54 protein-coding genes and 2 pseudogenes (2 of these 56 only partly in view) are annotated in these 56,128 nt (G+C 57.1%); 24 read left to right on the top strand and 32 right to left on the bottom strand.

The window, feature by feature from the left end; genetic code table 11:
• Positions 1 to 496: pseudogene (locus tag ABLV30_RS12875) on the bottom strand (AraC family transcriptional regulator); it reaches 320 nt to the left of the window's first position.
• Positions 497 to 704: 208 nt separating this feature from the next.
• On the opposite strand from ABLV30_RS12875, the gene ABLV30_RS12870 reads away from it, so the two are divergent.
• Together ABLV30_RS12870 and ABLV30_RS12865 are read left to right on the top strand one after the other, a co-directional pair.
• A complete protein-coding gene (locus ABLV30_RS12870) occupies positions 705 to 1,631 on the top strand; it encodes an Rpn family recombination-promoting nuclease/putative transposase (protein WP_049082909.1) in 927 nt (308 codons plus the stop codon).
• Positions 1,632 to 1,809: 178 nt separating this feature from the next.
• A complete protein-coding gene (locus ABLV30_RS12865; RefSeq protein ID WP_116280464.1) occupies positions 1,810 to 3,180 on the top strand; it encodes an NAD-dependent succinate-semialdehyde dehydrogenase in 1,371 nt (456 codons plus the stop codon).
• 46 nt (positions 3,181 to 3,226) lie between these two features.
• Here ABLV30_RS12865 and ABLV30_RS12860 read toward each other — a convergent pair whose 3' ends face one another.
• The 16 genes from ABLV30_RS12860 to ABLV30_RS12785 form a co-directional block, all read right to left on the bottom strand.
• The gene (locus ABLV30_RS12860; RefSeq protein ID WP_047724594.1) at positions 3,227 to 3,547 is read right to left on the bottom strand and encodes a hypothetical protein; all 321 of its coding nucleotides are present in this window, start codon (positions 3,545 to 3,547) and stop codon (positions 3,227 to 3,229) included.
• Positions 3,547 to 4,092, bottom strand: coding sequence for a YfaZ family outer membrane protein (locus ABLV30_RS12855; RefSeq protein WP_004098290.1), 546 nt, complete (start codon positions 4,090 to 4,092; stop codon positions 3,547 to 3,549). Before ABLV30_RS12855 ends, ABLV30_RS12860 begins: the two co-directional genes overlap by 1 nt.
• 347 nt (positions 4,093 to 4,439) lie before the next feature.
• The gene (gene yjiA, locus ABLV30_RS12850) at positions 4,440 to 5,396 is read right to left on the bottom strand and encodes a GTPase (RefSeq protein WP_049082904.1); all 957 of its coding nucleotides are present in this window, start codon (positions 5,394 to 5,396) and stop codon (positions 4,440 to 4,442) included.
• 11 nt (positions 5,397 to 5,407) lie between these two features.
• A complete protein-coding gene (locus tag ABLV30_RS12845) occupies positions 5,408 to 5,611 on the bottom strand; it encodes a YbdD/YjiX family protein (protein WP_004098292.1) in 204 nt (67 codons plus the stop codon).
• Positions 5,612 to 5,720: 109 nt separating this feature from the next.
• Positions 5,721 to 7,871: a carbon starvation CstA family protein gene (locus tag ABLV30_RS12840; RefSeq protein WP_134899059.1), complete on the bottom strand. Its 2,151-nt coding sequence runs from the start codon at positions 7,869 to 7,871 to the stop codon at positions 5,721 to 5,723.
• A 297-nt stretch (positions 7,872 to 8,168) separates the two neighbouring features.
• The gene (locus ABLV30_RS12835; protein ID WP_004098296.1) at positions 8,169 to 8,681 is read right to left on the bottom strand and encodes a 4-hydroxyphenylacetate 3-monooxygenase reductase subunit; all 513 of its coding nucleotides are present in this window, start codon (positions 8,679 to 8,681) and stop codon (positions 8,169 to 8,171) included.
• A 19-nt stretch (positions 8,682 to 8,700) separates the two neighbouring features.
• On the bottom strand, positions 8,701 to 10,263 hold the full coding sequence (gene hpaB, locus ABLV30_RS12830; protein WP_348865605.1) for a 4-hydroxyphenylacetate 3-monooxygenase, oxygenase component: 1,563 nt from the start codon (positions 10,261 to 10,263) through the stop codon (positions 8,701 to 8,703).
• 362 nt (positions 10,264 to 10,625) lie between these two features.
• Positions 10,626 to 11,516: a 4-hydroxyphenylacetate catabolism regulatory protein HpaA gene (gene hpaA / locus ABLV30_RS12825; protein WP_009652862.1), complete on the bottom strand. Its 891-nt coding sequence runs from the start codon at positions 11,514 to 11,516 to the stop codon at positions 10,626 to 10,628.
• A gap of 9 nt (positions 11,517 to 11,525) precedes the next feature.
• Entirely contained in the window at positions 11,526 to 12,902 is a 1,377-nt protein-coding gene (hpaX, locus tag ABLV30_RS12820) for a 4-hydroxyphenylacetate permease (RefSeq protein ID WP_014227785.1), read from the bottom strand.
• A 43-nt stretch (positions 12,903 to 12,945) separates the two neighbouring features.
• Positions 12,946 to 13,737 carry a 4-hydroxy-2-oxoheptanedioate aldolase gene (hpaI, locus tag ABLV30_RS12815; protein ID WP_004098302.1) on the bottom strand — a complete coding sequence of 264 codons (792 nt, stop codon included), beginning with the start codon at positions 13,735 to 13,737 and terminating at the stop codon, positions 12,946 to 12,948.
• Between the two features lie 10 nt (positions 13,738 to 13,747).
• A complete protein-coding gene (gene hpaH / locus ABLV30_RS12810) occupies positions 13,748 to 14,551 on the bottom strand; it encodes a 2-oxo-hept-4-ene-1,7-dioate hydratase (protein ID WP_004098303.1) in 804 nt (267 codons plus the stop codon).
• 99 nt (positions 14,552 to 14,650) lie between these two features.
• Positions 14,651 to 15,031 (bottom strand): 5-carboxymethyl-2-hydroxymuconate Delta-isomerase, encoded by a 381-nt coding sequence (locus ABLV30_RS12805; RefSeq protein ID WP_004098305.1) that lies wholly within the window; start codon positions 15,029 to 15,031, stop codon positions 14,651 to 14,653.
• Between the two features lie 12 nt (positions 15,032 to 15,043).
• A complete protein-coding gene (hpaD, locus tag ABLV30_RS12800; protein WP_004098307.1) occupies positions 15,044 to 15,901 on the bottom strand; it encodes a 3,4-dihydroxyphenylacetate 2,3-dioxygenase in 858 nt (285 codons plus the stop codon).
• A gap of 1 nt (position 15,902) precedes the next feature.
• Positions 15,903 to 17,369 carry a 5-carboxymethyl-2-hydroxymuconate semialdehyde dehydrogenase gene (hpaE, locus tag ABLV30_RS12795; protein ID WP_032719289.1) on the bottom strand — a complete coding sequence of 489 codons (1,467 nt, stop codon included), beginning with the start codon at positions 17,367 to 17,369 and terminating at the stop codon, positions 15,903 to 15,905.
• Entirely contained in the window at positions 17,366 to 18,130 is a 765-nt protein-coding gene (locus tag ABLV30_RS12790; protein ID WP_103814869.1) for a fumarylacetoacetate hydrolase family protein, read from the bottom strand. Before ABLV30_RS12790 ends, hpaE begins: the two co-directional genes overlap by 4 nt.
• Positions 18,127 to 18,759 (bottom strand): fumarylacetoacetate hydrolase family protein, encoded by a 633-nt coding sequence (locus ABLV30_RS12785; protein WP_048262622.1) that lies wholly within the window; start codon positions 18,757 to 18,759, stop codon positions 18,127 to 18,129. Before ABLV30_RS12785 ends, ABLV30_RS12790 begins: the two co-directional genes overlap by 4 nt.
• Before the next feature lie 285 nt (positions 18,760 to 19,044).
• Between ABLV30_RS12785 and hpaR the strand changes: the two genes are divergently transcribed.
• The gene (hpaR, locus tag ABLV30_RS12780; RefSeq protein ID WP_014227790.1) at positions 19,045 to 19,482 is read left to right on the top strand and encodes a homoprotocatechuate degradation operon regulator HpaR; all 438 of its coding nucleotides are present in this window, start codon (positions 19,045 to 19,047) and stop codon (positions 19,480 to 19,482) included.
• A gap of 121 nt (positions 19,483 to 19,603) precedes the next feature.
• On the opposite strand, the gene ABLV30_RS12775 is transcribed toward hpaR, so the two are convergent.
• Positions 19,604 to 20,818, bottom strand: a complete 1,215-nt coding sequence (locus ABLV30_RS12775; protein ID WP_025106894.1) for an amino acid deaminase — start codon at positions 20,816 to 20,818, stop codon at positions 19,604 to 19,606.
• 97 nt (positions 20,819 to 20,915) lie between these two features.
• Positions 20,916 to 21,042 (bottom strand): annotated as a pseudogene (locus ABLV30_RS12770) (hypothetical protein); the annotation flags it as partial.
• On the opposite strand from ABLV30_RS12770, the gene ABLV30_RS12765 reads away from it, so the two are divergent.
• From ABLV30_RS12765 to ABLV30_RS12745, 5 genes are all read left to right on the top strand, one after another.
• Positions 21,020 to 22,459 carry a D-aminoacylase gene (locus ABLV30_RS12765; RefSeq protein WP_064375508.1) on the top strand — a complete coding sequence of 480 codons (1,440 nt, stop codon included), beginning with the start codon at positions 21,020 to 21,022 and terminating at the stop codon, positions 22,457 to 22,459. The pseudogene ABLV30_RS12770 and the gene ABLV30_RS12765 sit on opposite strands and share 23 nt — an antisense overlap.
• 10 nt (positions 22,460 to 22,469) lie before the next feature.
• On the top strand, positions 22,470 to 22,862 hold the full coding sequence (locus ABLV30_RS12760; RefSeq protein ID WP_265801745.1) for a RidA family protein: 393 nt from the start codon (positions 22,470 to 22,472) through the stop codon (positions 22,860 to 22,862).
• Positions 22,863 to 22,965: 103 nt separating this feature from the next.
• A complete protein-coding gene (locus ABLV30_RS12755) occupies positions 22,966 to 24,450 on the top strand; it encodes a sodium:solute symporter family protein (protein ID WP_265801747.1) in 1,485 nt (494 codons plus the stop codon).
• Positions 24,447 to 25,319 (top strand): 2-dehydro-3-deoxygalactonokinase, encoded by an 873-nt coding sequence (locus ABLV30_RS12750; protein WP_049082891.1) that lies wholly within the window; start codon positions 24,447 to 24,449, stop codon positions 25,317 to 25,319. The genes ABLV30_RS12755 and ABLV30_RS12750 overlap by 4 nt, the downstream gene beginning before the upstream one ends.
• Positions 25,306 to 25,908 carry a 2-dehydro-3-deoxy-6-phosphogalactonate aldolase gene (locus ABLV30_RS12745; RefSeq protein WP_032747798.1) on the top strand — a complete coding sequence of 201 codons (603 nt, stop codon included), beginning with the start codon at positions 25,306 to 25,308 and terminating at the stop codon, positions 25,906 to 25,908. Before ABLV30_RS12750 ends, ABLV30_RS12745 begins: the two co-directional genes overlap by 14 nt.
• Here ABLV30_RS12745 and ABLV30_RS12740 read toward each other — a convergent pair.
• Together ABLV30_RS12740 and ABLV30_RS12735 are read right to left on the bottom strand one after the other, a co-directional pair.
• Complete coding sequence (locus tag ABLV30_RS12740; RefSeq protein ID WP_014227796.1) at positions 25,905 to 26,768, bottom strand: MurR/RpiR family transcriptional regulator; 864 nt, start codon at positions 26,766 to 26,768, stop codon at positions 25,905 to 25,907. The genes ABLV30_RS12745 and ABLV30_RS12740 overlap by 4 nt on opposite strands.
• Positions 26,769 to 26,838: 70 nt before the next feature.
• Complete coding sequence (locus tag ABLV30_RS12735; protein ID WP_029946908.1) at positions 26,839 to 27,372, bottom strand: GNAT family N-acetyltransferase; 534 nt, start codon at positions 27,370 to 27,372, stop codon at positions 26,839 to 26,841.
• A 32-nt stretch (positions 27,373 to 27,404) separates the two neighbouring features.
• Between ABLV30_RS12735 and ABLV30_RS12730 the strand changes: the two genes are divergently transcribed.
• The gene (locus ABLV30_RS12730) at positions 27,405 to 28,241 is read left to right on the top strand and encodes a GNAT family N-acetyltransferase (protein ID WP_148851458.1); all 837 of its coding nucleotides are present in this window, start codon (positions 27,405 to 27,407) and stop codon (positions 28,239 to 28,241) included.
• 3 nt (positions 28,242 to 28,244) lie between these two features.
• Here the strand turns inward: ABLV30_RS12730 and ABLV30_RS12725 are convergent, their stop codons facing one another.
• Both ABLV30_RS12725 and ABLV30_RS12720 read right to left on the bottom strand, forming a co-directional pair.
• Positions 28,245 to 29,606: an MFS transporter gene (locus tag ABLV30_RS12725; RefSeq protein ID WP_014227799.1), complete on the bottom strand. Its 1,362-nt coding sequence runs from the start codon at positions 29,604 to 29,606 to the stop codon at positions 28,245 to 28,247.
• Positions 29,607 to 29,785: 179 nt separating this feature from the next.
• A complete protein-coding gene (locus tag ABLV30_RS12720; protein WP_265801750.1) occupies positions 29,786 to 30,700 on the bottom strand; it encodes a GntR family transcriptional regulator in 915 nt (304 codons plus the stop codon).
• A 139-nt stretch (positions 30,701 to 30,839) separates the two neighbouring features.
• Here ABLV30_RS12720 and ABLV30_RS12715 point away from each other — a divergent pair, with 139 nt between their 5' ends.
• The 10 genes from ABLV30_RS12715 (at position 30,840) to ABLV30_RS12670 (ending at position 42,254) form a co-directional block, all read left to right on the top strand.
• Positions 30,840 to 31,862 carry a zinc-binding alcohol dehydrogenase family protein gene (locus tag ABLV30_RS12715; RefSeq protein ID WP_148851457.1) on the top strand — a complete coding sequence of 341 codons (1,023 nt, stop codon included), beginning with the start codon at positions 30,840 to 30,842 and terminating at the stop codon, positions 31,860 to 31,862.
• A gap of 11 nt (positions 31,863 to 31,873) precedes the next feature.
• The gene (locus tag ABLV30_RS12710; RefSeq protein WP_265801753.1) at positions 31,874 to 33,319 is read left to right on the top strand and encodes a tagaturonate reductase; all 1,446 of its coding nucleotides are present in this window, start codon (positions 31,874 to 31,876) and stop codon (positions 33,317 to 33,319) included.
• Positions 33,320 to 33,662: 343 nt separating this feature from the next.
• Positions 33,663 to 36,428: a sigma-54-dependent transcriptional regulator gene (locus ABLV30_RS12705; protein WP_265801755.1), complete on the top strand. Its 2,766-nt coding sequence runs from the start codon at positions 33,663 to 33,665 to the stop codon at positions 36,426 to 36,428.
• A gap of 99 nt (positions 36,429 to 36,527) precedes the next feature.
• The gene (locus ABLV30_RS12700; RefSeq protein WP_049083205.1) at positions 36,528 to 36,950 is read left to right on the top strand and encodes a PTS sugar transporter subunit IIA; all 423 of its coding nucleotides are present in this window, start codon (positions 36,528 to 36,530) and stop codon (positions 36,948 to 36,950) included.
• A 14-nt stretch (positions 36,951 to 36,964) separates the two neighbouring features.
• Positions 36,965 to 37,435 carry a PTS sugar transporter subunit IIB gene (locus tag ABLV30_RS12695; protein ID WP_025106881.1) on the top strand — a complete coding sequence of 157 codons (471 nt, stop codon included), beginning with the start codon at positions 36,965 to 36,967 and terminating at the stop codon, positions 37,433 to 37,435.
• Between the two features lie 18 nt (positions 37,436 to 37,453).
• Positions 37,454 to 38,233, top strand: coding sequence for a PTS mannose/fructose/sorbose/N-acetylgalactosamine transporter subunit IIC (locus ABLV30_RS12690; RefSeq protein ID WP_025106880.1), 780 nt, complete (start codon positions 37,454 to 37,456; stop codon positions 38,231 to 38,233).
• Entirely contained in the window at positions 38,211 to 39,062 is an 852-nt protein-coding gene (locus tag ABLV30_RS12685) for a PTS system mannose/fructose/sorbose family transporter subunit IID (protein WP_014227807.1), read from the top strand. The genes ABLV30_RS12690 and ABLV30_RS12685 overlap by 23 nt, the downstream gene beginning before the upstream one ends.
• Positions 39,063 to 39,074: 12 nt before the next feature.
• Positions 39,075 to 40,136 (top strand): SIS domain-containing protein, encoded by a 1,062-nt coding sequence (locus tag ABLV30_RS12680; protein ID WP_049069993.1) that lies wholly within the window; start codon positions 39,075 to 39,077, stop codon positions 40,134 to 40,136.
• A gap of 17 nt (positions 40,137 to 40,153) precedes the next feature.
• Positions 40,154 to 41,164 (top strand): SIS domain-containing protein, encoded by a 1,011-nt coding sequence (locus ABLV30_RS12675; protein WP_165795126.1) that lies wholly within the window; start codon positions 40,154 to 40,156, stop codon positions 41,162 to 41,164.
• Between the two features lie 139 nt (positions 41,165 to 41,303).
• Entirely contained in the window at positions 41,304 to 42,254 is a 951-nt protein-coding gene (locus ABLV30_RS12670; RefSeq protein WP_049083202.1) for an Rpn family recombination-promoting nuclease/putative transposase, read from the top strand.
• Between the two features lie 53 nt (positions 42,255 to 42,307).
• On the opposite strand, the gene opgB is transcribed toward ABLV30_RS12670, so the two are convergent.
• The 6 genes from opgB to ABLV30_RS12640 form a co-directional block, all read right to left on the bottom strand.
• The gene (opgB, locus tag ABLV30_RS12665) at positions 42,308 to 44,599 is read right to left on the bottom strand and encodes a phosphatidylglycerol--membrane-oligosaccharide glycerophosphotransferase (protein WP_048262647.1); all 2,292 of its coding nucleotides are present in this window, start codon (positions 44,597 to 44,599) and stop codon (positions 42,308 to 42,310) included.
• Between the two features lie 257 nt (positions 44,600 to 44,856).
• Positions 44,857 to 45,351, bottom strand: a complete 495-nt coding sequence (locus tag ABLV30_RS12660; protein ID WP_116280471.1) for a DUF2501 domain-containing protein — start codon at positions 45,349 to 45,351, stop codon at positions 44,857 to 44,859.
• Positions 45,352 to 45,416: 65 nt separating this feature from the next.
• Entirely contained in the window at positions 45,417 to 46,154 is a 738-nt protein-coding gene (gene dnaC / locus ABLV30_RS12655) for a DNA replication protein DnaC (RefSeq protein ID WP_014227813.1), read from the bottom strand.
• 2 nt (positions 46,155 to 46,156) lie between these two features.
• Entirely contained in the window at positions 46,157 to 46,696 is a 540-nt protein-coding gene (dnaT, locus tag ABLV30_RS12650; protein WP_009652817.1) for a primosomal protein DnaT, read from the bottom strand.
• Between the two features lie 108 nt (positions 46,697 to 46,804).
• A complete protein-coding gene (locus ABLV30_RS12645) occupies positions 46,805 to 47,278 on the bottom strand; it encodes a threonine/serine exporter (RefSeq protein ID WP_004098364.1) in 474 nt (157 codons plus the stop codon).
• A complete protein-coding gene (locus ABLV30_RS12640) occupies positions 47,269 to 48,045 on the bottom strand; it encodes a threonine/serine exporter ThrE family protein (RefSeq protein ID WP_025106875.1) in 777 nt (258 codons plus the stop codon). Before ABLV30_RS12640 ends, ABLV30_RS12645 begins: the two co-directional genes overlap by 10 nt.
• 283 nt (positions 48,046 to 48,328) lie before the next feature.
• On the opposite strand from ABLV30_RS12640, the gene pobA reads away from it, so the two are divergent.
• From pobA to bglJ, 4 genes are all read left to right on the top strand, one after another.
• On the top strand, positions 48,329 to 49,513 hold the full coding sequence (gene pobA, locus ABLV30_RS12635) for a 4-hydroxybenzoate 3-monooxygenase (protein WP_032747826.1): 1,185 nt from the start codon (positions 48,329 to 48,331) through the stop codon (positions 49,511 to 49,513).
• A gap of 22 nt (positions 49,514 to 49,535) precedes the next feature.
• Entirely contained in the window at positions 49,536 to 50,405 is an 870-nt protein-coding gene (locus ABLV30_RS12630) for a helix-turn-helix domain-containing protein (RefSeq protein WP_014227817.1), read from the top strand.
• A 278-nt stretch (positions 50,406 to 50,683) separates the two neighbouring features.
• Entirely contained in the window at positions 50,684 to 51,406 is a 723-nt protein-coding gene (locus ABLV30_RS12625) for a LuxR C-terminal-related transcriptional regulator (protein ID WP_014227819.1), read from the top strand.
• The gene (bglJ, locus tag ABLV30_RS12620; protein ID WP_025106872.1) at positions 51,367 to 52,047 is read left to right on the top strand and encodes a DNA-binding transcriptional activator BglJ; all 681 of its coding nucleotides are present in this window, start codon (positions 51,367 to 51,369) and stop codon (positions 52,045 to 52,047) included. Before ABLV30_RS12625 ends, bglJ begins: the two co-directional genes overlap by 40 nt.
• Before the next feature lie 13 nt (positions 52,048 to 52,060).
• Here bglJ and ABLV30_RS12615 read toward each other — a convergent pair whose 3' ends face one another.
• Positions 52,061 to 52,519, bottom strand: coding sequence for a YbaK/EbsC family protein (locus ABLV30_RS12615; RefSeq protein ID WP_014227821.1), 459 nt, complete (start codon positions 52,517 to 52,519; stop codon positions 52,061 to 52,063).
• Between the two features lie 340 nt (positions 52,520 to 52,859).
• On the opposite strand from ABLV30_RS12615, the gene ABLV30_RS12610 reads away from it, so the two are divergent.
• Positions 52,860 to 54,203, top strand: coding sequence for a PTS sugar transporter subunit IIC (locus ABLV30_RS12610; RefSeq protein WP_025106871.1), 1,344 nt, complete (start codon positions 52,860 to 52,862; stop codon positions 54,201 to 54,203).
• 46 nt (positions 54,204 to 54,249) lie between these two features.
• Here the strand turns inward: ABLV30_RS12610 and fhuF are convergent, their stop codons facing one another.
• Together fhuF and ABLV30_RS12600 are read right to left on the bottom strand one after the other, a co-directional pair.
• A complete protein-coding gene (fhuF, locus tag ABLV30_RS12605; RefSeq protein ID WP_224266102.1) occupies positions 54,250 to 55,038 on the bottom strand; it encodes a siderophore-iron reductase FhuF in 789 nt (262 codons plus the stop codon).
• Positions 55,039 to 55,146: 108 nt separating this feature from the next.
• Positions 55,147 to 56,128, bottom strand: the 3' portion of a protein-coding gene (locus tag ABLV30_RS12600; RefSeq protein ID WP_025106869.1) for a GGDEF domain-containing protein. 65 nt of this gene lie beyond the right edge of the window; 982 of the gene's 1,047 nt are visible here — the last part of the coding sequence; the start codon falls outside the window, past its right edge; its stop codon occupies positions 55,147 to 55,149.

The raw sequence follows: 56,128 nt of genomic DNA, 5'->3' as shown, positions 1-56,128 counted from the left end.
TGGTCTGACTAAGCGCCACAGGCGCGAGCGGGCGCAGCGGCAGGTCGCGCAGGAACCGGGCGACGCTGGCGGGTAGCGCGGCGGTGTTTTGCTGAGTCATCAACGCCACGATCTGCAGATACCGGGCAAAGAGCCCGGTATCGCGAATCACCGGCTGGGAGGTTATCAGCCGCTCGTGATGCGCATCGTTTGCCAGCTGCCGCCAGCACCAGCTTAGCTCGAGATAGAGCATATGGTAGCTGCGCGGCTGGCCGTCGCGCGGATTGCAGCTGTGGGGCGCCTGGGCGGGGATAATAATCAGATCGCCCGGCCGCAGCAGATACTCCTGCCCGTTGCAGATACAGCGCGTTTCCCCCTCGATAATCGCCCCCACGGAGAGCTGCGGATGGCGGTGACGTTTATAGGCCTGACGGCTTTGCCAGGTGCTGCGCAGCTCCAGCCAGGGCAGCTGTTCGTCGCGCCAGAAGGTTTGCTGAATATCGCGCGTATGGCTCACGGTGGGCTCCTTAGCTGAGGGGGATAGCTGTTTATAACATGCCTTCATCCTGCGGGAGAACCGCGAGTCGCGTTCAACAAAAATGTCTCGCTTGCAGCCGAAGGAAGATATCTTTCGTCGCGGCTCGTAAAGGTCAGCAACAGTGTGTGTGATGAGAAAAATGGCGCAGTAGAGTGGCGGCAGGATTTTTTTACGCAGGCGGATAGCCATGGAAAAGGGTACTACGTCAACGCCGCACGATGCGGTCTTCAAACAGTTTTTACGTCAAGCTGATACCGCGCGCGACTTTTTGGATATCCATCTTCCTCCGGCGCTCAGACAGCTTTGCGACCTGGATTCGCTGACGCTTGAATCCGGGAGCTTTATTGAGGAGAACCTGCGGGCATACTACTCCGATGTTCTTTGGGCACTGAAAACCGCGGCGGGAGAAGGCTATATCTATGTTGTCATCGAGCATCAAAGCTCTCCGGATGCGTATATGGCCTTCAGAATGATGCGTTACGCCATTGCTGCGATGCAGCGCCATCTGGATAACGGACATAAAACGCTGCCGCTGGTTGTACCGATACTGTTCTATCATGGCGTCGCCACGCCTTATCCCTGGTCGTTATCCTGGCTCGACAAGTTTGCCGACCCTGCTCTGGCTAAGCAGCTTTATACCATGCCGTTTCCGCTGGTGGATATTACCGTCGTGCCTGATGACGAAATTGTCCAGCATCGAAGAGTCGCCTTACTGGAGCTGATGCAAAAACATATTCGTCAGCGCGATTTGCTGGGCATTGTGGAACATCTGACGGCCATTTTGCTTAGCGGATACGCTAATGACAGGCAGCTAAAAACGCTGTTTAATTACCTGATTCACTCGGGCAAAGCGCTTCGGTTGGGGAAATTTATCCGCGAAGTGGCTCAGCGTGTTCCGCAGCATAAGGAGAAGCTCATGACTATCGCCGAAAGGTTACGTGAAGTGGGGCGCAGGCAGGGGAAGCGGGAAGGTCGACTGGAGGGCGTTGAGGAGGGGCAGCGCGCCGAAGCGCGGCGTATTGCTCAAACGATGCTCGCCGAAGGTATGGCCCTGGAAACGGTGCTGAGAATTACCGGTTTGTCGGAGGCGGATATCCGGGCTGTTACTCATTAACTTATTGATATTGAGCTGTTATTTATGGGCGATTTATGCCGAGAGCGCGCTCCGTTCCATTTCGGGAAAATTCCGTATCTCTCTGAGTTTGGCCGCATCCTCAGTTATCTCGACTACCCTTAATATCCTGTGCGGTATTTATGACTGCGTTAACAGCGATAACAAGGAGACATGCGATATGGCTTATCAGACGGTGAATCCTGCAAACAATCAGCTTATCAAAGCGTACCCGGCACACAGCGACGCGGACGTGGAAGCGGCTCTGCAGAAGGCGGATGCGCTATATCATTCGTCGTGGTCGAAAGGCGATATAGCGCAGCGGCTATCGGTGCTGTACAAGCTGGCGGATCTGATCGACGGCCGGGTTGACGAGCTGGCGAAAATCGCCAGCCAGGAAATGGGCAAACTCATTGAGCAAAGCCGCGGTGAAGTGAAGCTGTGCGCGCAAATTGCCCGCTACTACGCCGACAACGCCAAACAGTTTTTGGCGCCGGTAAAGTATCCGTCCGAGCTGGGTGAAGCCTGGGTCGAACACCATCCCATCGGCGTACTGATGGCGGTAGAACCGTGGAACTTCCCTTATTATCAGCTTATGCGCGTGCTGGCACCGAACCTGGCGGCGGGGAACCCGGTTATCGCCAAACATGCCAGCATCGTCCCGCACTGTGCGGAAACCTTCGCCCACCTGGTACGCGAAGCCGGTGCGCCGGAGGGCGCGTGGACTAACCTTTTTATTTCTCAGGATCAGGTGGCGAAGATTATCGCCGACGATCGCGTACAGGGTGCGGCCCTGACCGGCTCGGAAAAAGCCGGTAGCGTGGTGGCGGCGCAGGCGGCTAAACACATCAAGAAAGCGACGCTTGAACTGGGCGGCAACGATGTCTTTGTGGTCCTGGACGACGCCGATCTGGAGAAGGCGGTGAAGATCGGCGTGCAGGCGCGGCTCAACAACGCAGGCCAGGTGTGCACCGCGGCGAAGCGCTTTATCCTGCATGAAAAAATTGCCGACTCGTTCCTGAGCCAGTTTACCGAGGCCTTCCGTCAGGTGAAAATCGGCGATCCGCTGGATGAGCGCACGACGCTGGGGCCGCTCTCTTCAAAAGATGCGCTGGACACGCTGACCAGGCAGGTGAACGACGCGGTGAAAAACGGCGCGAAGCTGCACCTGGGCGGCAAACCCGCGCAGCGGGAAGGCAGCTTTTTCGAGCCCACCATACTCACCGGCATTACCCGCGATAACCCGGCCTACTTCGAAGAGTTCTTCGGCCCGGTCGCGCAAATCTACGTGGTGAAAGATGACGATGAGGCGATGAAGCTGGCCAACGATTCGCACTATGGCCTTGGCGGAGCCGTATTCAGCCAGGATATCGAAAGGGCGAAACGCATGGCGTCGCGGATTGAAACCGGTATGGTCTATATCAACTGGCTAACCGATACCGCTCCGGAGCTGCCGTTTGGCGGCGTTAAGCGCTCCGGGTTTGGCCGCGAGCTTTCCGATCTCGGGATTAAAGAGTTTGTGAATCAGAAGCTGGTGGTCGTGCATAAATAACGGCGTGAAGACAAAAACCTGCCATCTGGCAGGTTTTTTTTGGCGTTCACTGAACTTCAATCTTATCCCAGCCGCTCTTAAACATGCAGCTGTCGACGAGCGTATCCCTGCGCCCCTCATTGGCGTCCTCAACCGTATAGCTGGTGGAAATATCCTTTTTCTTGTTCTTTTTGTCCGTTTTTTCCGAGCTTGAACCGGTGACGACGTTATCCGGGGGGAGATCGATCAGCGCCTGCGCTTCGCACTCCGTGAGCTTTTTACTCATCTCCGTATCGCTGACTCCCGGCTTCACCCATTTGTACTGGACGCAGCCTGACAGCAGCACGGTGAAGCTCAGAACGCAAAGCGCGGCGAAGCGGCCGTTCATCAGAAGGTAACCCCGCCGCCGACATAGGCGCCGTCAATCAGCGTGTGGCCCGGGCGGCCATCTTTGCCGTCGACGCTGACATGGCGATAGCCCACTTTCAGCGTGACCGGGGTGATTGGCGTCCAGCTTACGCCGCCGTTGGCTTCAACGTAGTTTTTGACGCTATTGTTCAGGCCCTCCGGTGCGGCATAGCCCTCACCATAGAGATGGATGCTGTCGGTCAGGGCCACGTTGACGCCGCCGCCGATGGGGAAGGCCACGCCGTTATCGCCTTTTTTAGGACCGAGGTAGATGGCTTTCGCGCCGGCATTGAACATTACCGGGCCGAGTTCCAGGTTATAACCCGCGCCTACGCCGCCTGTCTGGGTACCGTCATCGGTATTTTTGAGCCAGTTGCTTTCCACATACAGGCCAGAGGAGGATTTCCCCATTTCCAGATTCAGGTTGGTGAAGTTCTTGCCCTGCTCAACGGTGCCGCCCATCGCGAGTGCGGATCCCGAGACGGCAGTCAACGCCGAGAGAAGAAGGATATTCAGCTTTTTCATGTTTTATGCCTCATCATTACATTACGCGGAGGGCACCTTAACAATCGATTTTTATGACTGCAAATCAGCGAGTGATGGCTGTTTTATGCTAATTTTGTTATTAGATATATTTATTTGTGTTGTTTGTTAGTTGTTTTTACTGTGGAGTCAATGGGTAATCTTTAGCCGTTGAGCGTGAGTTGAATCTTTTGGCTAAATATTCGCTGAACAGGCGCGAAAAAGCGGTTGTGGACGCAATAATTGGCTTTCTAATTATTTCCAAAAACATTTCTACTGTTACATATAAGAACGGAATTTTACATTTCAGCCGCGCATTCCCCCTCCAGAAGAGGGGGAATGCGACATGACTACTTGCGCAGGCTCGCAAATGCGGTGCGAATCTCATCTTCCGGAAGCTGTATTCCAATAAACACCAGGGTACTGTGCGGCCGCTCATCGCCCCACGGCCGGTCCCAGTCGGCGCTGTATAGCCGTTGAACGCCCTGGAACAGCAGGCGGTTGGGCTCGCCGTCGATCCACAGCATCCCTTTATAGCGCATCAGCTGTTCAGCAAAGGTGAGCAGCAGGTTTTCCATCACCCGCGAGACGTCGCTGATATCCACCGGATAATCCAGCTCCACCACGATAGACGACACGTCGTTCTGCTTATCGGCCATAAAGTGGAAGCGCGGTTTGCTGCTGACCACGTTCTCTTCCAGCATAAAGCCGCTGGTGTTAAACAGCAGATTCAGGTCGATATCGCCGTGGGTGACGTTGTAAATCGGCGCGCGGGCGTTAATACGCATCAGCCGTTCGCGGAGCTTGTCGCTGTCGCCCGCCATGTCAGTTTTGGTGAGCAGGATACGATCGGCGTAGCCCACCTGCGACTGGGCAATGGTGAACTGATTCATCTGCTGGTCGGCATGCACCGCGTCAACCAGCGCAATCACGCCATCCAGCAGATAGCGTTCACACAGCACATCGTGAGAGAAAAAGGTCTGGATGATCGGGCCGGGGTCGGCCATGCCTGTGCATTCGATCACCAGCCGGTCAAAATCAATTTCTCCGCGATCGCGGCTGTCGAGCAGATCGAGCAGGGCGTCTTCCAGTTCGTTGGAACGGGTACAGCAGATGCAGCCGTTGGTCAGGGTTTTAATCTGCGTGGCGCGATCGCCGATAAGCTGGTCATCGACGGCGACTTCGCCAAATTCGTTTTCGATAACGGCAATTTTAAAGCCGTGCCGTTCGTTCAGGATATGGCGCAGCAGGGTGGTTTTACCCGCGCCAAGAAAACCGGTGAGCAGGGTGACTGCAATCGGTGCCATGTTTGCCTCCATTAGCAGCAGCGTACGCCGCCTTTGCCGTCGCCGCCGTAGCGGGCCTGCTGGCGTTCGCGAAAGAATTCATCGTAGGTCATGTACGGCTTGTCCGGATGGTTAGTCTGCATATGCTCGACGTAATTATCGTAATCCGGAATGCCAATCAGCATTTTCGCTGCCTGACCGAGGTATTTTTTTGCCTGACCTAAGTTACCAAACATTGTGAGTCCCAGAGAACGAATAAAGCCGGATGGCGGCTAGCGCCTCATCCGGCCTACAAACATTCGTTTGTGTAGACCGGATAAGCGTAGCGCCATCCGGCATTAAGGTTTAGTGATGCGAAGAGGTCTTCACGCCGCCTTCCGGTACCGGCATGTACGGGGTCTCTTTGTCGGTACGCACTTTATTGTTGCGCACGTTGAGCCAGGTTTTGATGCCGTAGAAGATGATGCTGTAGACCACCACCAGGAACAGAATGCTCAGACCCGCGTTGGTGTAGTTGTTCACCACGATATGGTTCATGTTGGCAATCTGCTGCGCGGTCAGTTCGCCGCCGGCGGCGATCTTCTCTTTATACTGCTGCGCCATGAAGAAGAAGCCTTCCATCTGCGGATTGGTGCTGAACAGTTTCAGGCCCAGCGCCCAGGTGGTGCACAGCAGCAGCCATGCGGCCGGGATCACGGTGACCCAGATATATTTGGTGCGCTGCATTTTGACCAGCACCACGGTGCCGAGCACCAGCGCCACGGCGGCCAGCATCTGGTTAGAGATACCGAACAGCGGCCACAGGCTCTTCACGCCGCCCAGCGGGTCGACCACGCCCTGATACAGCAGGTAGCCCCACAGGCCGACGCAGCCCGCGGTACCGATAACACCGGCCACCAGCGAGTCGGTTTTCTTGAGGAACGGCACGAAGTTGCCCAGCAGATCCTGCAGCATAAAGCGGCCTGCACGGGTACCGGCATCCAGCGCGGTAAGGATAAACAGCGCTTCAAACAGAATACCGAAGTGGTACCAGAAGCCCATATCCGCCATCGGGATGATTTTGTGGAACACGTGAGCGATACCCACGGCCAGCGTCGGCGCGCCGCCCGCGCGGTTCAGTACCGACGGTTCGCCGATATCTTTCGCGGTTTGCAGGATTTGCTCAGGTGAGATCACGAAGCCCCAGGAGCTGACGGTCGCCGCCGCGTGTGCGGTGACATCCCTCAGCTGCGCGGCAATCAGCGCGGCGTTCTCACCGCCCATTTCGTGCAGGTTCGGCATGGTGATGCCCAGACCCGCCGGCGGGGTGTTCATCGCGAAGTAGAGGCCCGGTTCGATAATTGAGGCCGCTACCAGCGCCATCACCGCCACGAAGGACTCCATCAGCATTGCGCCGTAGCCGATAAAGCGGGCGTCGGTTTCGTTAGCCAGCAGCTTCGGCGTGGTGCCGGAGGCGATCAGGGCGTGGAAGCCGGAGACCGCGCCGCAGGCGATAGTGATAAACAGGAACGGGAACAGCGCGCCTTTCCACAGCGGACCGGTACCGTCAATGTACTGGGTCACCGCCGGCATTTTCAGGTCCGGGTTGAGGATAACAATGCCCAGCGCCAGGCCGACGATAACGCCAATTTTCAGGAAGGTCGCCAGGTAGTCGCGCGGCGCCAGAATCAGCCAGACCGGCAGCAGCGCTGAGATAAACGCGTAGCCAATCAGGGTAAAGGTAATGGTGGTGTCTTTAAAGGTCAGCGCCGGGCCCCAGTACGGGTCGTGGGCAATCACGCCGCCGAAGTAAATCGACGCTACCAGCAGGACGATACCAATCACCGATACTTCGCCTACGCGGCCCGGGCGCAGGAAGCGCATGTAGATCCCCATAAACAGGGCGATCGGCACGGTCGAGCAGACGGTGAAGACGCCCCACGGGCTTTCCGCCAGCGCTTTCACCACGATTAACGCCAGCACCGCAAGGATGATGATCATTATCAGGAAGCAGCCGAACAGCGCGATGGAACCCGGCACCGGACCCATCTCCTGCTTGATCATTTCCCCCAGCGAGGCACCGTTACGGCGCGAGGAGATGAACAGCACCATAAAGTCCTGCACCGCCCCTGCCAGCACGACGCCCGCCAGCAGCCACAGGGTACCCGGCAGGTAGCCCATCTGCGCGGCGAGCACCGGGCCCACCAGCGGACCGGCGCCGGCAATCGCGGCAAAGTGGTGGCCGAACAGCACGTAGCGGTTGGTCGGAACGTAGTTCAGGCCATCGTTATTAATCACCGCAGGCGTGGAGCGCGTAGGGTCGAGCTTCATGACCTTTTGCGCAATGTACAGGCTGTAATAACGGTAGGCGACGAGGTAGACGGAAACCGAGGCCACCACGATCCACAGCGCACTGACGTGCTCGCCGCGGCGCAGAGCGACGACCGAGAGGCAAAATGCCCCGATGATTCCAAGAATCACCCAGGGTATGTGCTTGAATAACTTTTTAGTATCCATAGTAAAACCTGGCTTAATAAGATGAATAATGGGCCGAAGCCGTCTGGGTTTAGTTAGGGTTTGAGGAGGCATTGATTAGCTATGCTGGGGACCATCTTGCCAGAACGTCGCGCGCGTAAAGTTGGGTAAATCTGTGAGTGGTTATATCCGGGGTTAAGCGGTCACTTGCGAGGGTAAGCGGTTGGGGATAAGAACGGGTGTCCGTAAATATGTGATTGAGATCACAGGAATATTCCCGCCGTGACGATGGGGGGAAGCGAGGTAATCCCCTCTCCCGCGAGAGAGGGGAAGGCAAAACTACGCCACGACGTCCATCTCCATCATCACCGGATGGAAGCGGCGCTTAAAGTAGATCAGCCCGTGGCCCTGCTGGCTCAGGGTAATGTTCCTGATTTCCACCAGATAGACCAGGTGGCTACCGATGGTCTGCACCTGGCTAATCTCGCCCTCAAGGCTCGCCAGCGCGCCTTTCAGCACCGGCTGGCCCAGCGCGCCTTTTTGCCAGCCGCTGAGGCCGAAACGGTCGTCCATCGTCATCCCGGTCATGCCGGCGAAGTGGCGGGCCATCTCCTCTTGCTCGTGGTTCAGCACGTTGATGCACAGCTTGCCGTTGCCCTGGAACACCGGATTCATCGCGCTGTTAGCGTTGATGCAGACCATTACCGACGGCGGCGTATCGGTCACCGAACAGACCGCGGTGGCGGTGATACCGCAGCGGCCCGCCTCGCCTTCGGTGGTGATGACGTTAACGGCGGCCGACAGACTGGCCATGGCATCGCGAAAACGCAGACGTTGTTCATCTAATTGCATTGTGACCTCCCGCTGCCGGTTACTTCAGCAGCTTATCCAGCATGTTGATATCGGTATTGTTGTGCAGATGCGGCACCGTCCAGCCGTTCTGGTCGTACTCGGACAGGCAGCGATCCACCATCGCCATCATTTTGTCCATGTTGCCGGAGCTCTGCGCCTGACGCAGGCACTGCAGGCGAATCTCATCCTGGCTACCGGAGTAGTTGATTTCGTACAGTTCATGACGGCCGCCAAACTCGCTGGCGATGGCGTCCCACATCAGTTTGAGGATCTTGATGCGCTCGACGTGATCCATGCCGTTCGATCCGCGCACGTATTTCGCCAGATATTCGTTGATCTGCGGATTATTGAGATCGCGGGCGCTGGACGGCAGATAGATCAGGCCGCTGGTGACGTTGCGTTCAATAATGTTTTTGATTTTGGCGTAGGCCATCGGCGCCATCACGCGATAGGTTTGCAGCGCGGCGTGATCCGGCAGATACGCGCCGTTAACCCACGGCGTGGCTTCGGCGCACATCGAATCGCTCAGCGCCCAGAACATATTGCGCCAGGCCACCACTTCGCCGAGATCCGCCTGCACGCCGCGGAACTCCAGGGTTCCGGTACACTCCAGCGAGCGCTTGAGCAGGGCGGTGATGAAATCGAGCTTCACGGCCAGACGCACGCAGGCCTGTAGCGGATACATGCGGGCGAAACCGCCCTCCATCGTCCAGCGGCGGCAGCGATCGAAGTCGCGATAGATCAGCACGTTTTCCCATGGGATCAGCACATTATCCATCACCAGGATCGCATCGTTCTCGTCGAAGCGGCTGGAGAGCGGATAATCGTAGGGCGATCCGGTTGCTCCGGCGACCAGCTCATAGGAGGCGCGGGAGATAAGCTTGACCCCTTCGGCGTCCATCGGCGCGACGAACATCAGCGCGAAGTCCGGGTTTTCGCCCATCACCTGCGCCGAGCCGAAGCCAATCATGTTGTAGTGGGTGAGCGCCGAGTTGGTGGCTACCACTTTCGCGCCGCTGACGATGATCCCGGCATCGGTCTCTTTCTCCAGCTTGATATAGACGTCTTTCACTTCGTCGGCCGGCTTATGGCGGTCGATGGGCGGGTTGACGATGGCGTGGTTAAAGTAGAGGCCTGTTTCCTGGATGCGGGTGTACCAGTTACGGGCGTTCTGTTCAAACTGACCGTAAAATCCCGGGTTTGCGCCGAGCGCGCAGCCGAACGCGGCTTTGTAGTCCGGGGTACGGCCCATCCAGCCGTAGCTCAGGCGCGACCATTCGGCGATAGCGTCGCGCTGCTGGCGCAGATCGTCGGCGCTTTTCGCGACGCGGAAGAACTTGTGGGTATAGCCGCCGCTGCCGGTATCGGTGCCCCAGCACAGGGTATCCTGCAGCTCGGGTTTATGCAGCGCGTCGTACATCTGGGCGACGGAGGCGGCGGCGTTGCGGAACGCCGGGTGGGTGGTCACGTCCTTAACGCGTTCGCCGTAGATATAGATTTCGCGGCCGTCCTGCAGGCTCTTCAGGTACTCTTCACCGGTTAACGGGCGTTTAGCGTCGGCACGGAAATTTTCAGGTTTCATAGGTGACCTCTTCAGTATTAATCGGAATGCGATGTTAAATTTATGTTTTGTTTTTGTTGTTCAATTGAAGCGGTTAACGCGGCTTTCGTGAAGAGACTTTTAGGTCAACGGTCGGTACTTTTCAGGCGGGGTTGGGTTATGTGATCGGGGGTTGGTTTTTCTATTTTCCGGCCTGGCTCCCCGATGATCCGACGACAAGCCAGGGCGGGTTTTGAATTTGTAGGCCGGACAGATGCGCAGCATCGCCTCCGGGAAATTCAGCGACTCTGCGCTCTGCTCCCGGGGGCGGCGCCTGACGCGCTTTGCCCGGGCTACCGCCTCTCAGACGGCTGCGAACTCGCCGCGCCGTCCCCGGTAAGATCTTATGATACCGGTACTTTTTGCGTTCTGAACGCGCTCGGCGAGCAGCCGACTAAGCGGTTAAAAAAGCGGGCAAAATAGGCCGGATCCTTAAAGCCCAGCTGCCAGGCTATCTCGTTGACCGCGCTGTCGGAAAAGAGCAGCAGCCTCTTGGCTTCGCGCAGCTGCCTGTCGAAAATCAGCCGTTTGGGCGGCCGGTTGGCGAAGCGGCGGCAGATATCGGTTAACCGGGATTCGGTCAGATGCAGCTCGCTGGCGTAATCCGGCACCGTCCAGTGCTGATGGTAGTGGCCGTCGATCAGCTGGTTAAACCGCTGGAACAGCTTGAGCTCGCCGCGTATCCCGCTGGCCGCGTGATCGTCAAGCTTCGCGTTGCGCAGCAGCAGGGTGAACACCGCCTGCGCCAGCAGCGTCAGGGTATGTTCCCGCCCCGGCAGCTGGGACGTCGATTCCCGTTCAATCAGCCGCCAGTAGTGCGCCAGCGCCGCCAGCTCCTCGGGCCTGTCGGCCAGCGACAGGCAGATGCCCGGCAGACCGAAAGCCTCCCGCGTGCCGGGATAGAGCACCTCCAGCAGCGGCCAGACCAGATCCTCGCGCACCGTCAGCACGTGACCGTCGCTATCGGACTCGGTGATAAAAGCGTGCGGCACCGAGGGCGGCGTCAGGACAAACAGCGGCGCCTGCACCGAATAGCGATGATCGTCGAGCTGCAGCTCAATCTGCCCGGTATCGAGAAAGTGCATCTGAAAATACTGGTCGTGACGGTGCGCCTGCATATCGCGGCCAAAGAACTCCGCCATCCTGGCAAACGATTGATAATGCACATCTTCCGTCCCCAGGCTCTCATCGTACTCTTTATTAATATCGATATTGGCTATCGGGCTCTGGCACATGGCGGCTCCTTACGGCGTCGCGCGCGGACGCGTTCCTTTCATCGGAATCACCCAGATAATCATCGCGCCGATGACCAGCAGGGCGGCGACGAACCACAGGCCGCTGCTGAAGCTGCCGGTAATATCCTTCAGCCAGCCGATCATAAAGGGGCTGAGCGCCGATCCGATATTACCCGTCGCGTTGATCACCGCGATGCCGATCGCTCTGGCGCGCAGGCTGATCGACTGATCCGGCGTGGTCCAGAAAATGGCCATTGCGCTAAACGATCCGGTGGAGGCCATCACGATCCCGAGCAGCTGGATCAGGTTGTGATCGGTGGCCGACGCCAGCAGCCAGCCCGCGGCGGCGAACAGGAACGGCAGGGCGGTGTGGTGCTTACGCTCCTGATGTTTATCGGAGTGGCGGCTCCAGTAGATCATCCCCAGAATGGTACAAATCTGCGGGATCGCCGCCAGCAGGCCGATGGTGATATTGCTGCTGCTTTCGTTAAAGCTTTTGAGGATCTGCGGCGTCCAGATGCTGATCGCGCTGAGCGTATTGGTCAGGCAGAAATAGGCCAGGGTGTACATCAGCACGATCGGCGTGAACACTTCCCGCCACAGGCTGCGCTGCTGCATGGCGTGATGGCTGATCGCCCCTTCCGGCTGGACCAGCGTCAGGCGGTCGTTATCCATCATCTCCTGCAGGCATTTTTTATCGTCCGCGGTCAGCCATTTCGCCTTCGACGGCGAATCATCAAGCCAGAACCAGACCATAATACCGAGCAGCACCGACGGGAAGCCTTCCAGCAGGAACAGCCACTGCCAGCCGTGCAGGTTCAGCAGGCCGTCCATCGACAGGATATAGCCGGAGACGATCGACCCCAGCGCGGTGGTCACCGGCATCGCGATCATAAACAGCGCGTTGGCGCGGGCGCGGAAAAAGGCCGGGAACCAGTAGGTCAGATAGAGCAGAATGCCGGGCAGAAAACCGGCCTCGGTGATCCCCACCAGCATGCGCAGGATATAAAGACTGTTCGGTCCGGTCGCGAACATGGTGGCGGTGGAGGCGATGCCCCACAGCACCATGATGGTGGCGATCCAGCGGCGAGCGCCAACGATGCTGAGCATCACGTTGCTGGGAATGCCGAATATCACGTAGGTGGCGTAAAACAGGGTGGTGGCAAGACCAAACATGGTGGCGTTAAGGCCCAGATCCTGGCCCATGGTCAGCCCGGCAAAACCGATATTGATGCGATCTAAAAACGAAAAGATAAACAGCACGAACAAAAAGACGATCAGGCGGCGAAAGAGCTTGTTGATAACCGACTGCTGCTGCGCCGTCAGCTGCTTGTGCTGATTAGCCGGATCGAACTTTTCCGGGATGGCAGATGATGTATCGCTCATTATCATTTTCCTCTAATGGGAATTTTGTAGGGTACTGCGGGTATTAATAGACGCCTGACGAACCCTGGGCGGTTTTTTCCGCGCCAAATCGCGCCGCCAGCGCTTCCGCGCCGCGGGCCAGCAGGGTGGTATCGACGCCGACGGCGACAAACAGCGCGCCGAGTTCCAGGTAGCGCTTCGCCAGCGGCTCGCTGGCCATCAGGATCCCCGGCGCTTTGCCCGCCGCGCGAATTTGCCCGATGGCGCGCTCAATGGCGGCCTGCACTTCCGGGTGCTGCGGGTTGCCGCTGAAGCCCATATCGGCGCTCAGATCCGCCGGGCCAATAAACACGCCGTCCACGCCCTCGACATCGAGGATCTGCGGCAGATTGTTGAGCGCTTCGCGGGTTTCGATCTGCACCAGCACGCACATCGCGTCGTTGGCCTGATGGAGATAATCCGGGACGCGGTTCCAGCGCGAGGCGCGGGCCAGCGCGCTGCCGACGCCGCGAATGCCCGCGGGCGGGTAGCGGGTGGCTTTCACCGCCAGCCGCGCTTCGTCGGCGTTCTGCACCATCGGCACCAGCAGGGTTTGCGCGCCGATATCCAGCAGCTGTTTAATCTGCACCGGGTCGTTCCACGACGGCCGCACCACCGGCTGGCTGGGGTAGGGAGCGATCGCCTGTAGCTGGGTCAGGATTGTCTGCACGCTGTTTGGCGCATGCTCGCCGTCGATCAGCAGCCAGTCGAACCCGGCCCCGGCCAGCAGCTCGGCGCTGTAGCTGCTGGTCAGCCCCAGCCACAGGCCAATCTGCGGACGACCCGCTTTTAAGGCGTCTTTAAAGGCGTTATGCATCAAGTTTCTCCTAGACAAAGCGGCAGCTAATCGCGCCCATGTTGCCGTAGTCGACGTGGAAGGTGTCGCCCTTGCGCGCCGGTACCGGACGGGTAAAGGAGCCGCCGAGAATAATCTGCCCGGCTTCCAGCTGGACGTCGTACGGCGCCAGCTTGTTCGCCAGCCAGGCCACGCCGTTGGCCGGGTGATTCAGCACCCCCGCGGCGACGCCGGTCTCTTCAATCACGCCGTTGCGATAGAGCAGGGCGGCGATCCAGCGCAGATCCAGCTCGTCGGGTTTAATCGGGCGGCCGCCGAGGATCACCCCGGCGTTGGCGGCGTTATCGGAGATGGTGTCGAAGACTTTGCGCGGGCGCTGGGTTTCCGGGTCGATGTTGTGGCAGCGGGCGTCAATCAGCTCCAGCGCCGGGATCACGTAGTCGGTGGCGTTGTAGACGTCGAACAGGGTGCAGTGGGGGCCGCGCAGCGGTTTGGCCAGCACGAAGGCCAGCTCCACTTCGATACGCGGGACGATAAAGCGGTCGGTAGGGATATCGCCGCCGTCGTGGAAAAACATATCGTCCAGCAGCGCGCCGTAGTCCGGTTCGCTGATTTGCGAACTGGCCTGCATTGCTTTTGAGGTCAGGCCGATTTTATGTCCTTTCAGCACGCGGCCTTCGGCGATTTTCATATTTACCCATTCGCGCTGTACCGCGTAGGCATCTTCGATAGTGATCGTCGGGTGATCCAGCGAAATAGCGCGGATCTGTTCACGCTGTTTTTCCGCCTGGTTTAGCCGCTGGGCGATCAGGGTATGGGTATGTTTATCGAGCATAGTTGCTTCCTGTTACGTCATTAGGTGCTGCTGTGCCGGAAATAAAAGCCGGCGTCGTTTCGCCCTCTCCCGGCGGGAGAGGGCCTGACCGGCCGCACGCTATTTAAACAAGGCGTGCACGTTGTTCTGCTTGTAGTTCAGCGTCGGGTGCAGTTCATCAATCTCAAACGACAGCGCCAGATAGCGGCTCTCCATCAGCGCGGCGAAATGGGCTTTGATCAGCGTGAACAGCATATCGCCCACGTCCTGGCGGCTCTCCAGGCTGCGTCCGGCGCCAATTTTCAGCGTCATATGCACAAAGGCGTAATCGTGCTGGCCGTCGGCCATCTGCCAGGTATCCAGCCAGATGGCGCGGCTGCGAATGCCGCCGATGGGGAAGATGCCGGTGGCCGCCAGCGCGGCGTTCACTTTGCCGAACAGGCCCGGTAAATCAGCCTGCTCGCGGATGTTGTCGGTACATTCAGCGATAAAATGCGGCATTCTGCGTGCTCCTTACGCCGTTTCCGGCAGAGGGAAGACGGCGTTGACCTGGCCTGTGCCGGAGCTGGCGAACAGCTCGGTAATAAACTCTACTTTGCCGTCGTATTTGTCCCAGCCCAGCAGGCCCAGCAGCATCACCGTGTCGTGCATATTGCCTTCGCCGAAGCAGTAGTCGGCGTACTCCGGCAGCATGGTGCAGAACTCTTTGAATTTGCCTTCGCGCCACAGCTTCACGACCCGTTCGTCCATCTGGTGATCGAACTCGCGGGTATAGCTGTTCATCCCCTCTTCGGCGCGCTGGTCGTCGATAAAACGGTGCGACAGCGAGCCGCTGGCAAAGACCGCCACGGTGCCGTCATATTTCTCGATAGCTTTAAGAATGGCTTCGCCCAGCCTGCGGCTGTCGGCAAAATCATGGACAGTACAGAACGCCGAGATAGAGACCACTTTGAAATGCTTATCGCTGTTCATATAGCGCATCGGCACCAGGGTGCCGTACTCCAGCTTCAGGCTCGGAATGTTATGCGCTTTGGCGCGGACCCCGAGTTTGACCGCTTCGTCGGCGATCAGGTGGCCGAGCGCCGGGTTACCGTCGTAGTCATAGGTCATGTCGCGAATAAAATGCGGCAGCTCGTTGCTGGTGTAGACGCCCTGGAAATGGTCGGCACAGTTGATGTGGTAGGCGCTGTTAACCAGCCAGTGGGTATCAAAAACGATGATGGTATCCACGCCCAGCTCGCGGCACCGCTTGCCGATTTCTTTATGCCCATCGATGGCTCCCTGGCGGCAGCCGTGGTTTTTACCCGGCAGTTCAGAGAGATACATCGACGGTACGTGAGTAATTTTTGCTGCTAACGCTAACTTTCCCATATCAGACTCCCCATTTTGGGATCGGATGGTCGCCCATCGAGATGCAGACGTTTTTCATTTCAGCGAACACTTCAAAACTGTATTCGCCGCCTTCGCGGCCGGTACCGGAGGCCTTCACGCCGCCGAACGGCTGACGCAGGTCGCGGACGTTCTGGGTGTTGACGAACACCATTCCGGCTTCGATGCCGCGCGCCAGGCGCAGTACCTTGCTGACGTCCTGGGTCCAGATATAAGAGGCGAGGCCGTACTCCACGTCGTTGGCCAGGCGCAGACCTTCCGCCTCGTCTTTAAACGGCAGCAGACAGGCTACCGGGCCAAAAATCTCTTCCTGCGCCACGCGCATGCGGTTATCGACGTCCGCCAGCACCGTTGGCCGCAGGAAGTTGCCGTTTCTCAGATGGGCGGGCAGATCGGCGGGCTTATCCGCGCCGCCGGCCAGCAGGGTCGCCCCTTCTTCAATGCCGAGGCGGATATAGCCGGAGACTTTCTCCCAGTGCTGCTGGCTAATCAGCGCGCCCACCTGGGTATTCGGGTCGGTGGGGTCGCCGACGCGCAGGCGGTTAGCCCGCTCGGCGAAGCGTTTAACGAACTCGGGGTAGATGCTCTGCTGAATGAAAATGCGCGAGCCGGCGGTGCAGCGTTCGCCGTTGATCGAGAAAATGGTGAATAGCGCGGCGTCGAGGGCGCGCTCAATATCGGCGTCTTCGAAAATCAGCACCGGCGATTTGCCGCCCAGCTCCATGGAGTACTTTTTCAGCCCGGCGTTTTTCATGATGTTGCGCCCGGTGGCGGTACCGCCAGTGAACGAGACCGCGCGTACGTCATGGTGGCGGACCAGCGCATCGCCCGCCGTCGCGCCGTAGCCCTGAACCACGTTCAGCACCCCCGGCGGAATACCCGCCTCCAGCGCCAGCTCGCCAAGACGGTCGGCGGTTAGCGGCGACAGTTCGGACATCTTCAGCACCGCGGTATTGCCCAGCGCGAGGCACGGCGCCACCTTCCAGGTGGCGGTCATAAACGGCACGTTCCACGGCGACACCAGCGCGCAGACGCCGACCGGCTGCACGAGGGTGTAGTTGAGCATCTTGTCGTCAACCGGGTAGGTCTTGCCGTTCATCTGCTGGCACACTTCGGCGAAGAATTCGAAGTTGTGCGAGGCGCGCGGGATCAGCACGTTTTTGGTCTGGTGGATCGGCAGGCCGGTATCGGCGGTCTCCATGGCGGCGATCTCCGGGACGTTCTGGTCGATCAGATCTCCCAGCCGGCGCATCAGACGCGCGCGCTCTTTCATCGGCAGATTGGCCCATTTCGGGAACGCCTCTTTCGCCGCCGCCACCGCCTGATTCACCTCGTCGGCGCCGCCGGAGGCGACTTCCGCCAGCACTTCGCCGGTGGCCGGATTAGTGGTGTGGAAATATTCCGCGGCGGCGACGTTTTTGCCGTTGATCCAGTGGTTAATTTTTTTCATGACAGCTTCTCCTCATATGCCTGCTGGCTAATGATGTGGTTGACCAGGCGGCCGACGCCTTCCACTTCGACGATCACTTCATCGCCCGGCACCACGTCCGACAGCCCCTTCGGCGTGCCGGTGGCGATCATGTCGCCCGGCTGCAGGGTCATAAATTCGCTGAGGTAAGCGATCAGGAACGGAATGCTGAAGATCAGATCGGCGGTGGTGCCCTGCTGGCGCAGTTCGCCATTGACCCAGGTGCACAGCGCCAGGTTGTGCGGATCGGGGATCGTCTCTTTGCTGACGATCCACGGGCCTATCGGCGTCAGGGTGTCGCGGCTTTTGACCCGCAGGTTGGGACGATAGTAGTTTTCCAGGTAGTCGCGGATGGCGTAGTCGTTGCAGACGGTGTACCCGGCTACGTACTCCATGGCGTCGGCTTCGGTGACCTTACGCGCGGTTTTGCCGATCACCACCACCAGTTCAGCCTCGTAGTGCATGTACTCGACGTTATCCGGGCGCACCGACTCCTGGCGGTGGCCGATAAAGGTGTTGGGCGCTTTGATAAATACCAGCGGCTCGGTTGGCGGCGTAAACGCCAGCTCGCTGGCGTGATCGGCGTAGTTCAGGCCCAGCGCGAACAGGGTGCCGTCGGCGGGCGGCAGCCAGCGAAACTCGCCTTCCTGAAGTAACCTGCCGTTGGCGAGCTGGACCTGACCGCGTTCATCAACCTGGACATCGTGCCGTTGCCCCTGCCACTCAATACGTGCCTGTTTCATGCTAGTTCTCCTTCAGCAACCACCGGGTTTTCCAGCGCCGGGAAGCCCTCGGCGAGAATGCGTACGCGATCGCCGGGGCGCAGCGTAACGCGGGAGTGGGGCGTACCGATCAGAATCGCATCGCCGGGATTGAGGGTGGCGAATTCGCTCAGGGCGCTCAGCAGCTCGGCGGCGGAGCGCTGGAGATCGACGGTATTCCAGCTGTCCGCCTCGCGACCGTTGATTTCGGTGATGATGGTCAGGTTATCGACGTTGCTGAGCGGCGCGAGCGCGCCAAGCGGGCAGAAGCCGTCGCGGCATTTGGCTTTGATGGCCGGACGATAGAAGCTCTCTTCCGGCAGGCTGACGTCGTTCGCCAGCGCGTACCCGGCAATATAAGCCGCAGCGTCTTCCGCGGCGATTTTGCGTGCGGTTTTACCGACGATTAGCGCCACGGTGGCGCCGCTCTGCACGGTTTCGCCTTGCGGATAGGGAATGCTCTCGCCGTCGCCGATAACGGTGTTGCGCGGTTTGATAAACCAGACCGCGGTCTTCGGCGGGGTTTTATACGGGGCCTGCTGGAACGCTTCGCGCCAGGCGTCGAGCTGGCTGCGGTGGTTAAGCGCCACGGCGAAGATGGTACCTTTCATTGACCACTCCTCTGCTACGGAATTAGGAAGTTAGTTAATTCATTAATATGTTAATGATCATCTTTTATGCTTTGCGGAAAGGTTTGGCAAACAGAAGTGAATGTTTTGTGATCGGATTAACAATAAATTTACAGTTATATTTTTTATTTGTTGTTAATCAATTAGATAATTAATTTTCTTGTACCTTCTGGTACTTTTCAGAGGCAGAAACCGGTTGCCTTCAGAAGGAATTAGCGCTAATTATTAACTTATTAACAGATTGGGGATTTATTTCAGAGGTATGTGATGCATGATTCGTTAACTATCGCGCTGCTGCAGGCGCGGGAAGCGGCGATGGCCCACTTTCGGCCCATCGTTAAACGCCACAATCTGACCGAGCAGCAGTGGCGTATCGTGCGCATCCTCGCCGAAAATCCGTCGATGGATTTTCACGATCTGGCCTTTCGCGCCTGTATTTTACGTCCGAGCCTGACCGGTATTCTGACCCGCATGGAGCGCGACGGCCTGGTGCTGCGTTTAAAACCGGTTAACGATCAGCGCAAGCTGTACGTTTCGCTGACGCCTGCGGGCCTGAAGCTGTATGAAAGCGCCCAGGCCCAGGTCGAAGAAGCCTATCGCCAGATAGAAGCCCAATTTACCGTCGAAAAAATGCGTCAGCTTACCGCGCTGCTGGAGGAGTTTATCGCCCTGGGGAATGGGGTGGGTGGAGAGGAAGAAGCGTAATTTTCCTTCCGTGAAGCTAGAAATATTCCCCCGGTCGCGCTGTGCTTACCGGGGCTACGGGCCGGTGCCATCCCGTAGCCCGGATAAGGCGCCAGCCGCCATCCGGGGAATTCCCCGCCGCTCAGAACAGGGTATCGAGCTCTTCCAGCACGTTATACTGCTCGTCCACCAGCAGTAGGGTTTTCCATTTATCAAACGTCAGGCACGGATGCGAGGTGCCGAACACCAGAATATCGCCGACCTGCACGTCGCTGCCTGGCGCGAGGCGCAGCATACAGTGCTGATCCATGATCCCCACGCTCTCGATCCCCGCCGCAGACAGCTGCGCGCCGTTGCGATAGCGAGCGATCGGCTGCGGCAGTCCGGCGTCGAAGGCGCAGTCGCGCTTGCCGAAGTTGACCACCGCGCGATCCGCTTCCGGCACCGACTGGACCATCGCCATCAGCTCCAGCGCCGAGGTTAAATCACCGCCCAGATCGCAGGCGATCGGATCGCGCGCCACCAGCGCTTTCTGCGCGATATCGTAGATCCCCCGATCGTGGGTGATATAGCAGCCGGGACGGATAACGATCCGGCAGCGCGCCGGTTTCTTCGCCGCCAGCCAGATATTGCACACCACGTCATACCAGACGGTACCGGCGCCGGTCAGCACAAACTCCCCCTCAACCAGATGTTCCATCCGGCAGGCCAAATCGGCGGCCTGGCGCAGCAGAGCCTCCACCTGCGGCTGCGGATCGTCGCCGTGCAACACCCCTTCATACAGCTCAAGTCCGCGCAGCTTAAGGCCCGGAAGGTCCGCGACGGCCTCCGCCAGAGCCTGTGCATCCTCAACGCTGCGGCAGCCGCAGCGCCCGCCGGCCACGCCCAGCTCAATCAGCACGTCCAGCGTTTGCCGCCGTTCGCTGAAAAAGGCCGACAGCGCGCGGGCGTTGGCGAGGCTATCGATGCAGCAGATAAACTCCGCCGCCCGGTAATGCGCCTTCAGGCGCGATACCGCCTGCATATTCGCCCTGCCGACCAGCTGATTGACCATCAGGACGCGCTCAACGCCGCTGGCCATCGCCGCGCTGGCCTGCCAGGCGCTGCCCACGCCGATTCCCCATGCGCCCGCCCGCTGCTGGGCCTGAAAAATCCACGGCGTCATCGTTGTTTTACCGTGCGGCGCCAGCGAGACGCCGCGCGCGTCGGCGTAGCGCTGCATCCAGGCGATGTTATTTTCCAGCGCCGTTTTTTTCAGCAGCGCGGCGGGGAGGCAGACCTCCTCCGCCAGCAGATTTGCCGGAGCGGCCATCACGGCGGCTTTGTGCGGAATAAGCGTATCGGAGTGGTATTTCATAACACTATCCTTTTAGGGTTTATGCTCGGAATAAAGCTGAGTATCAATTTTAATTAATTGAAAAATATAAATTTAATATGTGATTTTTATTGTTTGTGAATAAAAGTATCACAATTTGATCTGGTTTTTGCGTAGTTTTCCACTGTTTTTCCGCCTTGTAAATGGTTAACTTGTCGACAGAGTTGAAAGGGAGTCATTGCGATGAAAGTTAACTGGCTTTTCAAAAACGTCACGGTCATTGACGGCAGCGGCGGACCGCAGTTTCGCGGCGACGTGGCGGTGAAGGGCGATCGGATTGTAGATATGGCCCCGGCGCTGAACCTGCCGGCGGAGCAGGTGATTGACGGGCAGGGGCGCGTGCTGGCGCCCGGGTTTATCGATGTGCATACCCATGACGACATCAACGTCATTCGTATGCCGGCCTATTTGCCCAAGCTGAGTCAGGGGGTGACGACGGTGATTGTCGGCAACTGCGGGATCAGCGCGGCGACGGCGACCCTGCGCGACGGCGTGCCTGACCCGATGAACCTGCTGGGCGAGCAGGAGCATTTTGTTTACCCCACCGTTGATGCTTACGCCCAGGCGGTGGAGGCGGCGAAGCCGTCATTGAACGTCGGCACGCTGATTGGCCATACCGCGCTGCGCAATAACCATATGGACGATCTGTTCCGTCCGGCGACGGACACCGAGATCGCCGGAATGCGGGTGCAGCTGCGCGACGCGCTGCGCCAGGGGGCACTGGGTCTGAGCAGCGGGCTGGCCTACGCCAGCGCGTTTCAGTCCACCACCGAAGAGGTGATGGCGCTGGCCGAGGAGCTGGCGGCGGAGGGGGGAATTTATACCACCCACCTGCGTTCTGAGTTCGAGCCGATTCTGGAGGCGCTCGACGAGGCGTTCCGCATTGGCCGCCACGGCAACGTGCCGGTGGTGGTCTCGCATCATAAGTGCGCCGGCGCGAAAAACTGGGGCCGCACCCGCGAGACGCTGGCCTTCTTCGATGAGATGCGCCAGCGCCAGGAGATCGCCTGCGACTGCTATCCCTACTCCGCCAGCTCATCGACGCTGGATATGAAGCAGGTGACCGATGAGTTCGAGATCGTCATCACCTGGTCGGAAGCGCAGCCCGAGCAGGCCGGGAAAACCCTGCGGCAGATTGCCGACGGCTGGCAGGTTAGCCTGCACGAGGCGGCGGCGCGGCTGATGCCCGCAGGCGCCATCTACTACAACATGGACGAGCAGGACGTACGGCGGGTGCTGCGTTACCCGGTGACCATGATCGGCTCCGACGGTCTGCCGAACGACCCGATGCCGCATCCGCGGCTGTGGGGCGCGTTCCCGCGGGTCCTGGGCCACTACAGCCGCGATGAACGGCTGTTTCCGCTGACCACCGCTATCCACAAAATGACCGGGCTGTCGGCGGCGCGTTTCCAGCTGGCGGATCGTGGGTTGGTGAAAGTGGGCTACTTTGCCGATCTGGTGCTGTTCGATCCGCAGACGGTGCGCGATGTCGCCAGCTTCTCCGACCCGAAACAACCGGCGGAGGGGATCGAGGCGGTGATGGTCAACGGCGTGATGAGCTACGGCAGCGACAAAAAGATTATCGGGCGCGCGGGGCGTTTCCTGCGCCGCCAAATGAACTAAGGAGTGCAAAATGAGTATTAAACGTTATGGCGTAGAAGGCGGTACCGGCACCGGCGGGCAGCATCTGCCGTTCGCGCGCGCGGTGGAGGCGGGGGGCTGGCTGTACGTTTCCGGCCAGACGCCGATGAAGGACGGTGAAGTGGTGGAAGGCGGGATTGTCGACCAGGCGCGTCTGGCGATTCAGAACTGCGTGGATATCATGACCGAAGCGGGCTACACCCTGGCCGACGTGGTGCACGTCAAGGTGATCCTCACCGATGCGCGCTATTTCCAGTCTTTCAATAAAGTGTTCCGCGAGTTCTTTGGCGACAACCCGCCCGCCCGTATCTGCTGCGTCGCAGACCTGGTGGTGGATTGTAAAGTCGAAGTAGATGTGACCTGTTATAACGCGGCTAGCGTATAAAAATTTATTAACCAGAAATATAAACAGGATTTTTGAGCGCTGAATTCATTCAGCGCTTCGTAGCCTTTTACCTTTTACATACTCAACTGGCAGGATGTGAATAATGAATAGTCATATCTTTTTAGTCGGCTTTATTATTTACGCGTTGGCCATGATTTGGCTTGGCTGGTACGTGTCGCGTAATCAAAAAAGCGGTGAAGATTTTTTACTCGGCGGCCGTTCCTTACCGCTGTTCCTGACGCTGGGCTCCACCGTGGCGACCATGGTGGGGACCGGTTCAAGCATGGGCGCCGTAGGCTTCGGCTACAGCAACGGCTGGGCCGGAATGCTCTACGGCGTGGGCGGAGCCATCGGTATTTTGCTGGTGGCCTGGCTGTTTGCCCCGGTGCGTAAACTGCGCTTTATGACCATGAGCGAAGAGCTCTCTTATTATACGGGCGGCAGCCATTTAATTAAAAATATCGTTGGCATAATGATATTTGTTGCCTCGATTGGCTGGCTGGGGGCGCATATTCTTGGCGGCAGCATGTATTTATCCTGGGCGACGGGGATAAATCTGACGGTGGCCAAAATTATTATTGCCCTGGCCTTTGCGATTTACGTCATCATCGGCGGTTATTCTGCGGTGGTATGGACGGATACCATTCAGGCATTAATTCTCTTTTTCGGCTTTATCCTGATGGCGATTCTGGCGGTGGTTCACGTCGGCGGATGGGATGCCATCGTACAGGCGATGGATCCCAGGGCGATGAGCCTGTTTGCGGTCGATAAGCTGGGGGCCATTCCGGCGCTATCGCTGGCGATGGTCATCGGCGTCGGCGTGCTGGCGACCCCTTCCTATCGCCAGCGTATTTACTCGGGGAAAGATGTCTCTTCGGTGCGCCGCTCGTTTGTCTATACCGGCGTGCTGTATCTGTTTTTCTCGGTGCTGCCGGCGATTATCGGCATGGCGGCATGGACAATGAACCCCCATCTTGAGAACAGCAACTACGCCTTCCTGTTCGCCACCAGCTTCCTGCCGGCGATACTGGGTCTGGTGGTGCTGATTGCCGGGCTTTCCGCCACCATGTCTTCGGCCAGCTCCGATGCGATAGCCGCCGTGGCCATCATGATGCGCGATGTCTACACCCTCGTTACCGGAAAAATGCCGCCGGCGCATAAGGCGATAACGCTCTCCCGCTGGATGCTGGCGTTCGTTATCGGCCTGGCGATGATCTTCGCCCTGACCTCGAACGATATCATCAGCTATATCACCAAAATGATCTCCATGCTGATGTCCGGGCTGTTCGTCTGTTCAATTCTGGGCCGCTTCTGGCTGCGCTTTAACTGGCAGGGTGCGCTCACCGCGCTGCTGAGCGGCATGCTGGTGTCGATTGTAGTTCTGATGAAAGCCGACTGGCTGGTTTACTGGGGCAACCCGTGCATACCGTCGGTCGTCGGCAGCTTCGTTTCCGCCATTTTTGTCACCGTCATGACGCCAGCCAGCAAAATCAGCCGTCAGCAGGCGCTGGAAATGATTACGCAAGAGCGGGAAGGGCAGGCGATTCCGGCGAAGACGGCGGTGCAGGCCTCGGGAGAAGCACCATGAAGGACTATATTGCCGTCGACTGGGGCTCTACTCAGCTGCGCGGCTGGCTGATTCGCAACGGCCAGTGCGTCGGGACGAAGCAGCTGCCGCTGGGCATCACCCGCCTGAACGGACGATCGCCCGCCGACGTATTCGCGGAGCATGTGGCCCCCTGGCGCGGCGCCGAAATGCTGCCGGTGCTGATGGCCGGGATGATCGGCAGCGATGCGGGCTGGCAAGCGGTGCCGTATATGGCCTGCCCGGCGGCGATCGACGCGCCGGGGCAGCAGCGATGCGCCGTGGCTGAAGGCGTGTGGATTATTCCCGGGCTCAAGATTGCCCAGGGCGGGGAGTTCAACGTGATGCGCGGCGAAGAGACGCAGCTGCTGGGGGCTATGGAGCTGGCGCCGGCGGAGTGCTACGTGCTGCCGGGCACCCACTGCAAATGGGTACAGGTGACGGACGGCATGGTGCGTCATTTTACCACGGCGATGACCGGCGAACTGCACCATCTGCTGATGACGCAATCGCTTATCGGCAAAGGGCTGCCGGCCCAGCAGGCGGACGAGGCGGCGTTTGAACAGGGGCTGGAAAAAGGGCTGGCGCAGCCGTCGCTGATTAGCGAACTGTTTGTTGCCAGAGCTGCCCGGGTACTCGGGGCGCTGGCGGCAACCTCGGTCAGCGACTATCTCTCCGGGCTGCTGATTGGCGCGGAGGTGGCGACCCTCGGGCAGCGTTACCGTACCTCCGGCGTCACGCTGGTTGGCGACCCGGCGCTGAATGCCCGCTACAGCCGGGCGATGAGGGCGCGCGGAATGACGGTTAACAGTTGCAGCGGCGATGAGGCGCTGCTGGGCGGCATGGCGAGGATAATGCATGGACAAGATTAAACTGGTAGCGATTTTACGCGGTATTCGCCCCGCTGAGGCGGCGGAGCATATTGAGACGCTGATAAAGGCGGGATTTCGCTATATCGAAATTCCGCTTAACTCACCGGACTGGCAGCAGAGCATTCCGCAGATGGCCGCGCGCTTTGGCGAGCAGGCGGTGATTGGCGCGGGAACGGTGCTTAAGGTGGAGCAGGTCGATTTTCTGGCCGATGCCGGGGCGAAGCTTATCGTGACGCCGAATACTCAGCCGGCGACCATCCGCCGGGCGGTGGCGCGCGGAATGCGGGTCTGCGCAGGATGCGCTACCGCGACCGAGGCGTTCAGCGCGCTGGACGCCGGGGCGCAGTGGCTGAAGATTTTCCCGTCTTCCACCTTCGGCCCGGACTATATTCGGGCGCTGAAAGCGGTGCTGCCGCCGGAGGTGCCGGTGCTGGCGGTCGGCGGCGTGACGCCGGAGAATCTGGCGAGCTGGGTCGAGGCGGGATGCGCCGGCGCCGGTCTGGGAAGCGATCTGTATCGCGCCGGGCAGGCCGTGGAGCGTACCCGTCAGCAGGCGGAGAGGTTTATCGCCGCCGCCCGCAGCGGTTAATCGCCCAGCGGCTGCCTGTCGACGCCTCCGCGATGGCTGTCGAGCGCCAGCTTAATCCGGCGCAGCCTGCCCTTTGCCTGGGTTTTGTTGGCCATCGCCAGTTCGGTGGCCAGCACGTCAACCATCGCCAGCATCGCATAGCGTGAAGTGCTGGGCTTGAAGATATAGTCGTTTTCGCGCACCAGCAGCGGCAGCACCAGATCCGCCTGCTCCGCCAGCGGCGTTCCGGCGGGGGTGATGGCAATGACCTTTGCGCCGTACTGCCTGGCAATCGCCGCGCTTTCAATGATTTCCTGGGTATAGCCGCCTAAGGACAGCACGATAACCACATCCTTTGGCGTGACCGCCGAGCTCATCATGCGCACCAGCAGACCGTCGTTCTGACTGACCACCGGCAGGCCGAGGCGAAACAGACGGTACTGGATCTCCTGAGCGCAGATGGTGGAGCCGCCGCCCATCCCGAGGGCCAGGATCTGCCGCGCGTCGCTCAGCCAGCTCACCGCGCGCTTCAGCGCTTCAATGTCCAGCGCCCGGCGGTTGGTTTCCAGCACGCCGATGATCGACTCGTAGATCCCCTGCACGCCCTCAAGGTCCGGAACATCGAGGATAAATCGCTGCCCGACCGCCAGGGATTGCGCGAGCTTCATCTTCAGCTCGCGGACGTCTTTGCAGCCGAGCGCCCGGGCAAAGCGGGTGACCGAGGCCTGGCTGGTGTGGGTCAGGCGCGCCATCTCCGCGATGGGCAGCTCCGCCGCCGCCGCGACATCATCGAGAATAAACTGCGCGATGCGTTTTTCGGTCGCCGTGAGTTCCACAAAGCGATCGGTAATGCAGGAAATGATATCGATTGACCAGGACATACGGGTATCAACGGGTAAGTTTTGAATGGTACTTTGTACCATATTCTGCCGCTGAAATCAGCGCCGGAGGCTACAGCGCTAAGCGCATGGCGCAGCGCGTTTCCGGCGGCAGGCCGTGTTCCGTTTCCAGCTCCCTTTTCGCCGCCAGCCCTGCCGGTAGCCTTAGCTCGCTTAACATTGAAAACCCCAGGCGCGTGTAAAACGGCGCGTTCCACGGCACGTCGCGGAAGGTGGTGAGCGTGACCGCCGGATACGCCGCCTGGCGGGCTGTCTCTATAACCTGCTCCAGCATCATGCGGCCAACGCCTCGTCCCTGCCACGCCTGATGAACGGCGATCTCCACGATAAACAGCGCATCGTCCAGCGGTTCGCTCAGCAGGAAGCCTATCGGTTGGTCATCGGCCACGGCCAGCAGGCTATGGTCAGTTTCAAGAAACAGCCGGTGGCGCTCGGGGCTTATCACTTCGCTTTCCGCCAGCCAGGCCAGCGCCGGGATCTGGCGAAAAGCCTGGGCCGCCGAGCGCTCAATGGCGGGCAGAAGAGGGATGTCTCTCTCCTCAGTCAGGCGTAACGTCGCGGCGGCGGTTATAGTGTTAGTTTTCATCACCTCAGCATAGCAGCCTCCGGGAGAAATGTATGGAGCTTACCGCCGTTTCCGCCACCCAGTTCAGCGTCGCGCAGCTGACGACGATCCTTTGCGACTGTTTCGAAGATTACCTGGTTCCCGTCACGCTATCGGTAGAGGTTTTTGTCCAGCGTTTTAGCGCTGAAGGGCTGAGCCTGCTGGATTCCTGCGTCTGGCTGGATGGAGATGTCCCCGCGGCGATGGCGGTCGTCGCCCGCCGCGGCGATGAAGCCAGGCTGGCGGCGTTCGCGGTGCGGCCTGCGTATCGCGGAAAGGGCGTTGGCCGCCGGCTGATGTCGCCGCTTATCGACGCGCTGCGCGAGCAGGGCGTACGGCGGATGTGGCTGGAGGTTATCCGCGACAACCACGCCGCGGTGGCGCTGTATCAATCGCTGGGCTTCGAGGTGCGGCACGGGCTGTGCGGCTATCTGAGCGTGCAGGCCGCGAGCGAGGAGTCATCCGTATTGCAGGAGTATGACGTGCTGGCGCTGACGCGCAGGGCCGGCGCCGAGATTAACGGCCAGCTGCCGTGGCTGATGGACCCGCTCACCTTCAGCACCCTGCCGTGCCGGGCGCTGAGCCTACATCAACAGGCTTTCGCCGTGCTGGCGACCTTAACCAGCAGGCCGCAGCTGCAGTTTTTATGGGTCGATCCCGCCGCCCGCGGGCGCGGGCTGGGACGGGAAATGCTGATGGCGCTCGCCAAACGCTTTCCGGGGCTCGGGACCTCGGTGACCATCCCGGAGCGCTTTACGCCGCTGTTTCACGCCGCCGGCTATACGCCCATGGCATTAAAACAGTATGAAATGAGCGCAACGTTGAGCGCCCCGCCGCCAGCAGGGCGTTGAGATTCAGCCGTTACGCGGGTCGCTAATCGGCTGACGAACCAGGAAAATATAGGCCAGCGCGCCGAGGGCGGTCACGCAGCCGCAGATAATCAGCGCCAGCTGGAATGAGTGGGTGGTATCGACGATAAACCCGGTCACCACCGGCGCGAAGGAGGCGCAGATAAAGCTGGCGAAGTTCTGGATGCTGCCGACGGACGCGGTCATTCTCGAGGCCACCGCGACGTGAATCAACCCCCAGCAGGAGGTGCCGGCAAAGTGGATGCAGAACAGCGCCATACCGATTAACAGCACCGCAGCGATAGAGGTAGTGGCCTGCGGCACAATTAACGTAAACGCGGCGGAGCAGAACATCCCGGCAATAATGCAAATTTTACGGCTTTTGATCGGCGCCATGCCGCCTTTAACCAGCCAGTCGGTGACGTAGCCGTTGATAAGCATCCCGGCGGCGCCGAACAGGAAAGGAATGGCGGCCATAAAACCGGTACTTTTCAGATCGAGGCTATACGCCGTTTGCAGGTAGCCCGGCAGCCACGCCAGATACAGCCACGCGGTATAGTTGATGCCGCTGAAGCCCAGCATCATTCCCCACATGGTTTTGTTTTTAAACAGGCTGCGCCATTCGGCAAAGCTCAGCGGGTCGCGGCGAACGTTGACGCTTCCGGCGTTAAGGTAGGCCTGCTCGTCGGCGGTGAGAGAGATATCTTCCCGGTTGCGATAGAGCATATACCAGCCGATAGCGACGAAGATCCCCAGCACGCCGATGGTGATAAACATCCCGCGCCAGCCCATCATCAGCATCATGGCGGCAAGGATCGGCGGGCTGATCGCGACGCCAATCGTCGAGGCGGCGTTAAAGAAGCCCATCGGGCGGCCGCGCTCTTTGATATTAAACCAGTCGTTGATCACCTTGACGCCGCAGGGGTTCATCGGCGCTTCGCCGATCCCCATGCCGATACGCACCAGCACGAACTGGGTAAAGCTGTGCACCATCCCCGAGACCGCCTGAAACAGCGACCAGAAAAACATCCCCAGCCCCAGCATGATGCGCGGACCTTTACGGTCCAGCAGCGGCCCGCAGGGAAGCTGGGCGATGCCGTAGGCCAGCGAGAAAACGGACAGCAGCGCCCCGATTTCGGTGGCGCTGAGCCCCAGATCCTCGCGAATCGTTAAGTTCGCGACGGACAATGAACTTCTGTCGAGGTAATTAATCACCGCCGCCAGAAATAACAGGATCATTGCCGTTGTCTGAATTTTTTTAATGCGAGTACTACGCGTTAACGTATTATCTAACGGAACAGTCATCGTCTCCGCCTTTCCTTTATCAAAGGTTGTCTGCGGGTCGATAGTGATATTTCGTGATTCCACGCCTGACTCCTGGTTATTCTATTTGAACGACAAGTGACATCGAATGGTTTAAACCCCACCCACCTATTTCACAGTAAAGTAAGTCGACTTGTTTTCAGCATAAATAACCTTTTTTCTGGCGCTGGTTTATGTTTTGAGATCTGTGCTGCTGATTATCATTTTCTGTTTTTAATCGGTACTTAATAAGCCCGGGATTCGCTCTGCCTGAGCGAGTTAATCATTGATTGCTTCGCCGAGTTCAGGTGGTTACGCAGCGCCAGGTTGGCGTCCAGATCGCTGCGGCAGATAAGCGCGCTCAGGATAGTCATATGTTCATCAATGGCGATGATATTGCGCTGTTTAAGGTCGCTCTCATCCCACTGATAGTGAAAGTGAAAAATTACGGAAATAATCTCAAGTGATTGATTAAAAAATATATTCTCAGCCGCGGACAGGAGCAGAGAATGAAAGTCGCGATCGAGCTGGGAAAACATACGAAAGCTGTCGCCGATGCTGTCACGCAGGGCGCGATGGCGCTCAAGCAGGGTTTTCGCCTGCAGCCAGCGGGCGTCGTTGTCCGGGAGGTTGAGGAAGTGCTGTAGCGCGTGGGTTTCCAGCATTTCCCGCAGTTCGAACAGCTGCTCGGCCCAGGATTGCTCAAACTTCTTCATATTCCACTGGCCGCGCTTTTCACTTTCAATCAGGTTGTAGCGGCTGAATTTCAACAAAAACTCCCTGACCACGACCGGGCTGACGCCGGCAGCACGCGCCAGCTGTAGCTCGGAAAATATCTCTCCGGCGCGCAGCTGGCGCTGGTTAATCATGGTGTAAAACGCCTGCTCGAAGAGACGGTTCTGTTCGGCCAGCGAGGCGCTGGAGCCATCGAAGCCGTCCTGCATCTCCGGCTGGCGAAGGATCTGGTAGTCCTGACCGCTCTGGCGCAGCACGCCGCGCTCGCACAGGTGGCTGAGGATATGGCGCACGGTGGTGCGGCTGATGTTGTACATCTCCGCCAGCGCGCTTTGTGAGGGCAGCGGCGACGGAAGAAAGCCGCGCGCCATATCGTTTATGACCTGGTTAATGACGTTGTGACGAAGGTTTTGCGAGCGGCTCATTATGCATCTCCATTTTTTTAGCTATTAAAACCGGATTTAAAACAGTTTTGTGCGCGAGATTTCACAATTTTTGCAATGAATTTATTCTCACCTCTGTTTTTCATCGATATCTAAACCAACAAATACGGAGGAAATTATTATGACGTCGATGAATACATTAGTGTGTCAGGAACCCAAAATATTGCGCTGGGAAAAACGCCAGATTCCCATTCCCGGCGATGATGAAGTGCTTATTAAAATAAAAACGGTGGGGATTTGTGGTACGGATATTCATGCCTGGGGAGGGAATCAACCTTTTTTTAGCTATCCGCGCGTGCTCGGTCATGAAATATGCGGTGAGATTATCGGTCTGGGTAAAAATATTCTTAATCTGAAAAGCGGACAGCAGGTTGCCGTTATACCCTACGTCGCCTGCGGTCAGTGTCCGGCCTGCCTGAGCGGCCGGACAAACTGCTGCGAGAAAATTTCCGTGATCGGCGTACATCGGGACGGCGGGTTTAGCGAGTACCTCTGCGTGCCGGTAAAAAATCTGCTGGTGGTAGATGACGTCGAGCCGGAAGCCGCGGCGCTGATTGAGCCTTTTGCTATCAGCGCCCACGCGGTGCGTCGCGCCGCTATCCAGCCGGGAGAGCAGGTGCTGGTGGTCGGCGCGGGCCCCATTGGTCTCGGGGCGGCGGCGATCGCCAAAGCCGACGGGGCGCAGGTGGTGGTGGCGGATACCAGCCCGGCGCGGCGCGACCACGTGGCGCAGCACCTTGGTCTGGCCACGCTCGACCCTTCCGACCCGCAGTTCACCGAAAAGCTGTGTGCCACGTTTGGTGGTTCGCTGGCGCAGAAGGTGATCGACGCCACGGGGAATCAGCAGGCGATGAACAATACGGTGAATTTAATCCGCCACGGCGGCAGCATCATCTTTGTTGGCCTGTTTAAAGGTGAGCTGCAGATCCCGGACCCGGAGTTTCATAAGAAAGAGACGACCATGATGGGCAGCCGTAATGCGACGGAAGAGGATTTTGCCAAAGTCGGGCGGCTGATGGCCGAGGGGAAAGTGACCGCCGGGATGATGCTTACTCACCGCTACGATTTCAGGTCGCTGGCCGAGATTTACGAAAACGACGTGATTAACAATCGCCAGCTTATCAAAGGCGTCATTCATTTTTAGCAGGAAAGGCTATGAAATCGTTAAACAGAAAAGATTTTCCCGGGCCGCGGTACCCGACGCGCGTGATTCAGTTCGGCGAAGGCAACTTCCTGCGGGCGTTTATCGACTGGCAGCTGGACCTGCTGAATGAGCAAACCGATCTGGCGGCAGGCGTGACCATCATTCGCCCGATCAACACCGAGTTTCCGCCGTCGCTTAATATCCAGGACGGACTCTACACCACGGCGATCCGCGGGCTGGACGAACGCGGCGAGGCGGTGAGCGAGTCGCGGATTATTCGATCGGTGAATAACGAGATCAACCCGTGGCAGGATTTTGCCGGCTATCTGGCGCTGGCTCGTAATCCGGCGATCGCGTTCGTATTTTCAAATACCACCGAAGCGGGCATCAGCTATCACGCCGGAGACCGGCCTGACGATAAGCCGCCGGTCAGCTTTCCGGCGAAGCTGACCCAGCTGCTGTTCGAACGGTTCCGCCATTTCAACGGCGCAGCGGATAAGGGATGGACGATGATTCCGTGTGAGCTGATCGACTACAACGGCGAAGCGCTGAAGGCGCTGGTGCTGCGCTATGCCGAAGAGTGGCAATTGCCCGCGGCTTTTCGCGACTGGGTTGAGACCGCCAATACGTTTTGTTCAACGCTGGTTGATCGCATCGTCACCGGCTACCCGCGCGAGGAAGCGGAAAAGCTCGAAGCGGAGCTGGGCTACCATGATGCTTTCCTGGATACCGCCGAATACTTCTGGCTGTTCGTTATCCAGGGGCCGCAGGCGCTGGCGAAGACGCTGCGGCTCGAACGTTACCCGCTCAATATCCGTCTCGTAGAGGATATCCGGCCCTATAAAGAGCGCAAAGTCGCCATTCTTAACGGCGCGCACACCGCGCTGGTGCCGGTGGCGTGGCTGTGCGGCGTCGATACCGTTGGCGAAGCGATGCAGGACGAAGCCATTCGCCATTATGTGCAGCAAACTATCGACGAGGAGATTATTCCGGCGCTGGATTTACCGGCCGATGAGCTGAGGCAGTTTGCCGATGCCGTGACCGGGCGCTTTCTTAATCCCTGGATTCGCCATCAGCTGCTCTCTATCGCCCTGAACGGCATGACCAAATTTCGCACCCGGATCCTGCCGCAGCTGCTGACGCATATCCGCCAGCGCGGCGTAATCCCGCCGCGGCTAACGTTCGCCCTGGCGGCGCTCATCGCCTTCTATCGCGGGCAGCGCGACGGGCAGGCGTATCCGCTGCAGGACGATGACGTCTGGCTAAGCCGTTTTGCCGCTGGATGGGCGCAGGTGGCGCAAGGCCGCCCGCTGCATGAACTGGTCACCGAAGTCCTGCAGGATACCGGGCACTGGGGTGAAGATCTGACGGCAATACCGGGGCTTGCCGAACAGGTCACGCGGTATCTGGAAGTCATTTTGAGCGCGGGGATGCGGGAGGCCCTGTCGCGGCTGTAATCGGTTTGTTGTGCGGCGCCCGCGGATTTGGGCGTCGTTTTTTTTGTGCTCTGAACCGCAAATAATGAATTAAGCGCCAATGGTTGGTGGATTTCCCGCATCATAAGAGCCTATCCCATTAGGGCTATTTTGCTTGCCATTTTGAACCTGGGCAGTGCTCAGACAAAACTCGCAGAGTTTTGAACGCCCTCAGGGCGGCCTGGAGGGGGAGCGTAGCGAATAATCCTCACGTACTACGTGTACGCTCCGGTTCTTCCGCGCTGGCCGTGTTCAAACTGCCTGCGCCAATAACGCCTACTGGAAGAGGCTCTAAGTACCTATGATTGCATTGATGGGGGATGCGATGCGTAAAACGGAACTGTTGGCTTTTCTGCAAAATCAGACCGATTTTTTTGATCCGGATAACCTGAGCGAGGTCTTCACTGCCGGCTACCTGGCCCAGCGTTTTGCGATGCAAAGAAACACCGCCAGCCACTATCTGAATCAGCTGGTGGCCCAGGATGTGCTGGTGAAGATTAATACCCGTCCGGTCTATTTCCTGCATAAGGCCGCCTTCTGCCAGCAGTTTTTCCCCCTTTCCCGCAGCGAGTACGCCAGCATGGCGGAGCTGCTCGCGGAGAGCGATCGGCAGCCGGAACAGGCGGATCATTTTTCATTGCTTACCGGCCATGACGGTAGCCTGCGCAAGCCTATCGAACAGATGAAAACCGCGCTGTTTTATCCCAACGGCGGGCTGCCGCTGCTGATCGTCGGCGACAGCGGAACCGGCAAAAGCTATATGGCGGAGCTGATGCATGAGTTTGCTATCGCCCAGGGACTGCTGGCGCCCGATGCGCCCTTTGTCTGCTTCAACTGCGCCCAGTACGCCAGCAACCCGGAGCTGCTGGCCGCCAACTTGTTTGGCTACGTCAAAGGCGCGTTTACCGGCGCGCAGGGCGATAAAGCCGGGGCGTTTGAGGCGGCAAACGGCGGCGTGCTGTTTCTCGATGAAGTCCACCGCCTCGATGCGCAGGGCCAGGAGAAGCTCTTCACCTGGCTGGACCGCAAAGAGATCTATCGGGTGGGAGAGACGGCGCAGGGGATGCCGATTTCGCTGCGGCTGGTGTTTGCCACCACCGAAGATATTCACAGCACGTTTCTGACCACCTTTATTCGTCGTATTCCGATCCTCATTAGCCTGCCTGATTTACAAAACCGCAGCCGCGGCGAGAAAGAAGCGTTAACGCTGCAGTTTTTCTGGCAGGAGGCCCGCACGCTGTCCGCCCGGCTGCAGCTGACGCCCCGGCTTTTACAGGTGCTGACGCACTACGTTTATCGCGGCAACGTCGGTGAGCTGAAGAATGTCGTCAAGTACGCCGTCGCGTCGGCGTGGGCCAGGTCTCCGGGCAGCGAGAGGCTAAACGTCACGCTGCACGATCTGCCGGAAAATATCATGGCCGCGACGCCGGCGCTTAGCGAACCGATGGGCCAGCAGGAGCCGCTGCTTATTGAACCGCAGACCAGCCTGGTCTGGCTGCTGCGCGCGCGCGACCCGGTTCAGGGGCTGATCTATGATGCTCAGTGCCGCGTTCTCGCGCTGTATGAGGCGGTGCTGAGTAAAAAAACGGTCTGGGAAGAGGCGCAAAAAAGCATGGGCGAGGAGATGGAAACCCTCTTCGATCGGCTGGTTTTCGATAATCATGATGCCAACAGCTCGCATCTGCTGCTGCTGATAACCCATCAGGTGCGGGAGGAGTTTTATCGCCTTGAAAAGCGCTTCAATATTCAGTTTAACGGCAATTGTATCTACGCCCTGAGCCACTACCTGATTCATCGTTCTCGCCAGGCGCAGTCGACGATGAGCAATGAGAAAAGCCGCCAGCTGGAGGATTTCCTGGCGCAGAAATACCCGCTGCTGTATCGCTTTTGTGAAGAGATCCTCGCCGCGCTGGCGCTGAAGCTGGATATTGAACCCCGACGCATTGACCTGCTGCTGCTGGTGCTGTGGTTACAGAAAAATGGCGCCATTAGCCAGCAGCAGGTGACCCGGGCAGTTATCCTCGCCCACGGTTACGCCACCGCCAGCAGCATCGCCAACGTGGCGAACCGGTTGCTGAAAAGCCAGCTGTTTGAGTCATTCGATATGCCGCTCGACGTGACGCCGGAGGCTATCGCTAACCAGGTGATGGCCTGGATCGAGAGTCACGCGCTGGCCTCCGGACTGGTCATTCTGGTCGATATGGGATCGCTGAACGCCATTCACAGCCACTTCAACCGCCGGCTGTCCACGCCGATGGCGATTATTAATAACGTCTCGACCGGGATGGCGATGTACGTCGGGGAGCGGGTTTTGCAGGGCGATATGCTGGAAGATATCGTCCGGGAGATAGGCAATGACCTCGCGGTTGAGCATCAGCTCTATTACCCGCAAACGGACAAACCGCGGGCGATTCTTACAACCTGCGCCACCGGTCTGGGGGCGGCGGCGAATCTGTCGGCGCTGTTAAAAGCCAGCATTCCTGAGACGCTCGGCATCGATATTGTGGCATGCGATGTGGAAACCCTCGCCGATCCCGCGCGGCGGGCGCCGATGCTCAGCCGCTATGAGGTGCTGGCGATTGTCGGCACCCTCGATCCGCATCTCGCCGATCTGCCGTGGATCTCGCTGGATTCGCTGATTTCCGGCGAAGGAAGCCGCCCGCTGATGCGTATCTTCGGCGAACTGGCCTCCGCTGAGCAGGTCAGCGAGATCAATAACCTGATCCTGAAAAATTTCTCGCTGCGCCGGGTGATCGAGTCGGTGACGATCCTCGATACCGGTAAAGTGATCAATCAGGTCGAGCAGTTTTTACTGCGCTATGAGCATCTGGCCGGCTGCGATGTGCCTAACGATCGCAAGGTGGCGCTGTACGTGCATATCAGCTGTCTGATAGAACGCCTGATCCGTAACGCTTCGCCATCCCATTATTCCGGCAAACAGTGTCCGGAGAGCGAGCTGGTTATTCTGCGCGAGGCCTTTAGTGTCATTGAGAACGGATATAGTGTCAAAATCCCCGCCGTTGAGCTGTATTACATTCACGATATCCTGACGCGAGAAACGGAATTTATTCAGGAAGATCAAGAGTTTTAAGACTCGTCATCGGTTCGTCCTTGCGCTAACCGGCACGCCACTGTTTCTGGCACGCCGGTTGCAATTAAGAAAGCAGTGGAATGCGCTTTCGAGGTAAGGATGAAACGACACTATATTTTTGCCAGCCATGGCACCTTTGCTAACGGTTTGCTGAACTCCGTGGAGCTGATCCTCGGTAAGCAGCCGGATATTTATACTCTCTGCGCCTATGTCGAAGAGGAGGCCGATCTGACGCAGCAGGTGGAGATGCTGCTGGCGCGTTTCCCCACCCAGGATGAGCTGATTGTCATTACGGATATTTTCGCCGGTAGCGTCAATAATGAGTTTGTGCGTTTTTTATCGCGCCCTAATTTTCATTTATTGTCTGGTTTAAACCTGCCGCTGATTATTGATTTACTTATTTCCGCAGGCGAAGAAAATACCGAGAAATTAATTTCTGAAGCATTAACAAGCGCCAAAGAGAGCATTCAGTACTGCAATCAGACGATTGCCAGTGCGATGACTATTGATAAAGACTTCTGAAATGAGGGAACACCATGATTACGCTATTAAGGGTTGACCATCGATTACTTCACGGCCAGGTGGCCTTTTCCTGGACCCAGTATGTCGGCGCCGATTGCATTTTAATCGCCAACGATAATGTCCCTGAAGATGAGCTGCGGAAAACCACAATTAAGCTCGCTAAACCGCCTTCGGTAAAACTGGTGATTAAAAATATTAACGACGCTATCGAATCGATAAAAAGCGGCGTGACGGATAAATATCATCTTTTTATCGTCGTGGAATCGGTCAATGACGCCTGGCGTATTGCCAGCGCCGTCGAGGGGATAAAAAGTATTAATCTCGGCGGAATAAAAGCCAAAGAGGGCAGTAAAAATATTTCTAAGGCGATTAATTTACTGCCGGAAGAAATTGAACAACTGCAGCAGCTGGTCGGGAAAGGCGTCGAAGTTGAGATCCGCCAGGTCCCTAACGATCGCAAACAGCTTTTTGCGCAATGCGTTTAACTCCGCGGAGGACAGATTATGGTAGAGGCTCTCTTACTGGGTCTGGTGGCGTTTATCGCGCAATCGGAATATGCCCTGGGGACGTCGCTGATTTCGCGGCCAATCGTCACCGGGCTGCTGACCGGGCTGGTGCTGGGGGATGTCCAGACCGGCGTCATCATGGGCGCGACGCTCGAGCTGGCGTTTATCGGCTCTTTCTCCGTCGGCGCATCGATCCCGCCTGATGTAGTAACCGGCGGTATTCTCGGCGTGGCGTTCGCTATTACCTCCGGCGCAGGAACGGAAACGGCGCTGCTGCTTGGCCTGCCCATCGCCACCCTGACGCTGATCCTGAAAAACGTCTATCTGGGGATGTTTATCCCGATGCTCAGCCAGAAGGCTGACGGCTACGCGGAGCGGGCGGATACGGGCGGCATTGAGCGCATGCATCTGATTGCCGGCTTCGGGCTGTCGCTGATGCTCGCCACGGTGGTGACCATCTCATTCCTGGTCGGCAGCAATGCGGTGAAATCCCTGCTCGATACCATCCCGGAATTTATCAAACACGGGCTCAGCGTCGCTACCGGCATTATTCCGGCACTCGGCTTCGCAATGCTCGCCAGGCTGCTGATTAATAAGAAAGTCGCGCCGTACTTTTTCCTCGGCTTTGTGCTGATGGCCTACCTGAAAATCCCGGTGACCGGCATCGCTATTCTCGGCGCTATCGTGGCGGTGGTGATGGTTAACGTCACCGCGCTGAGCTCACCTCGTACGACGACAGAACAAGGAGTCAGCGATGACGACGAAGATGATTTCTGAAGAGACTCTGCAACCGCAGGCGCAGGAAGAGGCCCGTATCACGCCGCGCGATCTACGCCGGGTATTCTGGCGCTCCTTCCAGATGGAGTTCTCGTGGAACTATGAGCGGCAGATGAATCTCGCCTTTGTTTACGCGCTGATTCCGGTGCTGAAAAAGCTCTATCCGCGCAAAGAGGAGCTGGCCGGGGCGTTGAAACGGCATCTGGTGTTCTTCAATACCACGCCGCATATCGTCACCCTGCTGCTGGGGATCACCACGGCGATGGAGGAGAAGAATAGCCAGCAGAAGAACATGGACGCCAACGCGATTGATAACGTCAAAGCGTCGCTGATGGGGCCGCTGGCCGGGCTGGGGGACTCCTTTTTCTGGGGCACGCTGCGCCTGATCGCTACCGGCATCGGCACCAGCCTGGCGTTAAAGGGCAACATTCTCGGTCCCATTCTGTTTCTGCTGGTGTTCAACGTGCCGCACATCCTGGTGCGCTGGTTCTTTACCCGCTGGGGCTATGTGCTGGGTACCGGGGTACTGCAGCGGATCCAGAAGAGCGGAATGATGGAGAGCCTGACCTACGGCGCGTCGATTATCGGCCTGATGGTGGTCGGGGCGATGACCGCCTCAATGATTGATATCACCATCCCCCTCTCATTCGGCGCCGGAGAGGCGAAAACCCAGGTGCAGGACATTATCAACGACATCCTGCCCTGCATGCTGCCGCTGGTGAGTTTTGGCATCGTTTACTGGCTGCTGGGGCGCAAGGTTAAACCGCTTTCTATTATCGGCGGAATGGCGCTGGTGGGCATTCTGGGGTCGTGGATAGGTTTATTTTAACGGGAGTCGAAAATGGTACCAACGATGATGACCTATATCAGCGAAGAGTCGGCCTGTCTGACGCAGATCCTGCGCGACTACCGGCAAAAGCTGGCGGCGATTGAGACCTTTGCCCGCCAGCACCCGGTGCGCCGCATTCTGCTGTTGGCGACCGGCTCGTCGCTGAACGCCGCCCTGTGCGCGCGCTATTTCTTTGAGCAGCGCTTCGGCGTCCTGGTTGAGATTAAAGAGCCGTACAACTTTACGCACTACGAGGCGGTCGATCCGCATACCGATCTGGTGGTGGCGATTTCGCAGAGCGGTAAAAGCGCCTCGACGCTGGCGGCGATGCGTAAGGTGCAGGCATTGAGCCTGCCGGTTTTTGCGCTGACCTCCGATCCGCAAAGCCCGATCGCCCGGGCCTGCGACGGGATACTGGATATCAATACCGGGATTGAGAGCGTGGGGTTTGTCACCCGCGGGTTTAGCGCGACGGTGCTGAATTTGCTGCTGATGGCGCTGATGATTGCCCGTGCCCAGGGGAAAGCCAGCGAGGCCGAGGAGCAGCGCTATCTTGCCGAACTGCAGCGGCTGGCGGCGGCGATCCCGGATGTCATTGACCGCACCTCGCGGTTTATCGACAGGCATGGCGAAGCGCTGCGGGGCGGCGAGCGCTTCGTCGCCACCGGCTATGGCGCGCTGGTGGGCGTCGCCAAGGAGTTCGAAACCAAATTTACCGAAACGGTACGCGTGCCTTCCAGCGGTTTTGAACTTGAGGCCTATATGCACGGCCCCTATCTGGAAGCCAATGCCCGCCATGTGATGCTGTTTATTGAAGATGCGCCTGATGCGCGGAGCCGGGCGCTGCGGGACTATATGGCGCCGTCCATTGCCCGCGCCTTTACGCTGACGCTGAGCGATGAAGAGGATGCGCAGACGCTGGCGCTAAGCTGCCCGTGTGAACATCACCTGGCGCCGCTGCTGCTGATTGTTCCCGTCCAGATGCTGGCCTGGCATACCGCCGGCCTGAAAGGCATCGATCTGGCTAAACGTATTTTTGACGATTTTGATCGCGTCTTAAAAAGTAAAATCTGATTATTCAGGAGAAAACTATGTTGGGTTTTAATCAGGACGAGTACCTGACCAGTGCTCGCGAGATCATCGCTGCGCGCAAACAGGCGGAAACCGTTGCCGATGATATTTATCAGAGCGGCTGTAGCGCCTTATTTTTCGCCTCGGTGGGCGGTTCTTTGGCGCCGATGATGGCAATAAATGAGTTTGCAAAAGAATTAACCAGCGTGCCGGTTTACCTTGAGCAGGCGGCGGAATTAATCCATCGCGGACATAAAAAATTAAATAAAGATGCGGTGGTGGTGACGTTATCCAAGTCCGGCGATACCAAAGAGTCGGTAGCCATTGCCGAATGGTGCAAAGCGCAGGGGATTCGCGTGGTGGCCATCACCCGTAACGCCAATTCGCCATTAGCCGAGGCGGCGAGCTGGCATATTCCGATGTGCCACAAGAACGGCGTGGAATATGAATATATGCTGCTCTACTGGTTATTCTTCCGCGTCATTTATCGTCACGGCGAATTTTCCGATTACGATCGTTTTGCCCGCCAGCTGGAGTTGCTGCCGGAGAATCTCCTGCAGGCCAAACGCCAGTTCGATCCGCAGGCGGATAAAATCGCCGCTCAGTATCACGGCTGCGACTATATGATGTGGATCGGCGGGGCGGAAATGTGGGGTGAGGTCTATCTGTTCTCAATGTGTATTCTCGAAGAGATGCAGTGGAAGCGGACCAAGTCGGTGAGTTCGGCCGAGTTTTTCCACGGTACCCTGGAGCTGCTGGAAAAAGAGGTCCCGCTGTTCCTGGTCAAAGGCGAGGGTAAATGCCGGGCGCTGGATGAGCGCGTTGAGCGCTTCGCGGAGAAGATCACCGACCATCTGGTGGTGATTGACCCGCGCGACTATCCGCTGAACGGCATTGATGAGGCTTTCCGCTGGATTATGGCGCCGTGCGTGGTTTCCACCCTGCTGGTGGACAGGCTGGCGGCCCATTTTGAACACCATACCGGGCACGACCTTAATATCCGCCGTTATTACCGTCAGTTTGATTACTAAGCTTTGCTGATGGCGGCCAGCCGGGCTGGCCGCTGCGCGATTCTCCGAGGCGCTTCCCATAAAATCATCGCCAAAACCAACGAAGTAAAAACCGATGGTAGAGTCCGGCTTTCCTTCTCGTTCAGGCAAACGGACGGCCATGAAAAAACGGATGACCTCAACGCCGCATGATGCGGTCTTTAAGCGATTTCTTCGCCACCCGGAGACGGCGAATGATTTTCTCACGCTGCACCTGCCGGAAGCGATCCGCCAGCGGTGTGATTTTTCTACCCTACGGCTGGAGCCGGCGAGCTTTATTGATGAAGATCTGCGCGCCTGGTACTCGGACGTACTGTGGTCGGTACAAACCCCCTGCGGCCTGGGATATGTGTATGTGGTGATAGAGCACCAGAGTTCGCCGGATAACCATATGGCTTTTCGCCTGATGCGCTATGCGATTGCCGCGATGCAGCGGCACCTCGACGCCGGGCACAAAACGCTGCCGCTGGTGGTGCCGATGCTTTTTTATCACGGCGCGACCAGTCCTTATCCCTTTTCCCTGAACTGGCTGGACGAATTTGCTGACCCGCAGATGGCGAGGACGCTGTACGCCTGCCCGTTTCCGCTGGTTGACGTAACGGTGATGCCGGACGATGAAATCGTTCAGCACCGGCGGGTCGCTCTGCTGGAGCTGATGCAAAAGCATATTCGTCAGCGCGATCTCAGCGGGATTACGGAGTCGTTGGCGACCCTGGTGATGCTGGGATACACTAACCGCAGGCAGTTAAGAGTGCTGTTTCATTATATGCTGCAGTACGGCAATAGCGCCGATCCGAGCGTGTTTCTCCGCCGGTTGGCCCGCCGTCTGCCACACTATGAGGAGAGGTTGATGTCTATCGCTCAAAAGCTCAAGCAGGAAGGTCGGCAAGAGGGAAGGCAAGAAGGTCGCCAGGAGGGGAGGCGGGAAGGGATACAGGAAGGCCTGCAGGAAGGGAGCCGGCGGGAAGCGCTGCGCATTGCCGGCAGTATGCTGCAGAACGGTTTAGATACCGAGACGGTACAGCGGATTACCGGACTGTCGGCGGATGAGCTAAAGCCGCTGCATGGCTAATTTCCACCCACCGTCACCACGGCCCGGCGCAAAAAGCCGCCGGGCACGATGGCTTATCCTTCGCTTTTCACCACTTTGATTTCAACCATGCCGATGCCCAGCTGACGGGGAGAGTGGCCGAGAATATTGCCCTCGTTCGTGGACTGCGGGTCCGGCGGCGCAATCGTCAACGTACTGCTGCGCGACGGATTATCGAAATGCAGGGTGGTGGTGGTGACATCATTGGCCAGCGTTAGCGTTTGTTCGCTGTTGCCCACCCGTACCGGAATCGGCTTATTGGCATTCGGCCCGTAGGCTTTGGCGGTAATCACCAGATCGAATTTCTCCGGCAGCGGCTCTTTATATTCAATTTTCACTTCACTGCCGAGCTGGGCATTAGACCAGCGCCCCCAGGTTTCCGGTCGGGAGATGCCGCTGAACTGCTTCACCTCTTCCGGCGCGCCGGCGACGTTAAACAGGAAGCTGTCGGCTTTATAGCGAATATCGTTATCGACGATCTTCAGCGTATCGACGTTGCCTTTATAACGCTCCATGTCGATAAGGGTATCTTTGAACGCGGTTTTACCTTGCCACTGGGCTTTATCGACGCGCTGGACTTTCTGTTCGCCCCCCAACTGGCCCTGCGAGACGCACCAGTCGGTAGAGAGCGCCACTTCCGGCGACCACAGCTGACCCATCTTGTAGCAGCGGTCGACCCAGACGAAGTTATCGCGCGGCGCGAAATCGGCCAGCTGGAAGCGCAGCGGCGCGGAGTATTCGCTTTCCGGCAGCGGCTCAACGCGCTTATCGGAGATACGCAGCAGCAGCGGCAGGCGGAAATGGCTGCCGGAGAAGGAGATCATATTCTTCTGTGAATCCACGGTGAAATTCTTCATCTCTTTGGGGAAATTCCACAGGCGGATGATATCCGGCTTCCACGCCAGCACCTTCTCTTTCATATTGAGGAACACGGCGGAGAGCGACTCGCCGGAAAGGCTGCTGCGGCCAAGGCCAATAAAGTTATCGCCGCCGAGGATATCGAGCACCGTCGCGCCGTTATCCATGGTATTACGCTTGATGGCCAGCGTATCCTGCTGGGGCTCATCGCCGCGCAGAACGAAAAACAGGTTGCTGCGATCCTGCTTATTCAGATAGTCCCAGGCGCTGTTTTTCATTGCCAGGTGATCGGATGACACCACGATGACCGTATTTTTGAACCACGGCGAAGCTTTAATCTTCTCGATTAACGCCGCGATATGCTCCTGACTACAGGAGACGGCGCTGAACGAAAGATTCTTTTTACCGTCCATATCGTAGCTTTTACGCTGGCAGGTGCGGGAGATAAAGCCATCCGGATGATGGGTATCGACCGTCAGCGCAAACAGCGAAAAGCGTTTTCCTGACTGCGAAAGCGCTTCGAATTTTTTCCAGGTTTCATCAAGAACCGTATCATCGTAGAACCCCCAGTCGTTACGATAGGTCGGATCGGCGACCGTGGTTTTTAGCTCTTCCGCGCCGTACAGATGATCGAAGCCGTGAGATTTAAGGAAAACGTCTTTTCCGGCGAAGCGCAGATTAGCGCCCTGCACAAAGTAGTTCTCATAACCCGAGTTTTTCAGGATATCTCCAAGGCAGATATTCTGCGGGAAAAAGCTGGAAACCGAGGCCGAGGCGTTGCCTTCAAACGGCGCAAACAGCGGGATCCCGCACTGGGAGGCGACCATTCCGGCAATCGTGTAGTCGGTACCGGGGAGCTGGGCGGTGTTGCTAAAGTCCAGCCCCTCGCTTTTCAGTTTGCCGAGCTCTGGGGCCAGGTTCGGGAACGCATCGTTATCAAAATAAGTGCGCTCAAGGCTTTCGCCGTAAATGTACACCAGGTTCAGTTTCGGGTTGGCGATGCTTTTTGACGGCTCTTTGTAGTAAGCCGCAAAGTCAGGATCGCCATCGCGGGACTGGGATTTAACCAACTCGCTAATCTGGCGGAAGGCGGGGCTGGCATCCACTGACGCCAGCGCCAGAACCAGCGCCACCAGGCTGTAACCAAAGTGATGAGGATGATGCCGGCGACGGCGGAGCACCCAGCCGAGTGCGCCAAATACCGCGACCAGCGCGACGACCAGCCCCACGCCCGGCAGAATATATTTGCCCACGCCGGCGCCCGTCAGGCTGTTGGTCAACGTATAAAGTACCGCGTCATTGATACCGTCGCCGGTGAAGTAATTGCTGGCGTAGAGGGTAATATTCAGAACAACGAACAGGCCCAGCACCGTGAGGGTGGCGGCGAACCACCAGGTATTACGACCGGCTTTTAATGCGTAAATCATCACCGAAGCAAGAAACAGGGCGATGGATAACAACTCTGACACAGCTCATCCTCATTCACGCCAGCTGTCGGCTGGCCAGATAGATCTTTTTTCACGCTACACTGTAATTGCAGCGCAATATTGCCGCAATTGTATCGTCATGAATTTGTGCTGTGGTTCAGAATTGGTTTAGAAATCGCCGTTTTTGAACTGCCTCACATCCAGTCAGCCAGGGGATTTGGGGGAAAGATGTTAAAAAACAGACGTTGCCGCCGCGCAGGCCGGGGTAACGCGCCAAACGCGGCATTAAGAGGATGAAATCAGGAGAGGAAGCTCACGCCCTGTTTTAAGACCAGATCGCAGGCTTTGGTTTTCACTTTTTCCGCCAGCGGGCTGCTGCCAAGGGTGTTCAGATTCAGCTGCTGGCCGTCTTTACTGGTCAGCAAGCCCTGAAGGCCCTCAAGATAGTTGGTGTCCTCTTTTTGTTTTTCCGGCGTGCTGAGACCCAGCTTATCCAGAACCTGATTTTTAACGTTTTCGGTATTGGTAACCGAAGCCAGCTTCTGTTTCGCGCAGTAAGACATAATCCCGGCGGCATTATTCATGCTGCTGGAAGTCAACGACTGGCTGCCGCCGTTGAGCAAACCGGTCAGCGAAGAGAGGGACATACCGCCGCTTTGCTGGCTTCCGCTCTGACTGCTGAGCTGGTTAGCGGCGCTGGAGAGCGAATCCTGCCAGGAGGTGGCGTGCGCGCCAAAGGTCAATAAAGCGCCGGCCACCATTGCCGTGCGGAACAACGTTTTTGCAGATTTCATAGACGTACTCTTCGCCGTGACTGAATAATCCCCTGATTATAACGCCGGCGGGGTTCAGAAATATCTTAATACTCTTTCCCGGTTACGCGATCGCGGTAGCTGTCCCAGTTGAAGTTAACCCACAGGCTATTGCCCAGCCGCATCCGGTCCATCACGCGCTCGCCGAGCAGCTTGTTCATCTCGTCCATGGTGCTGTTGGTTAACATACCGGTAGGGCGCTTTGACGAAGAGCGGCGATCGACGATCTGGTTAATAATCACCTTTTCGTAGCGTGATTCCGTTTGCATGCCGATTTCGTCAATCACCAGCAGGTCCACCTTGCTCAGGTCGGTGAGCAGCTGCTCTTCGCTGGTTTCCCGGTTGCCAAAGGTATCTTTCATCGCTGACATGATATCGGCGACGGTGATAATCAACACCGACTTACCCCGAAGCAGCAGTTCGTTGCAGATAGCGGCGGCGAGATGGTTTTTTCCGGTACCCGGTTTGCCGGAGAAGATAAAGCTGGCAATATTGCCGTCGAACTCCTCGACGTACTGGCGCGCTCGGGACAGCGCAATCATCTGGCCTTCACACTCCACCCGGTAGTTATCCAGCGAGCAGTTCTGATGCAGCGGGCGGATGCCGGAGCGGTTAAAGGTTCGCTGCATTTTCATGGCCCGGTTTTCGCGTTCCAGCGCCTCAGAACGCAGCTTGCCCTGTTCTTTTTGCCATGCCAGCAGCTCCTCACCTGTCTTAAACGCGGGTTCGACATGGGCTGGCATCATCTTTTGCAGGCGCTTCATTAAATCGCCGACATTTTTCATGCTCATCCTCGGAATCCTCGTGGAATGTGATTATCAGGTTCGCTAATCGCGTTGACGTCCCGGCGCGGCTGGCCGCCGTTGCTGGCCCGGCCAATCTGTACGCTGCGCGCCAGCTTCTGCTGCCACTGGACATGATGAAAGACTTTACCTTCAGCCTGCCAGTAAGCGACAAATGCCGCCAACTCTTCCGGCGTAACGGGCTGGCTCAGAGCGATGCCCCACAGCGCGGCCAGGCGCTGAAAATCCGCATCCGGCTGCCAGTCGGCGTACATCGGAAATTTCCCCATCGGAACCGCAACGGGGGTCGCCGTCGGCTCGTCAAAAAACTGCGCGTCCAGCGCAATATCGCTGTTAGGACGCGCGAGTTTTGCTTCCAGCTCCAGCAGCTGCGCCAGACGCTCCGGCGTCAGCGCATAGAATGCGGGGGCGTTGTTGGCAAATACGGCGACGGCGCCGCTGGCCGATTTTGCCAGTACCGCTGCGTGATCCTGCATGAAGTCATCCAGACCGCTAAAATCGGTAGTTAATATTCGTGAAGACATAAATCAATCTCAACTCTGAACAACTAAAAAGAGAGGGGTAGCTGCACACATAGTAGCATAGAGGTCGCTCAGGAAGGAGCGCCGCGGGTGACCCGGCGGCGCGATTAGCTAGACGCGCGGACGCTTGCGATACAGCCAAAGCCCGGGGATAGACAAGCCAATGGATAATGCGCCAACGATCGATGAAGCCTTAAGGAAGTTGCTCAGCAGCATAATCATCATCTCTTCCGAGTAGCCGAAATGGCTGATTTTCACCGCTGAAATCATCGCGGTATAGGCGGAGATGCCGGGGAACATCGGGATCACCGCCGCTACGGTAAAAATCTTCGGGTGCGCCAGATACCAGCGGGACCACTGGATACCGATGCTGCCAACCAGCAGTGCCGCCATAAACGTCGCCCACTCAATATTAAAACCCGCCGTCATCATGACCATGCGCGAGCCGTGGCCGATAGCGCCCAGCAGCGCGCACCAGCGCAGCGCCCGCTGCGGGACGTTGAACACCATGGCGAACCCGACGGCGGGAATGGCTGCCAGCATCATATCCAGCGCCAGTTCGTAGAGATAGAAAATTATGCCCATCCGCGTAGCCCCCACATCGTCATCGCCATCACCACGCCGATACAGGTGGCGAGCGTCAGCAGGCTGGCAATGGCCCAGCGCGCCAGACCGGTGTTGATATGCCCCTTAAACATGTCGGCAACGGCGTTGATCAGCGGAAAACCGGGTACCAGCAGCAGCACGCTGGCGGCCATCGCGATCGTTGGCGTGCTGGCGAAAGCCGGCAGGCGCAGCATCAGCCCGGAGATAGTCGTTGCGACGAAGGCGGTAAGGCAAAAGTTGATTTGCGGATGCATTGAACGATGGGTGAGTACCTGGCGAATATACATGGCTACCGTACTGGCGCAGAAGGTGACCAGCGCACCGTCCCAGCCGCCGTTGTTAAGTTTGCAAAAGCAGGCGCAGGAGAGGCCGACCATGAAAACCAGCAGCCAGCGCGGATAGCGCAGCGGCTTGATTTGCGCGAATCGCTTTTCGACATCCTTATAATCCAGCAGCTTATGCTCTGCCATAATCACAATATGCTGAACCTCCGTGACGACGTGCATATTGATGCCGCGATCGGTGTTTTTTCGCGTTGAGGTCAGACACTCCCCATCCTTAATGGTGGTGAGAACAATCGCATTCGAAGAGATGGCGCTTTCCACGCTATCCATCCCTAAGGCCAGACCCAGACGGGTTGAGAGCTCCTCAACCAGCGCGCTTTCCGCGCCGTGTTGTAATAAGAAAAGACCACATTGAATACACAATCGCGTGATAGCGCGCTGAGTTGCCCGATCTGCTTGCATAAATACCTGCTGTCCGTGATGCCCGTTGCCGTAGTGTCTGGCGTTACTTTTACCTGAAGTCTTGTTTTAGCTGAGCGGTCAGGATCAAACAATGTGTAAAAAACCACCCGCTCTACGGGAACCCTGAAATTTGAACTCTGCCACACTTCCGCAAGATTGGTGAAAAGTCCAATTTTTGCACCCGTTTCTCCCTTCTTTTTCCCATCAGAGTTATCAAAAATGCAAATTCAAACTTTTAATAAACAAAAAACAAACAAATAATTAACCATGCTGAGGCGATGCGATGAAAACACAGGTGGCGATTATCGGAGCGGGCCCGTCGGGACTCCTGCTGGGGCAGTTATTACATCACGCCGGGATTCAGACCGTCATCCTTGAGCGACAGACGCCTGAGTATGTGCTGGGGAGGATCCGCGCGGGAATTCTGGAAAGCGGAACGGTAGAACTGCTGCGCGAAGCCGGGGCGGCCCGGCGAATGGATGCGGAAGGGCTGATCCATCACGGCGTCGAATTTTTGTTTGAGGGCAAGCGCGTACCGGTTCCGCTAACGGAACTGACGGCAGGCAAAAGCGTGATGGTGTATGGCCAGACCGAAGTGACGCGGGATTTGATGGCGGCGAGGGAGGCATGCGGGGCAGCGACGATTTATGGCGTCAGCGATGTCACCATTAATGAGGCAAAAAGCGATCGACCGTCGGTCTCTTTTATCAGCAATGGCGAAAACTGCCGCCTTGAGTGCGACTTTATCGCCGGCTGCGACGGCTTTCACGGCGTGTCCCGCCAGAGCATCCCGGCAGGGGTGCTGAAAGAGTACGAGAGCGTCTGGCCGTTTGGCTGGCTCGGGCTGCTGGCCGATACGCCGCCGGTGAACCCGGAGCTGATTTACGCCCACCACGAGCGGGGGTTTGTGCTCTGTAGTCAGCGCTCACTAACTCGAAGCCGCTATTATCTGCAGGTACCGCTTAGCGAAAAGGTGGAGGAGTGGTCTGATGAACGCTTCTGGACTGAGCTCAAGCGGCGTCTCCCTGATGAGCTGACCAATAAGTTAGTAACCGGTCACTCACTTGAGAAGAGTATCGCGCCGCTGCGCAGCTATGTAGTGGAGCCGATGCAGTACGGGAGGCTATTTCTGCTGGGAGATGCGGCGCATATCGTACCGCCTACCGGGGCGAAGGGGCTGAATCTCGCGGCGTCCGATGTGAACTATCTTTGGCGGATCCTGCGTGAGTATTATCACCATGGCCGTATTGACCTCTTAGCCAGCTACTCGCGTTTGGCGCTGGATCGGGTGTGGAAAGGTGAGCGATTCAGCTGGTTTATGACGCGTCTGCTGCATGATTTTCCGCAACAAAGCGAGTTCGACAGAAAAATGCAGGCGGCGGATCGTCGCTACTATCTTGAATCACGCGCCGGGTTAACCACTATCGCTGAAAACTATGTGGGTCTGCCGATGGAACGCGTGGCGTAATAGAAAAGGCTCTGGAGTCGTGATGCAGGCAGCGAGTACCATTCCCGTTTTCAAACTGTATGGCGAAGATCAGGGCTGGCCAACGCCCGATCTTCTGCACTGTGAGTCCATACTCCAGCGCAGCCATCTTTATGAATGGCATATCCGCGTGCATCAGCACGCAGAGCTGGTGCAGCTACTGTATCTGCATAAAGGGCGGGCGGAGATTGAAATCGAAGGCGCGACGACCGTGATGACGGAGTCCTGTATTCAGGTGGTTCCGGCGCTATGTATTCATGGATTTCGCTTTTCGCCGGGTACGGAGGGCTACGTTTTGTCGCTGGCGCTGCCGCTGCTCGGAAGCCTTGAAAATCAGTTTGGCAGTCAGCTGGATGTGCTCGGCCACCCGCGTTGCGTGCCGGTGAAGAGCTCCCGGGGCCATATCCGGGCGCTGTTTACCGCTTTGCAAGAGGAGTACCGCGAAGATTACGATGCGCGCGAAATGATGCTTCATTCACTGCTGGGAGCGCTGTTGGTCTGGCTGAATCGGCAATATCAACCGCAGCTCATAACGGAGGACAAAGCGGAACGTAAGCGGAGCGTCATGCGTCATTTCTCGCGCCTTATCGAAAGCCACTATCGTGAACATATGCCATTAGCCGGGTATGCCAGGGAGGTGGGGGTGTCTGCGACTCATTTGAATTATTTGTGTCATGAATTTTATGGCTGCAGCGCACTGGGAGTTTTACATCAAAGGTTGATGCTTGAGGCGCGTCGCAACCTGCAGTACACCAGCATGACTATCGCTCAACTTTCTGATTACTTAGGGTTTACTGATGCGGCCTATTTTTCTCGCTTCTTTCGCCGCTATAGCGGTGAATCACCAAAAGTATTTAGGAAAAAAATAAAATAAATAAATCTTTATTTAATATATCTTAAGTTAGCGTATCTAACGACGATGTTAACCATTTCTAATTTATTGATGACAACTACCTGTGTTAATGTTAATCATTGGTATGGATAACAGCAATATGTTACTCCTCATTATTAAGTTGGCTTTAGGGTGCGATATCGCGCACCCGCCAGGGATGATAAAGATTCATTTGGGCAAAATAATTACGATGACTATTAAATTATGCATCCAATTGTTTTTCCGCCGGCGGTGAGTCTTCGACAGGAAGCGGAGGGTTTATGTTACCAGGACAAGGTAAGTTCGGCATTATTATCAGCAGAATACCGGTTATGCAGTCCGGCTTAAAAGCCATCGTTGGGGAGCATCTCCCTGATTATGAATTGAGTTTTTGTCGTTCTCAGGATGAGCTAACCTTGCTGCAGCTGCGTCGTGCAGTGTTAGTCATTGCTGACTTGTCCGGTGAAATAGAGCATCCAAGAAATATTTGCGAACATTACTACTCTTTAATGACTCAATACAGGGATATACACTGGGTCTTTATGGTAGGCAACGCCTGTTTTCCGTTAGCTGTTCAATTATTAATGCGTCCTGAAAGTACATTAATTTCGGACAGCGAGCCGGTAAAACGTCTCATTGAGGTTGTGCGCGCGGGTGGACTTGCCGCTGAACGAATTAGCCAGACGTTGTTCTCTCCTGAGGTAGAACGCATCGATGAAGAACCGCAAAAGCTGGTTATTCTGACTCTTTCTGAGCGTAAGGTGTTGAGGCTTCTTGCAAAAGGATGGGGAATTAATCAAATTGCTGCTTTATTGAAGAAGAGCAATAAAACCATAAGTGCGCAGAAAAATAGTGCTATGCGCCGCTTATCTTTGCGTAGTAATGCAGAGATGTATGCCTGGATTAATAGTGCACAGGGAATGAAGGAGCTGAATATTTATTCAGCCTATGGAGATCAAACAGAATGGAAAAAGACCTCACAACAAGATATGTCGCTATCGTAGAGAAATGTGCGATGACAGAAGTGGCGCTTCGCCACATATTAATTAATGAAAGTGGTAAGAATTATCGTATTCAGTTCTTTAAAGATACGATGGCATTAAAACGGGAGTTTCAGGCGAGAGATTTTTCTGCGATTATTTTTTCACTTTCAGGTAACCGCAGATCCCGACTTGAAAGCTTGCTCTTTCTCCATGAGATCGCGCGTTATTGTCCCGACACGCAAAGAATTATCTTAGCTAATGATGAAGCGGAAATGCGTTTGGTCAGCCATCTGACGCCTTCTCGCTTACACGGTATTTTGAATAAATCGGCCTGTCGGCTACAGCTGCAGGAGTGCTTGCTTCAGCTTCTCGATCGTAGCTATCCGGCGAATGAGAGCTCGTTAAGCCAAAAGCAGAGTATCTATAGCCAACTTTTGAGCCCAACGGAACATACCATCCTGCGATATATGTCTTATGGCTACTCGTTGCCGGAAATAGCGACGCAGCTGGAACGCAATATCAAAACGATCCGGGCCCATAAGTTTAACGCCATGACCAAGCTCGGCGTCAGTTCTGATATGGGACTACTGAGCGCGGCAGACATACTCATGCGCCTGTCGGCGAATAATGATGATGCCACGGTGATGCGCCTTGCTCAGTAACCTCAGCGGTCTGTTAAAGACACACGTCAATCCACTTAGCATCAGTCAGCTGCGCCAACCGTTCAGGTGAAATACGAACGGCGCTATATATTGAACCTGCTGCTGGCAGCACTTCCGGGTACTGCCTCAGTGAGATATCGCAGTACACAGCCAGCGGAACTTCCAGGCCAAATGGGCAGACGCCGCCAATGGGGTGTCCCGTTAGCGTAATGACCTCATCGCTGCTTAGCATACGGGCTTTAGCGCCAAAGGCTTCCTTTAGCTTTTTATTATCCAGGCGCGCATCGCCTTTCGCGACAACGAGAACAACCCTTTCTTTTATTTTTAAAGACAGGGTCTTGGCGATTTGCCCGGGTTCAACGTTATGCGCCGCTGCGGCTAACGCTACCGTGGCCGTGCTCTGAGTAAGTTCGATGATTTCGATATCGGGGGCGTGGTCAGTAAAAAACTGCCGCACGGACTGCAGACTCATTGGAATCTCCTGATTAAGGCTTGTTAAAAATCTGTCACAAGCTTCGCAAAGTGTAAATATCCATGGTAGAGAATCAAGATTCTTTTTAATTTCTGGATCTCCTTCACATTCACCGCAACCGGTTACTGTAACCGGTTGCGGTTATTCACAGAGACAGGAATACTGACAAGGTAACTTCCCTGCGTCACCTATAACAAAGAGCCGAAGATGAATCGAACCTGGTTGAGCAGTCGGGCCAGCAGGCTATCCGATTGGGTAACCCTCTCGCCGAAGCGGGTTCATCATAACGGCAAGATAATCGTTGTTGGGCCTGTTCATCTAGCCTGTCAGGAGGGCTGCTATGTCTGCTAACCATGCTGCATTTAATCTGATATTTCGCTTCGTAGAAAATTACATCAGCCCTGTCGCCGGACGCATCTCGTCTCAGCGCCACGTTATGGCAATCCGCGACGGTTTTATCTCCGCCATGCCGTTTATGATTGTCGGCTCTTTTCTGCTGGTATTTGCGTATCCGCCGTTTTCACCGGATACCACATGGGGATTTGCCCGCGCCTGGCTGGATCTGGCAAAAGAGTTTGAAGGGCGAATTCTGACGCCGTTCGATATGACGATGGGCATTATGTCGATCTACATTTGCGCCGCGATCGCCTATAACCTCGGCAAGCATTACGAAAAAACCAATCAGCTCGACCCCTTTATGTGCGCCATGCTGTCGATCATGGCCTTCCTGCTGGTGGCGGCGCCAAAAACGAACGGCAACCTGCCGGTAGATAGCCTGGGAGGAACGGGCATATTTACGGCGATTCTGGTGGCGGTCTACTGCGTTGAAATGATGCGCTTCCTGAAGGCGCATAATATCGGTATTCGCCTGCCGGATCAGGTGCCGCCGATGATCAAAAACTCGTTTGATCTGTTGATCCCGGTACTGGTTGTCGTCCTGACGCTCTATCCCCTGAGCCTGCTTATTCAGCATCATTTCGATATGCTGATCCCTCAGGCGATTATGGCTATCTTTAAGCCGCTGGTTTCCGCAGCGGACTCCTTACCCGCAATTTTGTTGGCGGTTCTGGTGGGCCACCTGCTGTGGTTTGCGGGGATCCACGGTGCGGCCATTGTTTCCGGCATGCTGCAAATGTTCTGGCTCACTAACCTCGGCATGAACCAGCAGGCCCTGGCTCAGGGGGCTCCGCTGCCGCATATCTTTATGGAAGCGTTCTGGACATTCTTTATTGTGATTGGCGGTTCAGGGGCGACGATGGGGCTGGTATTCTGCTATCTGCGCAGCCGCTCCGCGCATCTGCGTTCGATTGGCCGTCTGAGCGTGGTGCCAAGCCTGTTTAACATTAACGAGCCGGTTATTTTTGGCACCCCTATCGTGATGAACCCGGTGTTCTTTATTCCCTTCCTGCTGGCGCCGATGGTTAACGCCGTACTGGCCTGGGCGGCAATGAAGCTGGATCTTATCGGCCGGGTGATTTCGGTTGTTCCGTGGACTGCTCCGGCGCCGATTGGCGGCGCGTGGGCGCTGGGGTGGGATTTCCGGGCGGCGATTCTGGTGGTCGTCCTGGCCTGCGTTTCGGCGATTATCTACTTCCCGTTCTTCAAGGTGTACGAGAAACAGCTGCTCGCGCAGGAGGCCGAAGAGGCGCAGCGCATGGCGGAAGAGAGTCAGCAAACGGCATAAAAACAAACGGGCGGCTGAATAGCCGCCCGTTTGTTTTCACCATCGATTATTTCAGCGTACAGTCCCCGCACTGCTGTACGTCCGGCAGGCGATAGCGCTGGCAACAGGTGCGGCGCACGAGCTGCCCTTCACGTAAAACCACCGTACGCCACAGCGGGTTATCCTCACCGCCTGATAGCTGTTTGTTGAAGAAGAAGAGCTGACGCAGCGCGGCCACTTTTTCATCTCCGACCAGGGTTCTCATTTCCCCGAGATACCAGTTAATCAAATAACCCGTATTGCTCCAGATAAGTTTGCCATTGATATCGCCAGTGGCTTCAAGCGCCTGCACCACAGGTTGCAAAGCGGTGGTGACCAGCTTTTCCATCCGGGACTGCGCGGATTCTGCCGAGGAAGTACCTGCTGAATGGATATCAATCCAGAAACAGGCGGCACGGCCTGTTTCATGAAACTCGACGCGAAAATGCTCCGGCGCCAGGCTAACGGCGCGTTCTTCACTCAACAGCGCCAGCATTAAAGGGGGCACCAGTAAACCGATGTACCATTGTGCCCAGAGGGATAGCAGCGGTTTTTGCTCACGGGCTTGCCCGGGCTGGTTGCGATAAATATGGTCAGAATACGTCGCGATTAACGAACTCAGCGTCGCGGGCTGCGACCACTCAGCCAGGGTGAGTGCATGGTGAGGGGCTTCTTCATTCAGACGGATAAAATCCAGCAGATGCGGACGTAACGCGGTAATCTTGTCCCGTATTGCGTTCGCCAGTTCACGCTCAGCCGAAGGGAGCGGAGCCCGCCAGATGATCTCATTGTTGAATGCAAGTGAACGGTAAGTCATCGGGTGCCAGATACAAATCTAAATGATAATGATTTCTGATACTAATGCCGCGGCACCGGCTTGGCAAGAGATTTGTCCGCGCGGCGACGCCTGCCGCGCGGTAAAGGCCTAGCTGGTGAGAATAATGTTACGTCCCATATTTTTGGCTTCGTAGAGCGCGTTGTCCGCCCGTTTCAGCGCGCTGTCGATATCCGCATCCATCAGCGGCGTCATGCCGATACTGATGGTCACGTTGGTCGCGACGCTTTCATTAAACATATGCGGGATTTTTAGATCGTAGACCCGCTGGCGGATGCGCTCTGCGGCCTGAAGGGCGTTTTCCGCACAGCTGCTGGTCAACAGCACCATAAACTCCTCGCCGCCAAAGCGGGCAACGATGTCGCGCGAGCGCACGGCGTTACGAATGGCGGCGGAGACCTGAATCAAAGCCTGGTCGCCCATCATATGCCCGTAGTGGTCGTTGTAGGCTTTGAAATGATCAATGTCCAGTAGCAGAACGTAATGCCCGGCGCCGTCGAGAGAAAGAATGGTGTCCAGCCGGTTTTGTAAGCCCCGCCGATTATACAAACCGGTAAGCGGATCCAACATACTGAGATCGTTAAGGGTATTGCGTTCCTTCAGCAGCTTATCCATGAGCCCCTGCGTGAATACATCGCTGCGTTTCTGAATAAGGCTTTGCAGGGTGATACCGGCAATAGGCAACAGAAAGCACCAGGACATGCGCAGCCATTGTTCTCCTCCGCCAAGAATCAGGCAGATAAGGTATGTGGGTAAAGAGTGCAAAGTAAAGCCAATGATATTGCTGGAAAAAGCAATGGTGCCAATAAATAACACGCTTAATAAGGCGATCACCAGGTAGTTAAAATGCGGCGGCCCCATCACCATTGCTTTTAGCGCAACGTGCCACGCCCAAAGCAGGCCAAATAGCAGAGAAATAACCGGAATATTTATTTTGTGCTGAGAGAATTTACAGTGCCATAGCAGCAGGACCGTGCTGCAGGCAACTATCAGAAAACAGGGTAATGTAAAAGTGATGACGGTAAAGAGCGGGCTGACAAGGGATAAGACGGATGAAACTAAATTAAGCAGT

Source organism: Klebsiella sp. CN_Kp113, assembly GCF_040064585.1.
GTDB classification, from domain to species: Bacteria; Pseudomonadota; Gammaproteobacteria; order Enterobacterales; family Enterobacteriaceae; genus Klebsiella; species Klebsiella michiganensis.
The sequence above is the reverse complement of the archived record's forward strand: the minus strand, read 5'-3'. Positions and strand labels throughout refer to the sequence as shown.

Coding starts and splice junctions, on each gene's coding strand:
- ABLV30_RS12715 (WP_148851457.1), top strand. CDS start 30,840: ATGACGTCGATGAATACATTAGTGTGTCAGGAACCCAAAATATTGCGC.
- ABLV30_RS12805 (WP_004098305.1), bottom strand. CDS start 15,031: ATGCCGCATTTTATCGCTGAATGTACCGACAACATCCGCGAGCAGGCT.
- ABLV30_RS12610 (WP_025106871.1), top strand. CDS start 52,860: ATGTCTGCTAACCATGCTGCATTTAATCTGATATTTCGCTTCGTAGAA.
- ABLV30_RS12860 (WP_047724594.1), bottom strand. CDS start 3,547: ATGAACGGCCGCTTCGCCGCGCTTTGCGTTCTGAGCTTCACCGTGCTG.
- ABLV30_RS12630 (WP_014227817.1), top strand. CDS start 49,536: ATGCAGGCAGCGAGTACCATTCCCGTTTTCAAACTGTATGGCGAAGAT.
- ABLV30_RS12670 (WP_049083202.1), top strand. CDS start 41,304: ATGAAAAAACGGATGACCTCAACGCCGCATGATGCGGTCTTTAAGCGA.
- hpaR (WP_014227790.1), top strand. CDS start 19,045: ATGCATGATTCGTTAACTATCGCGCTGCTGCAGGCGCGGGAAGCGGCG.
- hpaB (WP_348865605.1), bottom strand. CDS start 10,263: ATGAAACCTGAAAATTTCCGTGCCGACGCTAAACGCCCGTTAACCGGT.
- ABLV30_RS12640 (WP_025106875.1), bottom strand. CDS start 48,045: ATGCAAGCAGATCGGGCAACTCAGCGCGCTATCACGCGATTGTGTATT.
- hpaD (WP_004098307.1), bottom strand. CDS start 15,901: ATGGGAAAGTTAGCGTTAGCAGCAAAAATTACTCACGTACCGTCGATG.
- ABLV30_RS12695 (WP_025106881.1), top strand. CDS start 36,965: ATGATTACGCTATTAAGGGTTGACCATCGATTACTTCACGGCCAGGTG.
- ABLV30_RS12675 (WP_165795126.1), top strand. CDS start 40,154: ATGTTGGGTTTTAATCAGGACGAGTACCTGACCAGTGCTCGCGAGATC.
- dnaC (WP_014227813.1), bottom strand. CDS start 46,154: ATGAAAAATGTCGGCGATTTAATGAAGCGCCTGCAAAAGATGATGCCA.
- ABLV30_RS12790 (WP_103814869.1), bottom strand. CDS start 18,130: ATGAAACAGGCACGTATTGAGTGGCAGGGGCAACGGCACGATGTCCAG.
- ABLV30_RS12835 (WP_004098296.1), bottom strand. CDS start 8,681: ATGCAATTAGATGAACAACGTCTGCGTTTTCGCGATGCCATGGCCAGT.
- ABLV30_RS12840 (WP_134899059.1), bottom strand. CDS start 7,871: ATGGATACTAAAAAGTTATTCAAGCACATACCCTGGGTGATTCTTGGA.
- hpaH (WP_004098303.1), bottom strand. CDS start 14,551: ATGCTCGATAAACATACCCATACCCTGATCGCCCAGCGGCTAAACCAG.
- ABLV30_RS12645 (WP_004098364.1), bottom strand. CDS start 47,278: ATGGGCATAATTTTCTATCTCTACGAACTGGCGCTGGATATGATGCTG.
- ABLV30_RS12870 (WP_049082909.1), top strand. CDS start 705: ATGGAAAAGGGTACTACGTCAACGCCGCACGATGCGGTCTTCAAACAG.
- ABLV30_RS12845 (WP_004098292.1), bottom strand. CDS start 5,611: ATGTTTGGTAACTTAGGTCAGGCAAAAAAATACCTCGGTCAGGCAGCG.
- ABLV30_RS12680 (WP_049069993.1), top strand. CDS start 39,075: ATGGTACCAACGATGATGACCTATATCAGCGAAGAGTCGGCCTGTCTG.
- ABLV30_RS12735 (WP_029946908.1), bottom strand. CDS start 27,372: ATGAAAACTAACACTATAACCGCCGCCGCGACGTTACGCCTGACTGAG.
- hpaX (WP_014227785.1), bottom strand. CDS start 12,902: ATGAGCGATACATCATCTGCCATCCCGGAAAAGTTCGATCCGGCTAAT.
- ABLV30_RS12700 (WP_049083205.1), top strand. CDS start 36,528: ATGAAACGACACTATATTTTTGCCAGCCATGGCACCTTTGCTAACGGT.
- ABLV30_RS12855 (WP_004098290.1), bottom strand. CDS start 4,092: ATGAAAAAGCTGAATATCCTTCTTCTCTCGGCGTTGACTGCCGTCTCG.
- ABLV30_RS12660 (WP_116280471.1), bottom strand. CDS start 45,351: ATGAAATCTGCAAAAACGTTGTTCCGCACGGCAATGGTGGCCGGCGCT.
- ABLV30_RS12760 (WP_265801745.1), top strand. CDS start 22,470: ATGAGTATTAAACGTTATGGCGTAGAAGGCGGTACCGGCACCGGCGGG.
- fhuF (WP_224266102.1), bottom strand. CDS start 55,038: ATGACTTACCGTTCACTTGCATTCAACAATGAGATCATCTGGCGGGCT.
- ABLV30_RS12720 (WP_265801750.1), bottom strand. CDS start 30,700: ATGAGCCGCTCGCAAAACCTTCGTCACAACGTCATTAACCAGGTCATA.
- ABLV30_RS12685 (WP_014227807.1), top strand. CDS start 38,211: ATGACGACGAAGATGATTTCTGAAGAGACTCTGCAACCGCAGGCGCAG.
- ABLV30_RS12785 (WP_048262622.1), bottom strand. CDS start 18,759: ATGAAAGGTACCATCTTCGCCGTGGCGCTTAACCACCGCAGCCAGCTC.
- ABLV30_RS12690 (WP_025106880.1), top strand. CDS start 37,454: ATGGTAGAGGCTCTCTTACTGGGTCTGGTGGCGTTTATCGCGCAATCG.
- pobA (WP_032747826.1), top strand. CDS start 48,329: ATGAAAACACAGGTGGCGATTATCGGAGCGGGCCCGTCGGGACTCCTG.
- ABLV30_RS12775 (WP_025106894.1), bottom strand. CDS start 20,818: ATGAAATACCACTCCGATACGCTTATTCCGCACAAAGCCGCCGTGATG.
- ABLV30_RS12730 (WP_148851458.1), top strand. CDS start 27,405: ATGGAGCTTACCGCCGTTTCCGCCACCCAGTTCAGCGTCGCGCAGCTG.
- ABLV30_RS12705 (WP_265801755.1), top strand. CDS start 33,663: ATGCGTAAAACGGAACTGTTGGCTTTTCTGCAAAATCAGACCGATTTT.
- ABLV30_RS12765 (WP_064375508.1), top strand. CDS start 21,020: ATGAAAGTTAACTGGCTTTTCAAAAACGTCACGGTCATTGACGGCAGC.
- hpaI (WP_004098302.1), bottom strand. CDS start 13,737: ATGCATAACGCCTTTAAAGACGCCTTAAAAGCGGGTCGTCCGCAGATT.
- ABLV30_RS12625 (WP_014227819.1), top strand. CDS start 50,684: ATGTTACCAGGACAAGGTAAGTTCGGCATTATTATCAGCAGAATACCG.
- hpaA (WP_009652862.1), bottom strand. CDS start 11,516: ATGTGCCAGAGCCCGATAGCCAATATCGATATTAATAAAGAGTACGAT.
- ABLV30_RS12750 (WP_049082891.1), top strand. CDS start 24,447: ATGAAGGACTATATTGCCGTCGACTGGGGCTCTACTCAGCTGCGCGGC.
- ABLV30_RS12755 (WP_265801747.1), top strand. CDS start 22,966: ATGAATAGTCATATCTTTTTAGTCGGCTTTATTATTTACGCGTTGGCC.
- hpaE (WP_032719289.1), bottom strand. CDS start 17,369: ATGAAAAAAATTAACCACTGGATCAACGGCAAAAACGTCGCCGCCGCG.
- dnaT (WP_009652817.1), bottom strand. CDS start 46,696: ATGTCTTCACGAATATTAACTACCGATTTTAGCGGTCTGGATGACTTC.
- ABLV30_RS12710 (WP_265801753.1), top strand. CDS start 31,874: ATGAAATCGTTAAACAGAAAAGATTTTCCCGGGCCGCGGTACCCGACG.
- ABLV30_RS12615 (WP_014227821.1), bottom strand. CDS start 52,519: ATGAGTCTGCAGTCCGTGCGGCAGTTTTTTACTGACCACGCCCCCGAT.
- ABLV30_RS12745 (WP_032747798.1), top strand. CDS start 25,306: ATGGACAAGATTAAACTGGTAGCGATTTTACGCGGTATTCGCCCCGCT.
- bglJ (WP_025106872.1), top strand. CDS start 51,367: ATGGAAAAAGACCTCACAACAAGATATGTCGCTATCGTAGAGAAATGT.
- yjiA (WP_049082904.1), bottom strand. CDS start 5,396: ATGGCACCGATTGCAGTCACCCTGCTCACCGGTTTTCTTGGCGCGGGT.
- ABLV30_RS12865 (WP_116280464.1), top strand. CDS start 1,810: ATGGCTTATCAGACGGTGAATCCTGCAAACAATCAGCTTATCAAAGCG.
- ABLV30_RS12740 (WP_014227796.1), bottom strand. CDS start 26,768: ATGTCCTGGTCAATCGATATCATTTCCTGCATTACCGATCGCTTTGTG.